We start from the raw sequence: 49,670 nt of genomic DNA, 5'->3' as shown, positions 1-49,670 counted from the left end.
GTGCCCTCCTGGGCGTACAGATACGGCACGGCGTCCAGGCGGAAGCCGTCGATGCCGAGGTCCAGCCAGAAACGCAGGGCGGCCAGGATCTCCTCCTGGACGGCCGGGTTCTCGTAGTTGAGATCCGGCTGGTGGGAGAAGAACCGGTGGAAGTAGTACTGGCCGCGCACCGGGTCGAAGGTCCAGTTCGACACCTCGGTGTCGACGAAGATGATGCGCGCGTCCGGATAGCCCTTGTCGTCGTCGGCCCACACGTAGTAGTCGCCGTAGGGGCCGTCGGGGTTTTTGCGGGACTCCTGGAACCACGGGTGCTGGTCGCTGGTGTGGTTCATGACGAAATCGATGATGACGCGCATGCCCCGCTGGTGGGCGGCGTCGACGAACTCCACGAAGTCGGCGAGGTCGCCGAACTCGGGCAGCACCGAGGTGTAGTCGGAGACGTCGTAACCGCCGTCGCGCAGCGGGGACTTGAAGAAGGGCGGCAGCCACAGGCAGTCCACGCCCAGCCATTGCAGATAGTCGAGTCTGGCGGTCAGGCCCCTCAGGTCGCCGATGCCGTCGCCGTTGCTGTCCTGGAAGGCACGGACCAGCACCTCGTAGAAGACGGCACGTTTGAACCACTCCGGATCCCGGTCCCCGGCGGGAGCGTCCTCGAAGATGTCCGGAACCGGCTCGTTGACTGTCATGACGCGGGGGGCCCTCCGTTCTGCGGCGCGGTGGACGATCGCTGGACATGGAGCACGTGCGCGGGCCGCCGGCCCGGTTCCAGCCGCACATAGTTCGCCCTGCCCCAGTGGTAGGTCTCACCCGTCAGCTCGTCGCGGACGGACACGGACGCGTGCCAGTCCAGGCCGAGGTGCGGCATGTCCAACGAGACCGTGGCCTCCTGGGTGTGGTGGGGGTCGAGGTTCGCCACGACGACGACGGTGTCCTCGCCGGTGCTCTTGCTGTAGGCGATCACGGCGTCGTTGTCGGCGTGGTGGAAGTGCAGGTTCCGCAGGTGGTGCAGGGCGGGGTGCCGGCGGCGGATGGCGTTGAGCTTGGTGATCAGCGGGGCGATGGTGCGGCCCTCGCGGGCGGCGGCGTCCCAGTCGCGGGGTTTGAGCTGGTACTTCTCCGAGTCGAGGTATTCCTCGCTGCCCTCGTGCAGCGGGGTGTTCTCGCACAGCTCGTAGCCGCTGTAGACGCCCCAGGAGGGGGAGAGGGTGGCGGCCAGGACGGCGCGGACCTCGAAGGCGGGCCGGCCGCCGTGCTGCAGGTAGGCGTGCAGGATGTCGGGGGTGTTGACGAACAGGTTGGGCCGCATGTAGGCGGCGGCCTCGCCGGTCAGCTCGGTGAGGTAGTCGGTCAGTTCGTGCTTGGTGTTCCGCCAGGTGAAATAGGTGTACGACTGCTGGAAGCCGATCTGGGCGAGGGTGTGCATCATGGCGGGCCGGGTGAACGCCTCCGCCAGGAAGATCACGTCCGGGTCGGTGGCGTTGATCTCGCCGAGGACGCGTTCCCAGAACACGACGGGTTTGGTGTGCGGGTTGTCGACGCGGAAGATCCGCACGCCGTGGGCCATCCAGTGCCGCAGGATGCGGACGGTCTCGGCGACCAGGCCGTCCATGTCGGCGTCGAAGGCGAGGGGGTAGATGTCCTGGTACTTCTTCGGCGGGTTCTCGGCGTACGCGATGGAGCCGTCGGGGCGGTGGTGGAACCACTCGGGGTGTTTGTGGACCCAGGGGTGGTCGGGGGAGCACTGCAGGGCGAGGTCGAGGGCGATCTCCAGGCCGAGGGCGCGGGCCTGGGCGACGAAGGCGTCGAAGTCGTCCAGGGTGCCCAGCTGGGGGTGGATCGCGTCGTGGCCGCCCTCGGCGGAGCCGATGGCCCAGGGCACGCCGACGTCGTCGGGGCCGGCGGTGAGGGTGTTGTTCTTCCCCTTGCGGTGGGTGGTGCCGATGGGGTGGATGGGGGGCAGGTAGACGACGTCGAAGCCCATGTCGGCGATGGGCTCAAGGCGGCGGGCGGCGGTGCGGAAGGTGCCGTGGGGCTGGTCGGGGGTGCCCTCGGAGCGGGGGAAGAACTCGTACCAGGCGCCGTACAGGGCGCGCTCGCGTTCCACCAGGAGCGGCAGCGGCTCGGAGGCGGTGACCAGCTCCCTGAGCGGGTACCGGGCCAGGACCGCGTCCACCTCCGGCGTCAGCGCCGCCGCCAGCCGGGTCATCACGGGCAGCGCATCGTCCAGCATCACCCGGACGGCCGACCGCAGTACCTCACGTCCCGCTCGGTCGGGCACCCCGTCCGCCGCCCGGGTGTACAGCTCGCCGCCTTCCTCCAGCATCAGACCGGCGTCGATCCCGGCCGGGATCTTGATCCGGGCGGCGTGCCGCCAGGTGGTGACCGGGTCGCTCCACGCCTCCACGTGATAGGTCCACCGGCCGGGTCGGTCGGGCGTCACGGTGGCGCCCCAGCGGTCGGTGCCGGGGGCCAGCTCCCGCATCGGCGTCCACGGGCCGGGCCGGCCCTCCGGGTCGGTGAGCACCACGTTCGCGGCGACCGCGGCGTGCCCCTCCCCGAACACGGTGGCGGTGACCTGGAACGACTCCCCGGTCACCGCCTTCGCCGGATGTCTGCCGCCCGCCACGGCCGGGCGCACGTCCCGCACCGGAATGCGGCCGACGACCGGGACCGTACTCGGGGTCGCACCCACGGATGTCACCTCCACTGCGGTCGGGCCGGGCACACGCCCGGCCGGGTTCCGTGGCCGGGCCGGGGACCCGGGACCTGCCCGGGACACCCCGGCCCGGCCGGAGTAGCTCGTGTCCTGCTCGTTCTGTCCTGCCGTGCCCGGACCCGCCCGCGCGGGTGCCCTGCGCGAGTGTCCCGGGGATCACGCCCCGGCGGGAGACCGCCGGTCCCCGGACGCGCGCCGCTCCCGCGGAGGGGCGCCGCCGGACTGCGGCCGCTCGCTCTGCTCCCGCAGACAGGTGACGAGGCCGGTGTGCAGATACCGCTCGGCGGCATCCGCGGCCTCCCGTGCGCAGCGCTTGCCCATCAGCACGCACAGCGTGTAGCCCGCGTCCTCGAAGGTGGCCCGCACCCTGCCGTCGTCGGGATGCGCGAGCATGGCGCGTTCCCACGACCGGTAACGCCGCAGGTGCCGTGCGACTTCGGCTTTGGCGGGTAGCAGCATGGCGCCGTTCACCTTTCGAGAGCGCTCGATGGGCACGTTTCCCCGACGGTCGGGACGGCGGCCGCGGGCACGACGGGGCGCGGTCGCCGTTCACGGCGCTCGAGACTTTCACTCATGGTGCCTGGTCGAGCACCCAGCGTCCTGTTGGATCTTCCGTGACATCACCCGACTGTCCGCACCTCTCCCGCCGCCGCTCAGGTTGCACGAATGGCGTAGCGCCCGCACTGTGGATCTGACTCAGAGGCAACATGTGCTCACGCTCCGTGCTCGGAGGCGGGGCTCGGTGAGAGCCTCGAGGAGCGCGGGTGACGCCGGTGAGGAGCCACGACGATGAAGACCGCAGTGCCCTGCTACTACCACCTCGACGTGGAAGTCAGCCCGGAACGGGTCGGACAGGTCAGGCGCATCCTGGCCGCACACCTCAGGTTCTGGGATCTGGAGGACCTCGTCGAGCCCGTGTGCGGTGGCGCCGAGCTGCTGCTGAGGGCCATCGACGAGCACGCCCGGGACAAGCACACCTCGGTCGAGATGTGGTGGACCGGGCAGCATCTCATCACCGCCGTCGCGGAGAACAACCAGGACCTGCGTCCCCACCAGGACCTGCGCGGCTGCCTGGCCCGCATCGCGGCGACCAGCGACGGCTGGGGGTGCTGCGCCTCCGCGACCGGCAGCAAGATCATCTGGTTCTCGCAGCGGGCCCGCGCCGGTGTGCGTGTCCCGCTGGTCGCCAAGGCTCCGGAGCCGGCGCTGAGCGAGGGCCTGCAGACACCCCGGGAGCTGCCGGTCACCGTGCTGGCCTCACCCGCCGGCGCACCGCGCGAACTGCTGGAGCAGTCCCGGTGACCGGGCGCTCGAGTCGCCGAGGGGTACCCGCCGTCTGGAGCGGGTACCCCTACCCGCTCGGTGCCCACCCCGACGCGGGCGGCACCAACTTCGCGCTGTTCAGCGAGGTCGCCGAGCGTGTCGACCTCGTGCTGGTCGACGACGACGGCTCCCACCGCACCGTCCCCCTGACCGAGGTCGACGGCTTCGTCTGGCACGGCTATCTGCCCGGCATCGGTCCCGGGCAGCGCTACGGCTACCGGGTGCACGGCCCCTGGGACCCGGCCGCCGGCCACCGCTGCAACCCGAACAAACTGCTCCTGGACCCCTACGCGCGGGCGGTGGACGGGCAGTGCGACAACCACCGCTCGCTGTACGAACGCACCCCGGGCGGCCCCGACCCGGCCGACAGCGCCGGGCACACCATGCTCGGCGTGGTCACCGACCCCTCGTTCGACTGGGGCGACGACAGCCCGCCGCACCGCGCGTACTCCGACACCGTGATCTACGAGGCACATGTGCGCGGCCTGACCCGCACCCACCCCGACGTGCCGCCCGAGCTGCGCGGCACGTATGCGGGGCTGGCACACCCGGCGGTGATCGAGCACCTGACCTCGCTGGGGGTCACCGCGGTGGAGCTGATGCCGGTGCACCAGTTCGTGCACGACGGCGTGCTGCAGAGCCGGGGCCTGTCCAACTACTGGGGCTACAACACCATCGGCTTCTTCGCCCCGCACAACGGCTACGCCGCCCACGGCACCCGCGGCCAACAGGTCACCGAGTTCAAGGCGATGGTCAAGGCGCTGCACGCGGCCGGGCTCGAAGTGATCCTCGACGTGGTCTACAACCACACCGCCGAGGGCAACGAGAAGGGCCCCACCCTGTCCTTCCGGGGCATCGACAACGCCTCGTACTACCGGCTGGTGGACGGCGACTGGGCGCACTACTACGACACCACCGGCACCGGCAACAGCCTGCTGATGCGCCACCCCTACGTGCTGCAGCTGATCATGGACTCGCTGCGGTACTGGGTGACCGAGATGCACGTCGACGGCTTCCGCTTCGACCTGGCCGCCACCCTGGCCCGGCAGTTCCACGAGGTGGACCGGCTCTCGGCGTTCTTCGACCTGATCCAGCAGGACCCGGTGATCAGCCGGGTCAAGCTCATCGCCGAGCCCTGGGACGTCGGCGAGGGCGGCTACCAGGTCGGCAACTTCCCGCCGCTGTGGTCGGAGTGGAACGGCAAGTACCGGGACGCCGTGCGGGACTTCTGGCGCGGCGAGAAGCACACGCTCGGCGAGTTCGCCTCCCGGCTCACCGGCTCCGCCGACCTGTACGCGCACCACCGGCGCCGGCCGCGCGCCAGCGTCAACTTCGTCACCGCGCACGACGGCTTCACCCTGCGGGACCTGGTGTCGTACAACGACAAGCACAACGAGGCCAACGGCGAGGGCAACCGGGACGGCGAGAGCGTCAACCGGTCCTGGAACTGCGGCGTCGAGGGGGACACCGACGACCCGGCCGTGCTCGCCCTGCGCACCCGCCAGCAGCGCAACTTCCTCGCCACCCTGCTGCTCTCCCAGGGCATCCCGATGCTCTGCCACGGCGACGAGCTGGGCCGCACCCAGCGGGGCAACAACAACGCCTACTGCCAGGACAACGAGATCTCCTGGGTCGACTGGAACCTCACCGAGGAGCAGCGGGAGCTGACCGAGTTCACCCGGTACGTCATCGGCCTGCGCGCCGCCCATCCCGTGCTGCGGCGCCGCCGCTTCTTCCAGGGCGAGACGGCCACCCGCGACGACCAGCCGCTGCCCGACCTGGTGTGGCTGCGGCCGGACGGAGGGGAGATGACCGAGGCGGACTGGCAGCGCTCGGACGCGCACTCGGTCGCGGTCTTCCTCAACGGCGACGCGATCGCCGAACCCGACCGGCAGGGCCGCCGCGTGGTGGACGACTCGTTCCTGCTGCTGCTCAACGGCTACTGGGAACCGGTCGACTTCCGCCTGCCCGGCCCGGTGTACGGCGAGCGGTGGACCACTCTCATCGACACGGCCGAGGACCAGGGGCTCCCGGACGAGGCCGAGCACAAGCACTCCGGCACCCTGCGCCTGGAGTCCCGCAGCCTGGTCCTGCTCACCCGCCCGCCCCGCACGCGCCGCTGAGCAGGGCCTCGGGTGCGCGCCGCCCGCGGGGCCGGGCCCGGGGCGGCCGGGCACGCGGGGCGGCTCAGGCCTCGCGCCGGGACGTCACCGTGAACTGGGCGCCGTCGGCGTCCCGGAGCACGGCCTCCTCGGCGTCCTCGCGCAGCACGCTGCCGCCGTGGCACTCCGCCGCCCGGGCGCAGGCGGCCACGTCGGCGACCCGGAAGTGGATCTGCCAGTGCGGCCGGATCGTCGGATCGGGCGCCGACTCCAGCGCCCCGGACTCGATGCGGGCCATGAGCTGCCCGTGGCTGCGCAGCACCACCTCGTCGCCCTCGTAGCGGACCTCGACGCAGCCGGGCCGTTCCGCGGCCCAGTCCAGCACCTCGCCGTAGAAGATCGCGGCGTCGAAGGCGTCGCGCGTGTGCAGCCGGATGAAGGCCGGTGCGGCCTTGCGCCAGGTCTCCCAGTCGGTGAACAGCTCGCCCTCCCACACACCGAAGGTGGCGCCGTCCCGGTCGGCCAGCAGCGCGGCCCGCCCGGGCGGCAGGGAGATCGGGCCCACCGCCGCGGTGCCGCCGCGTTCCTGCACCCGGGCGACGGCCTGGTCGGCGCTGGGCACCGCGAAGTACGGCGTCCAGGCGACCGCCATGTGCCACATCGAGGCCACCGCCGCGATCCCGGCGATGGGAGCACCGTCCACCAGGGCGATCCGGAAGCGGTCGCCGAGCCGGGCCCTGCGCCACTGCCAGCCCAGCACCGCCTGGTAGAAGTCCTGTGTACCCTGCAGATCGCGACTGGTCAGGCTGACCCAGCAGGGGGCGCCGCACACGGCATGGGTGGAGACCACGCCGGTGCCGCGGCTGGAGGGTTTGTCGTGGTTCATCACACGTCCTGGTCTCGTCCACCGGTGGCCACCGGTCCTGTACCAGTGTCCGACCACACCCCTGCGGCCGCCTGCCGAGTACCCTCCGGATGCCGCCGTCACGTCACCGTCGTGCTCAGCGTGTCTCGGCGAGCAGTTCCTCGCGCAGCTGGGCGAAGCAGCCGCTGAGCAGGCGGGAGACGTGCATCTGCGAGATGCCGAGCTGCTGGGCGATCCGGCTCTGCGTCATACCTTGGAAGAAGCGCAGGTACAGGATGGTGCGTTCGCGCTCCGGCAGAGCCTCCAGGCAGGGCCGGACCGCCACCCGGTCGACCACCAGGTCGTAGCCGGGGTCGGACTCGCCCAGCCCGTCACCGAGCGCATAGCCGTCGGTGCCGGGGACCTCCGCCTCCAGCGACAGCGCGGCGAAGCAGTCCAACGCCTCCATGCCGGTGCGCACGTCGCTCTCGCTCAGGTGGGTGTACGCGGCGATCTCGGCGATGGTCGGCACCCGGCCCGGCGTCGTCTGCGCCAGCTCCTTCGCCGCCCGCCGCACCCGGTTGCGCAGATCCTGCACCCGGCGCGGCACGTGCAGGGTCCACATGTGGTCGCGGAAGTGCCGTTTGATCTCCCCGGTGACAGTGGGTACCGCGTAGGCCTCGAACGCGTAGCCGCGCCGGGGATCATAGTGGTCGACGGCCTTGACCAGGCCGAGCGCCGCCACCTGGTACAGGTCCTCCAGGGCTTCGCCGCGTCCCCGGAAACGGACGGCGATCCGTTCGGCCATCGGCAGCCACACCCGGACCAGCTCGTCGCGCAGCGCCTTGCGCTCGGGCCCGTCGGGCAGGCGTGCCAAGCGCTCGAACGCCGCCGCGGTATCCGGGGCGTCGTCGTGCGGATGGGTCCTCGTTCTGCCGGTGGTACGCATGCAATGCGCCTCCCTCAGCAGGTGCTGGATGGACGGACACCATGGGAGGCGCGCGGCTCGGACCTTCCGGAGAGGCATCGGGGCCCGGCGCGCCGGCTCCCACGGACGTGCCTCCTGTCCGAAGCACTGAAGAGCGCATTCCCGAACCGGGAGATTCCGAAACAAACGGCGCATTTCGGTGACACGGTGCGACCGGGTGGCTCCGCTGTGCCGCCCGGGCGGAACAGGTGTGCACACCGGTGCGCGGCGCCGTCGTGCCTGCGTCGGCCGCCCGCGCGGGCCCGAGGGTGCGTTGCCGTCGCACGTCTTGACCGTCTCTTTGACCGTCGGTCATGGTCATTACCTCTGCTACAGAGGTAATCTGCCGCGCATGGAGGCCCCGTCGTACGCCGAGGAACTGGCCGACACGCTCAGCGCCCTGCAGCGCTCGCTCCGCCGCCGACTGCGCGCCGGGTCGAGCGGCACCCGTCCGAGCGGCGCCGAGATCGAGCTGCTGCGCCTGGTCGAGTCCCGGCCCGGCATCGGCATCTCGGAGGCGGCCAAGGAACTGCACCTGGCCGGGAACAGCGTGTCCACGCTGGTCAACCAGCTGGTGAGGGACGGGCAGCTGATCCGCCGGACGGACCTTGCCGACCGGCGGGCCGCACGTCTGAGCCTGACCGAGGCGGCCGGAGCGCGGCTGACGAACTGGCGCGAACGCCGCGCCGCGCTGGTGCGCCGCCAGGTCGAACGGCTGGAGGCGGCGGACCAGGAGGCGCTGCGCGCGGCGATCCCCGCCCTGCGCCGGCTGGCCGAGAACCTACGCGAGGAGACCGACCGCCCATGACCTGCGACCCCACGGACCGGCCGGCCGGCCCCGACGCCGTCACCTGCACCGGACTCGTCCACGCCTTCGGCGACACCCGCGCCGTCGACGGCCTGGACCTGTCCGTGCGGCAGGGGGAGGTGTTCGGGCTGCTCGGACCGAACGGCGCCGGCAAGACCACCGCGATCCGCTGCATCACCACGCTCCTGCCGGTCCCCGCCGGCCAGGTCCGCGTCTTCGGCCACGACCCGGCCGTGGACCGCATGGCCGTGCGCCGCCTGCTCGGCTACGTGCCCCAGCAGCTGTCCGCCGACGCCGGCCTCACCGGCCGGGAGAACGTCACCCTGTTCGCCCGCGTCTTCGACGTCCCGCGCCGCGAGAGGGCCGACCGCGTCGCCCAGGCGCTGGCCGCCGTGAACCTCACCGACGCCGCCGACCGCCTGGCCAAGACCTACTCCGGCGGCATGGTCCGCCGCCTGGAACTGGCCCAGGCCCTGGTCAGCGCACCCCGCCTGCTGATCCTCGACGAGCCGACGATCGGCCTGGATCCCATCGCCCGCACCGGCGTGTGGGAGCACATCAACGCCGTACGCGCCGCCACCGGCATGACCGTCCTGGTCACCACCCACTACATGGACGAGGCCGACCAGTACTGCGACCGGGTCGCCCTGATGCACCGCGGCCGGATCCGCGCCCTGGGCACCCCGGCCGAGCTGCGCCGAGGCCTGGCCGAGCGGCGCCGCGCCCGGGGCGAGACGGCCGCCGGCGATCCGACGCTGGAGGACGTGTTCCGTGACGTGGCCGGCAGCGGCCTCGACGACACCTCAGGAGATTTCCGCGATGTCCGAAGCACCCGCCGCACCGCCCAGCGCCTCGGCTGACCGCGTCGCCGGCGACGGCATCGGTCTGCTCGTGCGGGCACCCGCGCCTCGCCCCGGCTGGCGGCTGCTGCCCGCCCGCATCGGCGCCATGTGCGCGGTGGAGCTGCAGAAACTGCGCCACGACCGCACCGAGCTGTACACCCGCGCCGTCCAGCCCGCGCTGTGGCTGCTGATCTTCGGGCAGACCTTCACCCGGATCCGGGCGATCCCCACGGGCGGCATCCCGTACCTGGACTTCATGGCGCCCGGCATCATCGCCCAGTCCGCGATGTTCATCGCCATCTTCTACGGCATCCAGATCATCTGGGAACGCGACGCGGGCGTGCTCAACAAGCTGCTGGTGACCCCGACCCCGCGCTCGGCCCTGGTCACCGGCAAGGCGTTCGCGGCGGGCGTGAAGTCGCTGGTCCAGGCGGTCGTCGTGATCGTCATCGCCGCGCTGCTCGGGGTCGCGATGACCTGGAACCCGCTGCGGCTGCTGGGGGTCGCCGCGGCCGTGATCCTCGGCTCGGCGTTCTTCTCCTGCCTGTCGATGACCATCGCCGGGATCGTGCTCAGCCGCGACCGGCTGATGGGCATCGGCCAGGCGATCACCATGCCGCTGTTCTTCGGCTCCAACGCCCTGTACCCGGTGGCCGTCATGCCCGGCTGGCTGCAGGCCGTCAGCAAGGCCAACCCGCTCAGCTACCAGGTCGACGCGCTGCGCGGTCTGCTCCTTGGCACCTCCGCCCACCTGGCCCTCGACTTCGCCGTCCTCGTCCTGGCCGCCGCGCTCGGCATCACCGCGGCCTCCTCGCTGCTGGGCCGGCTCGCCCGGTGAGTGCGCCGAACGGAGTGATGTGCGGCACCCCGGCCACGGCACCGGCCGGGACCGCACACCGGTCCGCGGAAAGGGTTTGTCCAGCGCACGGCTTGATCACCGATCACCTGACGGTCACATCACGGGAACACGCCGCATTCGGTTCATTTGACAGTCCGCTCGGCGCCCGGATAGGAAGCAGCTTCCAGTAGTCGAGAGGTGGACTGTGTACGAGCCGAACGTGGTCGGTGACTGGCATGAGTACGACGAGCATGCCGGTCTGCGGGTCCGCGTCCACCGGCTGGAGCCGGCCGAGCCGCCGCGCGGACGCGACGACGCCGCCGAAGGGCTGACGTACTTCCGTCTTCGGATCACCGCCGAGAACCGCGGCTCCCGCCCCTGCGGCATCCACCTGGAGGACGGCCAGATCGACGTGCGGACCGGCCCGGACGGCGAGGCGGCCTTCGTCGACTGGCGCAGCTCGCAGTTCATCGAGGGCTACGACCTCTACCCGCTGCGCCGTGCCACCGCGGTGCTGTACGCGGCGGCCCCGGAGACCTCCCTCGCCCTCGTCGACGTCCAGATCCAGCTGCGCGTCGACGACGAGTGGACCGACCGCCGGCTGTGGACCGGCGGCATCGGCGTGCTCGAGGAGACCGTCGGGGCGAACGCCGCGGGCTGCGGCGGCCAGGGCGAGCTGGCGCACCAGGTCGCCGACTTCCTGCGCGACCAGTCCGGGCCGGGCACCGCCGGCTGACCCCGGCCGGCCCGCCCGCCGCCGGGAGCGGCCGGACCGGGCGCGTCTCAGTGGGCGATGCCGTCGATGATCTCGCGGGCGCCCTGCCGCAGCAGGGCCACCGCGACCGAGGTGCCCAGCGTGGCCGCATCCAGCCGGCCCGCCCACTCGTGGGCGTTCAGCCGCGTCTTGCCGTCCGGGGTGAACACACAGGCCCGCAGCGACAGTTCACCGCTGCGGTCCACCTGCGCGTAGCCGGCGATCGGGCTGTTGCAGTGCCCCTGCAGCACATGCAGGAACATCCGCTCGGCGGTGGCCGCGCGATGGGTGTCCGGGTCGCCCAGCCCGGCGACGGCCTCGATGAGGTCCGTGTCGTCCTCACGGCACTGCAGGGCGAGGATGCCCGCGCCGATCGGCGGCATCATCGTCTCCGGGGAGAGCACCTCGCTGATCACGTCCGTCCGCCCGATGCGCTCCAGCCCCGACACGGCCAGCAGCAGCGCGTCCGCCTCCCCGGCGGCGAGCTTGTCCAGCCGGCGGTTGGCGTTGCCCCGGAACGGCACACATGTCAGGTGCGGGTGGGTCGCCGCGAGCTGGGCGGTCCGGCGCACCGCGGAGGTGCCGATCCGGGTCCCGGGCGGCAGCTCGTCCAGGCCGAGCCCGCCGGGATGCACCAGCGCGTCACGGATGTCGTCCCGCTTCAGGAACGCGGCGAACGTCGTCCCCGCCGGCAGCGGCCGGTCGGCCGGCACGTCCTTCAGGCAGTGCACCGCGAGGTCGGCCTCACCGGCCAGCAGCGCCGCGTCGACCTCCTTGGTGAAGGCGCCCTTGCCTTCCACCTTCGACAGCTCGCCGAGCCACTTGTCGCCGGTGGTCTTCACCGGGACCACCTCGGTGCGCACCCCGGGGTGCAGCGCGGCCAGCTCGGCCCGGACCCGCTCCACCTGGGCCAGCGCCATCGGCGAGTCACGGGAGACGATACGGATCAGTTCGGGGACGGACATGCGGGACACGATAGACCCGCGCGGAGGACGCCCACGCAGCGGGCGCGCCGCCCAGAGCCGCGCGGACGTCCGTGCGCCGGCGGCGGCGTCCGTGCGCCGGCGAACCCGGGTGGACCTGCCCGCCGCACCTCACCCCGCCGCGTCGTCCGGCAGGTCCGCCGCCGACTCCTCCGGGGTCAGGTCCGGGCGCAGCCGCAGCCAGGACGGCTGGCGCAGCAGGCCCGCCCGGGTCCGCACGCTGTAGCGCACCTCGCCGACCAGGCGGGGGAGCACCCAGTGCGCCCCGCGTGCCGTCGGCACCGGATCGAACGGGCACACGTCCGTCGCCAGCTCCGCGAGCAGCGCCGCCAGCTGTGCGCGCTCCGCCTCGCTCCAGCCGGTGCCCACGCTGCCCACGCAGCGCAGCCGGCCGCCGCCGCGCTGCCCGACCAGCACGGCGCCCGGCAGCCCCGTCAGCCGTCCCCTGCCCGGCAGCCAGCCGCCCACGATCACGTCCTCGCTGCGCATGTTGCGGATCTTGATCCAGGCCCGTGAGCGCACCCCCGGCTCGTACACCGAGTCCAGCCGCTTGCACACCAGACCCTCCAGACCGTGCTCGCGGGTGGCGGCCAGGGCCCGCTCGCCGTGGCCGACGAGGGCGCGGGGCGTGGACCAGTGCGGCCCGTGCAGCCCGAGCGCCTGAAGACGCTCGCGGCGCCGGTGGTAGGGCCACGCCAGCAGCGACCGCCCGGCCAGGTGCATCACGTCGAACAGCACCAGGTGCACGGGGGTCTGCGCGGCCCGCCTGAGTGCACGGCCGGGGGCGTGGGCCAGCCCCATGCGCTGCTGCAGCAGCTGGAAGCTCGCCCGGCCCGACGCGTCCAGCGCCAGGATCTCGCCGTCCAGCACCGCGGGCGTGGTGCCCAGGGCCGAGCCCAGCGGCCGCAGCTCGGGATAGGCGGCCGTGATGTCCTCCCCGGACCGGGAGCGCAGCACCACGGTGCCGTCCCCGGCGAGATAGACCACCGCGCGCTGCCCGTCCTGCTTGGTCTCGTACGCCCAGCGGGAGTCCTGCGCGGGCGGCGGGAGCGAGCCGGGCGTGGCGAGCATGGGCGGGATCAGCGGGAGGGTCACGGCTGGAATGTGAACGGCGTGGTGCGACCGCACGCCGACGCGGCCGGATTTTCCCTCCAAAGGCCCGCCGCCCGCCGGACCGGTGCCCCCGGCGCAGCCACATACTTACCGTTCAGTAGCATGCGTGCGCATCATCCGCAGAAGGAGGAACCGTGTCCCGGTCCGCACGCTCGTCCCGGGTGCTCGCCGGCCTGCTGGCCACCGCGGGCGTCGCCCACTTCGCCGCTCCCCGGCCGTTCGACTCCATCGTCCCGCGCGCCCTGCCGGGCCGCCCCCGCACCTGGACCTACGCCAGCGGCGCCGCCGAGCTGGCGCTGGCCGCCGGCCTCGCCGTCCCCCGGACCCGGAAGGCCGCCGCGCTGGCCGCGGCCGCGTTCTTCGTGGGGGTCTTCCCGGCCAATGTGAAGATGGCCGTGGACTGGCGCCACCGTCCCGCCGCACAGCGGGCCGTGGCCTACGGCCGGCTGCCCCTCCAGGTGCCCCTGGTGCTCTGGGCCCGCGCCGTCGCCGCCGGAGCGGACAAGGCCGGGCAGCCGAAGGCCTGACGCCGCCCCGGCTCGCGGCGCGCCGCGCACCGCGCGAAACGTCACCGGGCGGCACGGCCACGCTCTGTCGCCCGGCGGCGCATCGCTGTCACGATCGGGTGGAGCGTCACCGACGAGCAGCACCCGAGCAGTGGAGCGGAGCGCAGATGACGACGAGCACGGGCACAGCGGGCGGACGGCGAGCCGGCAGGATCGAGGTACGGCCGGTCGCCGGGCACATCGGAGCCGAGATCAGCGGCGTCGACCTGGCGGGGGACCTCGACGACGCGGTGGTGTCGGAGATCTGGGAGGCGGTGCTGCGCTGGAAGGTGGTGTTCTTCCGCGGGCAGCACCTGGACCACGCCGCGCACGTGGCGTTCGCCCGCCGCTTCGGCGAACCGGTGGTGCTGCGGCGGCGCGGCAGCGTCTCGCCGCCCGGCGTCCCCGAGGTGGAGACCACCGCGGACCGTCTGGAGCTGGGCGGACGGTACGGGATGGACCACGACGAATGGCTGCACCGGCGCCGGCACACGCTGCTGCGCGGCTGGCACTGCGACCACGGGGCCCGCGTCGACCCGCCGGCCGCGACGATCCTGCGGGCCGAGACCGTGCCGCCCTACGGCGGCGACACCACCTGGTCCAACCTGGCCGCCGCCTACGCCGGCCTGTCCGCCCCGGTGCGCGCCTTCGTCGACGGGCTGCGCGCCGAACACCGGCTCGGCGTCGGCTACCAGCCGCGGCCCGGCGACGACGCCTACGTCCGGCACCTGCTGGACCATCAGATCGCCACCGTGCACCCGCTGGTGCGTCTCCACCCCGAGACGGGGGAGCGGGTGCTGTTCGTCAACGGCTACTACGTCGAGCAGATCGAAGGGCTCTCCCGCGCGGAGAGCGCCGCGATCCTGCAGATGCTGCTGGAACAGGCGGTGCGGCCCGAGTACACGGTCCGCTTCCGCTGGGAGCCGGGCAGCGTCGCCTTCTGGGACAACCGGGCCACCATCCATCTCGCGCCCGGCGACACCGCCCACCTCGGCTTCCCGCGCATCATGCACCGCGTGATGATCCAGGGCGAGGTGCCCGTCGGCGTGGACGGCACCCCCTCCCGGCCTGTGACCGGCAGCCGGCCGGGCCAGTGGTGACGGCCCGGCCTGCCCGGGGCAGCGCCCGTGCCGTCAGAGGGTGCGCTCCAGCAGGCCGAGCAGGGCCTCCCAGTGGCGCTCGGCCGCCTGCTCGTCGTAGGAGGCCGTGTCGGCCTGCGTGTAGCCGTGCGCGGCGCCCGTGTACAGCTCGCTGCGGAAGCGTACGCCCGCCGCGCTCAGCGCGTCCTCCAGGCGCTTGATCTGCTCCGGCGTCATGGACGGGTCGTCGTCGGCGTGCCCGAAGTACAGCTCGGCACGGACGTGTCCGGCGACCCGGTGCGGGCTGTCCTCGTCGTCGGTGGCCAGTCCGCCGCCGTGGAAGCCGGCCGCGGCGGCGACCCGGTCGGGGTGGAAGCCGGCAGTCAGCAGGGCCAGCCGAGCGCCCATGCAGTAGCCGGTCAGCCCCACCGGGCCGTCGGCGGCCAGCGGGCTGCCGGCCAGCCAGTCCAGACAGGCGCCCGAGTCCCGGCGCACCACGTCCCAGGTGAGCTCCCGCATCATCGGCATGATCCGCTGGAACACCTCGGGGCGCTCGGACAGATCGATGAACTCGGGCAGCTCCACCACGGGGGCGCGGCCGTGCCGGTAGAACACGTTGGGCACCAGCACCGTGTAGCCGGCCCCGGCGAGCCGGTCGGCCATGGCCTTCAGATGCGGGCGCACACCGAAGGCGTCCTGGTAGAGCACGACGGCCGGGTGCGGGCGGCCGTCCGCGGGGTGGGCGAGGTAGGCGTCGGCGGTGCCGTCCGGCGTCGGGATGTCGATGTCCTGTCCCTCTACGGCGGTCATGGGCATGCTGCCTCTCTGCGCAGGCCGCCGACGAGAGCCCCTCGCCGGCGGAGGGGATGCCCCGGCTCGCGGGGCAGCCGGGGAAGTGGATCACCACCATGCTCGCACGCGGCGTCCGCGCCCCCGCACCGGCCCCGCGGGCCGCCGGCGGCACCGGGCACCGGCGGCGCTCACCCGCGCGGGGCCCGCCGCATGCGGAGCGGGACCCGGCTCACTCGAAACGGGAGGCGTCGCCCGCACCCCGCCGCACGATCTCCGGCCGGCCCGAGGAGAAGTCGACGACGGTGGTCGGCTCGGTGCCGCAGTCACCGGAGTCGACCACCGCGTCCACCACATGGTCGAGCCGGTCCTTGATCTCCCAGCCCCGCGTCATCGGCTCCTCCTCGCCGGGCAGCAGCAGGGTGCTCGACACCAGCGGTTCACCCAGCTCGGCGAGGAGCGCCTGGGTGGCCACATGGTCCGGGATGCGCACCCCGACCGTCTTCTTCTTCGGGTGCTGCAGCATGCGCGGCACCTCCCGGGTGGCCGGGAGGATGAAGGTGTAACTGCCGGGGGTGGACGCCTTCAGTGCCCGGAACACGTCGTTGTCGAGCCGCACGAACTGCCCGAGCTGCGCGAAGTCCTGGCACACCAGCGTGAAGTGGTGCCGGTCGTCCAGGTGGCGGATCGTCCGGATGCGGTCCATGCCCTCGCGGTTGCCCAGCCGGCAGCCCAGGGCGTAGCAGGAGTCGGTCGGATACGCGATCAGGGCACCCTCGCGGACGCTGTCCGCGATCTGACGGACGGCACGCGGCTGGGGGTTGTCCGGATGGACGTCGAAGTACTGCGCCATCCGCCGAGCTTATGCAGAGTGATCGCCGCCGCGCCGCGCGCGCCGCCGGACGCGCCCGCGCACGTCGGCTCCGTGCGCTCCCGGACGCACACGGCCGCCCGCCGGCCACCGTGACCACCCGTGGATCCTGCGCCCCCTGGTGCGCCTCCCGCTGTCGCCGCGTGACCCTCGCGGCACAGCCCCGGAACGGTCCCGCCGTCGCCGTGCGGACCCCGCGGCGGAGCCCCTGTGATGCACGCGGCGTCACCGCGCCGTACCCCTGCGCGGCCGCCACTGATAACGTTCCCGGCCGACGGACGCCGGGTTCGGCATGTGCAGACCACACGGAACGAGACGGAAGAGGAGAGCGCCCGCATGGCCGGCCGAGAGCACGGGGCCACCGCGGTCCAGGAGCGGGACCGGCGGCGGACGACCTGGGCCGAGGAACTGCTCGGCCAGCTGCGTCCCGCCGGACAGGACGTACGCCGGGTGGTGTCCTGGCTGGCCGACGCGGTGAAGGGCACGGCCTGCCTCCTGGACGGCACCGGCGCCCGCCTCGCCGGCCGGCCCCTGCCGCTGAACGAACATCTGCTCGCGGACGTCGGATCCGGACGGCTCGCCTCCGCGGCACTGCAGGACGGAGGCCGTCATCTGCGCGCGGTGCGGGTCGGCGGCCCGCACTCGCCTCCCCTCGCCGTGCTGGTCGTCGCTCGTACGGCCCCCTTCGACGCGGAGACCGCGGAGATGGTCACGCACACCGCGACCGTGGTGGGACTGCTGCTGTGCGCCCGCCAGACCCAGGAGACCGGGCGCCGGCTGCGGGAGGCGACGTCCGCGCTGCGCCTGGCGATCCTGCAGCTGCTGATGGTGGAGGACACCGTCTCGGCCCGCCGGGTGGCCGCCGGACTGTGGCCCGGGCTGCTCGACACCGACACCGTGCACCTGTACGTCCTGCAGACCCGGCCCGAGGACCGGGAGCGGCTCGCCGAGGAATGCCTGGAGCTGGTCGGCGAGCACGCCCTCGTGGTCCGCTGCCCGGCGGAGGACGGGCATGTCATCGTGCTCGCACCCGCCGAGGCGACCTGCCGGGCGCTGCGCTCGTACGTCGCCGCCCGGCCCGGCACCTGGCTCGGCGGCAGCACCCGGCAGAGCCTCGCCCGGACCGCGACGGCGTACGGGCAGGCCGTCAGCGCCCTCGCGCTCGCCCGGTGCCACCCGGACGGCACGGCCCTGTACGCCGAGCGCACGCACCCCGAGCGGCTGATGGACCGTGGTGCGCTCCTCGCCTGGTCGGCCCGGCTGCTGCGGCCGCTGGACGTCCTGCCCCGCCACGTCCGCGCCGAACTGATCGGCACCACCCGGCTGGGCCTGGAGTTCACGGCCGTCAGGGCCGCCCGGATCCTGGGGGTGAGCCGGAACACCGTGCGGGCCCGCATGGACCGGACGGCCGGCCTGCTCGGCGCGGACCTGTCCCGGCTCAGTGTCCGGGCCGTGGTGCACCTCGCGCTGAACACCCAGGCGGGCCGGGACGCGTCGGCTGCCGCCGAGGCGGCCGCACCGCCTGGAGGAACGGTTCGCCTCCGTGATCTCCTCACCGCGCCCGCCCTGCGCACCTGGGCGCAGGAACTCCTCGGGCGGCTGTCGGCGGATCCGCGGAACCTGCGCGGCACTCTGCGCGCCTGGATCGCCGCCGACGGCAACGCCGAACGCGCCGCGCAGCGGCTCGGCGTCCACGCCCAGACCGTCCGCGGCCACCTGCGGGGCGTGGAGCCGGTGCTGCAACGCCGGGTCCTCGCCACCGGAAGCGACCTGTACGAGGTCGTGCTGGCCCATCTGGCGGCGGGCGATCTGGACACCCCGGCCGTCGACGCGGACGAATGAGGGCGACCGAGGACAACGCGGACTCGATTGTGCACACGTGAGTCCTTCGTGCGCCCGAGTGGGCATCGGCACGCTTTCCGGGCGCCGTGGTGATCACATAGGTTCGACGCGCCGCAGGGGCGGGACCGGAACGGGGGACCGGTCCCGCCTTCGTATCTGCGAGCCGGGTCACGTGCTCCCGCCCCGTGCGGCCGGGGCTCCGCCCCCGGTGTGAGCAACACCACCGGAGGGCCGACTGCCGTACCGTGCACGCCTGTTGACGCGTGCGGCGGCCGCCGGCGGCCGCCGCGGCCACCGACTGTCCCCGTCCGTCTGTGAGGATGGGCAGCCGCTGTGCCCGGCCGCGCCTCACCGTCGAGCCGCCCGGACCGCCGACGGCACAGCACGGAACGCTGTCCGGTCTCTCACGCAAAGCGTCTTCCCGTGGCCTCATCCACTTCCCTCACCTCTGCCCCCGCGCCCGCACCGCGCCGCGTGGCCCCGGCCGTCCGCCGCCTGCTCGGCCGTGGGCCGGGCCGCCGAGCGGCGGCGGAGGAGAACCGCGCCCCCTGGCGGGCGCTGCGCCACCGCGACATGCGCCTGTGGTCGGCGGCCAACCTGGTCTCCAACGCCGGCACCTGGATGCAGCTGACCGCGCAGAACCTGCTGATGCTGCAGCTGACCGGCTCCGCCGCGGTCACCGGCCTGTCCCTGTCCGTGCAGGCCGCGCCCGGACTGCTGCTGGGGCTGATCGGCGGGGCCGCGGTCGACGCCTGGCCGCGCCGGCTCACCGCCGCGGCGAGCCAGGCCCTGCTCGCCCTGGTCGGCCTGCTCACCGCCGCCCTCGTCGTCACCGGCCATCTCACCGTCCCGGCGCTCATGGCGCTCGCGGCCGTCACCGGTCTGATCGCCACCGTCGACGGGCCGGCCTGCTCCCTGCTCGGCAACGACCTGGTGCCGGTCGAGGACGTGCCCTCCTCGATCGCGCTCGGCTCGGTGGTCAGCAACGTCGGACGGGTGGGCGGCACCGCCCTGGCGGGCGTGGTGATCGGCTGGTGGGGCCCCGGCGCGGCCTACGCCGCGAACGGCCTGTCCTTCCTCGCCGTCGCCGCGGTGATCCCCTTCCTGCGCCCGCATCCCGCCGCCGATCAACACGGCCGGCCCGCCGCCCGCAGCTTCGGGTCCGCCGCGGCACCCGCCCGGCGCGGCACCGGCGCCCGCGACGGCCTGGCGTTCTTCCTGCGCCGGCCACGCCTGGTGGCCCTCGCCGTCATCACCGCGCTCAGCGGCGTCTTCGGCCGGAACTACGGACTGACGCTCGCCGTGCTGGTCACCGGCCCGCTCGCCGGCGGCGCCGGCGCCTTCGGCACCGTCTCCACCGTGCTGGCCGTCGGCGGGGTGGCCGGCGCGGTGCTGGCCGGCCGGCTGCGCCGCCCCTCGGTGCGCCTGGTCGGCGCCCTGGCCGCCGCCGGTGCCGTGCTGCAGATCGCCGCCGGGCTGTCCCCGCGGCTGTGGGTGCTGCTGCTGATCGTCGCCCCGATGGCCGTGGTGGAGTCGGTGAGCGACACCGCCGGCACCACGGTGCTGCAGACCGACCCGCCGGCCCACATGCGCGGACGGGTGCTCGGCGTGTGGCGCACCGCCTCCACGGGCTGGAGCCTGATCGGCCCGCCGCTGCTGGGCCTGCTGATGCAGCTCGCCGGAGCCCGGGGCGCCCTGGTCGCGGGCGGTGTCCTCATCGCCGGCGCGGTCGGCGGCGGTGCCGTGCTGCGGGAGCGCCGCACACGCCGTGCCCAGGAGGCCCGGACCTCCGGCGTCCCGGCCGGCGCCGGACCGGAGCCGGCCGGTCCGGCCGGCGTGCCCGCACCGGGCCTGCCCGCGCGCAACCTGCCCGCACAGCGGTCCGCCGCTCCCCGGCCGGCCCCCGTCCACGAGAACGCGGACACGGCCTGCGCCCCGGCGGCCTGAACCCTGGCCCGGCGGCCCGGACCCCGGCAGCGGTCAGCGGGCCGCGGGCGGGCCGTCGGGCGGGCAGGGAGTGAGGACGAGCATGGTGACGTCGTCGCGCACCGTGCCGCAGTGCGCGAGAACATCGGCGAGGACACGGCCGGCGACGCCGGCGGGGTCCTCGCCGGCCAGCCGGGGCAGCCGCTGCAGCAGGGGGTAGAACGCGCCGTGGGCGTCGCGGGCCTCGAAGACGCCGTCCGACGCCAGGAACAGCACGTCGCCCGGCCGCAGCACCACCCGGCGCCCGGCCCGCCGCGGCACCCCGCCGGACAGGCCCAGCCCCAGAGGCGTCCAGGGCTCCACCTCGATCTCGGCGGCCCGTCCGTCCCGCAGCAGGACCGGCGGAGGATGCCCGCAGGTGATCACCTGAACCGACCGCGCGTCGGAGGAGAACTCCAGCAGCGCGGCGGTGGCGAACAGCTCCGCCTGCCGCACCTCGGTCGTCTCCACCACCAGACGGCGGTCCAGGGCGGCCGCGACCGCCGTCAGCTCGCTCCGGTCCAGGACCGCCTCACGGAAGCTGCCCAGCAGCGCGGCGACCGTCGCGACCGCCGCCAGCCCGTGCCCTTGCACATCGCCGAGCACCGCGCGGACGCCGTACGGTCCCGCACGCACGTCGAAGAAGTCCCCGCCGACCAGGGTCCCGCGCTGGGCCGCCCGGTACAGGCCGACACAGCGCACCGGGCCGACCCGCGGCGGCAGCGACGGCATCACGGCCCGCTGTGCCGCCTCGGCGACCGTGCGCTCCAGGTCCAGCTGGGCGTCCCGGCGGCTGCGCACGAACGCGAGGAACACGCTGAGGACGGCGACGAAGCACACGGTCTCCAGGTCGGTGTCGCCGGGATGCCCCAGCCGGAACACCGGCGCGGTCAGCAGGACCAGCGCGACGGCACCCATCAGCGTGGTCGCCACCGGCCCGTACGACAGCACCGCCAGCGGCGGGATGGCGCCCAGCACGAAGCCGATGTCCACGGGCCCAGGGCTCAGCAGCGCCACCGCGCCCACCACGGCGGCCAGGCCCACCGGAAGCGCCCGGATCCAGCGGGGCGGCGGGGCACCGCTCAGCCAGCCGCGCCGGCCGGGGTCCCGGCGCGCCGGCAGGTGGGACAGCATGCGCACGCTCTCACGCTGCTACGTCCGCCCGCCCCGCGCACGCCGGAACCCGGCGCACAACCGGGTCGGCCCGCCCCGCCGGGCTGTGCGCCCCGGGCGTCAGAACGCCGTGATCGTCACCTTGATGCCCGTCGGGGCCGAGTCCTCGATGTACGAGGCGAAGCCCGCCACGTCGTCGAAGGCGAAGCCGTAGGCCTTGCCGTCCACGGTCGCCTGGTGCATGGCCCGGGCGTAGTGATTGGTGACGTCGCCGAGGTAGAAGGCGGAGGCGTCGGTCACCGGCTGCTCGTTGCCGGACAGCAGCGTCGAACGGTTGAAACCGGCGCCGAGCACCGCCGCCACCGGGCCGCTCGTCCCGTCGTTGGGCGCGGCCAGCGCACCGTCGCAGAACAGCACGTCCCGGGTGGAGGGCTTGGCGAAGGAGACGTCGGCCGGCCCGGTGAAGACCAGCCGGTCGCCCTGCACCCGGCCGGTGAAGCGGCCGGCGTTGGTGGTGACCAGCAGGTCCTGGCCGGTGTACTGGTTCCAGACCGCGTCGATGTACGAGGCGTAGTAGTCCTTGGGGAACAGCCCGGCGTCCAGCCCGTGGCCGGGGGCGATGACCCGGGTGTCGTCGATGACGAGCCGGGAGAACGCGTCGTTCGCCCGGACGGCGGCGAACGCCTCGGCCCGCCCGCCGTCGCGCACGGTGCCCGTGGTCTGCTGCTTGGCGCCGGTCAGGTCGATGCTCAGCGGCACGCTGAACATGTCGACCATGGTCGTGTTGCAGTACATGCCGGAGGCGTTGTACGTGAACTCCACGCAGTCGTGCAGGACCGGGTAGTTCGGGTCCGAGGAGACCCAGCCCGCCGGGTACTGCAGGGCGGGGTTGCCGTTACCGTCGGCGACGGCCTTCAGCTTGAGCTTCTCGCCCAGGGACACATAGATCCGGCCGGACATGTAGGGCAGGTTCAGGCTCTGCCCGCTGCCCGCCAGGGGGATCGCGTAGTCCGTGAAGCCGTCCGCGCCGTTGTCCGACAGGCTGATCGGGGCGAGCGTCCCGTCCGGGGTGACCCGCACCTGACGGCCGTCCTGGTTGCCCACGATGTACACGTAGACCGAGTCGTCGCCGAAGGAACCGCTGTTGTTGACGACCGTGAGCGGGAGTCCGCCCGCGGCGGCCGCGGAACGCTTCGCGGGGGTGCCGGCCAGGGCCTGCGGGCCGATCGCGGCGACGACGGGCGCCGCCACGGCCGCCCCGCCGAGAGCGGCCAGGAACTTCCGGCGGCCGAAGGTGCGTTGATGACGAGGTGCCATGTGGGGGGTGTCTCCTTGCGCTCGGCAAAGGGGGATGCACGCCGGCGGCGGGCGCATTCTGAGAGCGCTCTCACGCCGCCGGTGGGCCTGCATGTTACGCAGCGCGGCAGCCCTGGCCAAACAGTCCGGCGCTGCTCGGCACCCGCTTCGTCCGCCCTTGTCGGGGAATCCGGCCGGCCGCATGCGAATGCTTGACGAAGTGTTAAGGGCTCTTTAAGGCGCACCGTGGGCCCGGCCGGGGGAGAGCCGGCGGACGGGAGCGTGCGCTCGCCGCGCACGCGCAAGCAGCTCGCGTCCGCGCCCGGACCAGCTGCGCGGCGTGAAAAATACGTGTCGATCGGGCACTTGGGACGCAAAGGCGGGCCGTTCCCCTCGCACGCTGCCGTTTCGGCAGACCGCCGCTTCCCCAGGCTGTACGCTCTGTGGCACCCGCCCCGATGGTGTGGAGGATCCGGCGAGTTGGGGGAGCGATGTCTACGGTGAACCGGCTGTCCACAAAGATCGACGAGAACGTGCCGACCGCCGCGCGCATGTACGACCACTACCTCGGCGGCAAGGACAACTACGCGGCCGACCGCGCGGCCTGCGCAGAACTGGACAGGGTCGTTCCGAGCACCCGCCGGCTCGCCCTGAACAACCGTCGCTTCCTCAAGCGCGCGGTGAGAACGATCGCCGAGGAGTACGGTATCCGGCAGTTCCTCGACCACGGGTCCGGCCTGCCCACCCAGGACAACGTCCACCAGGTGGCCCAGCGCGTCGATCCGGCGACGCACGTGGTCTACGTCGACAACGACCCCATGGTGCTGGTGCACGGCCGGGCCCTGCTGCAGCAGGACGAGAGCACCGCGGTCATCCAGGCCGACATGCGCAGCACCGAAGAGATCTTCGACCACCCCGAGACCCGGCGACTGATCGACTTCTCCCGGCCGGTGGCGGTGCTGTTCAACTCGGTGTTCCACTGCATCCCCGACAGCGACACCGACGGCCCGCTTGCGGTGGTGCGGCGGGTCCGCGAGCGGCTGGTGCCCGGCAGCATCATGCTCATGTGCCAGCTGGTCAGCGACGACCCCGAGGTCCGCTCCTTCGTGACCGACTTCATGGACCAGGTCACCCAGGGCCACTGGGGCCGGGTGCGGGAGCAGAAGGACGTGGACGAGTGGTTCGAGGGGCTGGACATCCTCGAACCGGGCCTGGTGGAGGTCTCCACCTGGCGCCCCGACAACGAGGTGGCGCCCCGGCAGCTGACGCACGAGTGGATCGAGTACGGCGGCATAGGCGTGGTCCGCTGACAGACCGGGGCACGCACCGCTGCGCCCCGGGCACGGCAGGCCCGGCGGCTCACCGGCGGTGATCACGGGTCAGACGGACACCGGCACGGCAACGGGAGATCGGCCGCACCAGGTTCACGGTGCGCGCTCAGGACGGCGCGTACCGTTCCTCGATCGTCCTGCGCACCAGCTCGATGGACTCCCGCGGAGTCAGCGCCTCGTCGGCCAGCCGGTCCAGGACGATCCGGTACTCCTCCGTCTCGTCCCGGTCCTCGAGGAAGGTGGCGCTGCGGATGTGCTCGAGGTAGACCACGTCCGGCAGGTCGAGACCGCCGAAACGCAAGTAGGTGAGGGGGGTGTTGGGAGCGCACGCGTCGGTCACGTCCAACGGAACGATCTGTACCGTCACATGGGGAGACCGGGCCATGCGCACGAGATGTTCGAGCTGCTCCCGCATGACGTCACGGTTGCCCAGCACACGCAGCAGCACCGACTCGTCGAGCACCGCCCACAGCTGGGGCGCGTCGGGACGGGTGAGCAACTGGGCGCGCCGGGTGCGCAGTTCCACACGCCGCTGCACCTCGCCGGCCGGGGCGCTCGGCAGACCCCGCTCCACCACGGCCCGGACGTACGCCGGGGTCTGCAGCAGACCCGGAACGTACTGGATCTCGAAGGTGCGGATCGCCGCGGCGGCCTCCTGCAGCCCGACCAGCCGGTCGAACCACTCGGGCATCAGCCGCTTGTCATAGCGCTGCCACCAGCCCGGTTCGCCCGCTCTGCGCAGCAGCTTGAGCATGACCGCGTACTCGTACTCGCCCGTGCCGTACAGCCGCAGCAGGCGGCGGACGTCAGCCTCGGCGGGTGGCCGGCGCCCCTTGCCGGACTCTATGCGTGACAGCTTCGCGGGGCTGAAGCCGAGCGCGCGTGCCGCCTGGTCCTGCGACATGCCGGCGTCCTCGCGGAAACCCGCCAGCTGGACACCGATCAGCATCTTCAGCAGCGTCGGGGCCGGCTCCGGCCGGTCCAGATACGGTTCGAGACGGGAGGTGCGATGCGGCTCGGCGGACATCAAGACTCCCCAGTGGACCGGCAGACTTGGGACCCACATTAGCGCACCCCTGTGCTGTCGGGGGCGGCACCGGCGAAGGGTCCCAAGCCGCCAAGTCCCCTGTGTCTCACAGCAGATGGTCGAACTCGCCCTCCTTGGCACCCGCCAGGAACGCGGCCATCTCCGCCGGGGTGTAGACCAGGGCGGGGCCGTCGGGGTCCCGCGAATTGCGCACCGCGATGCCGCCGCCGTCCAGCGCGGCGATCTCCACGCAGTTGCCGGTGGCGTTGCTGTGCCTGCTCTTGACCCAGCTGACGTCCAGCGAGCTCGCCCGTACTCCGTTCGGTACCGCTGACACCGCACCCTCCTGGCTGTCGCGTCGGTCCGTGCACCGTGCCCGGCCTGCCGCCGGACCCGGCTCGTCTTCACTCTTCCCCGTTCCGCGCACTTTCATGAGAAATTTCGCCTGCAATTGCACGCGGTTGCGGTCGGCATGGATAATAGCCAGGGCGTCGATCCACCTGAAGACGCCCTGCACAGAACGATCTTGACGAGCCATCAGCCGTTGTGCCGCGTTCCGCCCGCGGGCAGCGGGCCGCGGCGGCGCGGAACCCGGACCCCGGGACCCGCTGCGGCGGCATCCCCCCGTACGACCGCCTCGGAAAGGCCCGACGCCATGCGCACCGCACCGACGGAGCAGCCGAGCACGCACCGCACCGGCTGCTCCCTGCCCCACGGCGGCCCGACCGCCGAGGGGTCACTGCCGGCTCTGGGTCAGGTGCCCTGGAGCGACCTCAGGGACTCCACCGGTTCCGCCGCCGACATCCCCCGGCTGCTGCGGGTCGTGGCGGGCGGCGACGCCGAGGCGGCCCGGGAGGCGCTGCAGGAGCTGCGCAGCCGGATCTGCCAGTACGGCTTCGTGGTGGAGCAGGCCACCGCGGCCGTGGTTCCCTTCCTCTGGGAGCTGGCCCAGCTGCCTCGGGTGACCTGCCGGCCGCAGATCGTCCGGCTGCTGCGGAGCATCGCCGAGGCCCGGCAGTGGGAGTCCGTCGCCGCCGTCTACCCCAAGCTCCTCAACCAGCGCGAGAACCCCGTGGTGTGGGAGCAGCGTGCCCGGCAGGCCGTGCGCGCCCGGCAGGACATGCTGCGGATGCTGCTGACCGAGGAGGACGACGAGCTCGTCCGGGCCGCCATGGACCTCGCCGGCGCCCTGGCCGGCTGAGCGCAGCCCCGTCTGACCGCCCCGCACACCTGACGGCGTACCTCCCCGTGTGCCGCTGCGGCGGACTGTCACCGGACGAGGAGACGCGACAGGGTACGTGATCGGCCACGTACGGCCCTTCCCGTTCCGGAGCAGGCCGAAAAGGTCACCGTCGAACCGCCTAGTTCACCGCAAGACGTCCGCCCTGTGCGGCTCATGACAGGCTGTTCTCCTGTGTTCCGGCTCCGGATCGCTCATCCGAACTTGGCTGAACGCCCGAAAAACCCCTATATTGCGGATACTCTGCCGGGACACGCGGTGTCCTGTCGCCGCGGACGGGGGCTGCCTGCGCAGAGGCGGCCGAGTGTCCAGCGGAGGCCACCGTGGGCTTCACCCGAGGAAATCAGCACGGCGCGCGGCCCGGCCGCGCGCCGGTTCGTCCCTCCGGCGCCGCATCGAGCACCGGCGGGGGCCGGTCGTGAGCCGGCGCGACCGCCGGGCCTGCCGCCCGGTCCGCCCCGCATCCTCCTGCCCGTCCCGTGACGGAGTGCTGTCTCCGCACCGTATAGAAGGCGCCCGCGCGGTGCGCCGCCCCTGCCGTCCTGCCACGGCCCTGCCGCGCCCGCTTCCCGCCTCGGTGCGGACACGGGCGGCAGCCGGCGGCCCGAGCGCGGGGGAGCGCCGGACGGCGGCGTCCAGCAGACGCCTCACCTGCGGTCTTTGACGGCCGCCCACCCCCGGCGTCGGACCACGGCCGACCCGTTGGCCGAGCGTCTGGAAATCGACTGTTTCAGGACAACTATCTGCCGCGAGGCGGTCGGTATGCATGGCACGGCGTGCCTGGGGCATACGCAGGGAAAATTCGAGAGAGGGGCGCTCCGTGCTGGTTCCGGACCCGAAGGTCGTCAGGACGTTGCTGACTCGCTACGCATCACTGAAGATCGCTCAGGCGGAGAGGGAGCGGGCCGAGACGGCCCGTGAGCTGGAGGACGTCAGTTACACCTTGTGCGTCATGATGGGCACCACCAGCATCCACGACGCCATCGCCCGGGCCGACGCGCTGCTGCTGAGAACAAGCGGTACGTCGGCCGGTACCGCGCAGACCGACGGGGAGGGCGATCTGTCGCTGGCCGTCTGACCGTCTGACCCCTCGGGCGGTGCAGCGGGGACCTCTGTGGCCGTCTCGTGGCACTCCGTGCCGTTACTCGTCGGCGGGGAAGGTCATGATCCGGCCACAGAGGTCCCCCTTCTTCATGCTGTGCCCGCCAGCCACGCGGCGATGGTGCGCGCGATCGGCTGACCGGTGTCCACCTCCACGAAACCGAACTGACCCGACTGATTGCACTCCAGGAACCACCAGGTTCCCTCGACGTCCTCGACGAAGTCGAAGGCGCCGTAGGCGAGCCGGGCCCGGTGCAGGTAGGCGTGCACGCGCCGGGCCGTGTCCTCGGGCACCTCGGCCGGACGCCACGGCCCGCCCGGTGCCGCGAAGCGCACGTCCACCTCGTCGGGGTCCGCGTCGGGCGGGATCTCCTTGCGCGCTGCCAGCAGCGTCGTGCCGACGGCGGTCAGGCGGATGTCGGCCCGCTTGGCGATGCGCCGTTGCAGCAGCGTGGGGCCGTAGGCGACGGCGGCGAAATCGGTGCCCGGCGCGACCCGGCTGGTGGGCACCGCCTGCGGCGGTTCCTGCGGGTGCGTGCCGGAGACCGGCTTGACCACCAGATCCGGGAAGCGCTCGGCGAATTCCCGCGCGGCGCCCGGCACGGTGGTGATGACGGTGGCGGGCACCGGCAGGCCGCAGCGCTGCGCGAGCCTGAGCTGCCACGGTTTGTGCCGGGCCCGCCGGGCCGCGTCGGGATCGTTCATCCAGCGCGCCCCGCAGTCGCGGAGCACCCCGTACAGGGCCTGCGCCGCCTCCTGGGTGAGCCAGGGCGACGGCTCGGCCGCCCGGGCCGCCGGCACACCGGGCCGGCGCACCCAGACCGACCGGATCCCGTCCAGGCTCACCCGCCGCCTGCCGGAGGACAGATGACCGCGGACGGTGCCGCGTCCATATTCCACGGACAGTTCCGCACCCGCCGTCAGATCGGCCGGATCGAGCCGGACCACCGGGACGCCGGAGGCGTTCAGGTGGGCCACCACCATGTCCGCCGTCACGTCCTCCTCGGCCGTGAGGATCAGTACCGTCATCGTCGGCGGCCGGATTCAGTCGTCGAAATGCGTCTTGGAGCCCGCCGTGGACGTGGTGGTGCCCAGCTCCCTCAGCAGCGCGTGGTCGAAGGCGGCGATACGGCCGTCGAGGAGCACGTTCAGCTGCAGTCCTGCGTCGTAGACGTACGGCGTGGCTGTCTCCCGTTCCGCTGCCGGACGGGCGTAGTTGAGCGCGAACGGTTGCATCGTCTCTCCCCTGTCGGTGCAGCCGCGATCAAGCGGTGGGTCGTCCTTGTGGTGTCGCTTGGCCCGCTGACTTCGTTTCGGGTTCCGGAGACTTATACGATTCGAACGAGTGAATGGTTTCCTTGCAGAGAGTGAGAATTGCCGCGAACGGCCCCCGGGGTCCGGTCCGTCACCCCAGTGCCGTGCGTGAGTGGTCTACCCGCTGAGCGTCCCCTTGTAATGGTCCGGGTAAGTCGCGTGTCTCACTCGGGGGGGCGGGCGCGCCCGCACCCCCGTCAGGGAGCCGAGATGACCATCCACTTCGCACCGACCCCGCCGGAGCCGTCCGCCGCCGTCACCGAGGAGACCGGCCGCACCGGCCCGGCCGGCACCGCCACCGGCGACGATGCTTTGGCCGCTGACGGCCCGAACGCGCACCACCCGGCCGGCCGGGCGCCCGTCTGGCCCGTCCGGATCGCCGCGGCGGCCCTCGTGGTCTGCGGCGCCGCCCACTTCCCGCTGCACCGGCAGGGCGTACCGCTGCCGGTGTGCGGCCTTTCCCTCGCGGTGTCGGTGCTGTGCGCGGCACTGGCCCTGCTGCTGGCCGTGCGCCCCGGCGTGGGCGTGCTCGTCGCCTCCTGCGTGGGTCCCGGACTGCTGGCGGCGCTCGGCTGGGCCGAGGACCGGTTCGCCTCCGCCGGGCTGTCCCGCGCGCTGTCCGTCATGGTGGTTCCGCCCCCCGGCGCAGGGCTCACCGCGGCGTGCGCGTCCATGGCCTCGCTGGCCGCCCTGTCGCTGCTGCTGATGGTGCAGGCCGCCGAGCGGCACCCCGCGCCGCGGTCCGCAGACTGACCCCGGCCGCACCGGGCGCCGTCAGCCCTGCAGCGCGCCGAGCACCCGGTCCGGCGTCAGCGGCAGCCGCCGTAACCGCACGCCGGTGGCGTGGTGGACGGCATTGCCGATGGCGGCCGCGGTGCCCACGATGCCGATCTCACCGATCCCCTTGCTCCCCGTCGGGCCGAGACAGGGATCGTCCTCCTCGATCCGGCGCGCCTCGACCGCCGGGACGTCCGCGTGCACGGGCACGTGGTACGAGGCCAGATTCCGCTTCACGAAATCGCCGTACTCCGGATCGAGCGTGCTGCCCTCGGTCAGTGCCATGCCCAGCCCCGTGATCATCCCGCCGGTGAACTGCGAACGGGCGGTACGGGGATTGAGGATGCGGCCCGCGGCGAAGACCCCGAGCAGCCGGCGCACCCGTACCTCGCCGGTGACGGTGTCCACCGCCACCTCGGCGACGTGCGCCCCGAAGGCGTGCCGGGCGCGCGAACTCACCGCGTCCGCCTCCCCGGCGCTGTCCGCGCGGGCGCTGAGCCCCGCCCCGGGCGGGGGACCGGCGTGCTCGGCGAGCCGCGCCGCGAGCCAGGGGCACGCCTGATGCACCGCCCGCCCCCAGGACGCCGTCCCGGACGAGCCGCCCGCCAGCGACGCGGGCGGCGATGCACTGCTCGGAATAGCCGAGGACCGCGTGGTCGCGGTGCACGCCCGCCAGCGCGCCGCAGCCGCTGCCCGGCTGCCGTTTGTTGCACGGCTTGTCCACGTCCTGGACATACGGGCAGCGGGTGCGCTGCAGCAGGTTCCCGGCCGTGGTGGCCGCGTTGCGCAACTGGCCGGAGGCGCCCGCGAGCAGCGCCTGCGACAGCGCCGGGTGACGGCCGCGCACCAGCGGATGGGCCGCCAGGTCGCTGTTGCGCACCATGGCCCCCACCCGCAGCGCACCGCCGGGCAGCTCCTCGACGCGGTCCAGCGGCAGCCGGCCCACGTCGATCAGGGCGGAGGGCTGCTCCACCCCGAGCTTCATAAGGTCCACCAGGTTGGTGCCGCCCGCCGGATGGCGCGCCCCGGGGCGCGCGGCGAAGACCTCGGCCGCCTCCTCGACGGTGCCCGCGCGGACGTACGCGAACGCTTTCACCGCGCCACGTCCTCCACTGCCTCGACGATGCGCGGATAGGCGCCGCACCGGCACAGATTGCCGCTGAGCCGCTCGCGGATCTCGTCCGCGTCGAGGGCCACCGGCCGCCCGGAAGGCGCCGCCGGATCGGTCACCGGCGAGGGATGGCCGGCCGCGGCCTCGGCCAGGGCGCCCACGGCGGAGCACAGCTGCCCCGGAGTGCAGTAGCCGCACTGGAACGCGTCCCGGTCGAGGAACGCCTGCTGCAGCGGGTGCAGCTCCTCACCGTCACCGGCAAGTCCTTCGACGGTCGTCACCTCGCAGCCGTCCAGGGCGACGGCGAGCAGCAGGCAGCTGTTGACCCGGCGTCCGTCGACGAGGACCGTGCAGGCCCCGCACTGGCCGTGGTCGCAGCCCTTCTTCGCCCCGGTGAGATCCAGGTCCTCGCGCAGCACGTCCAGCAGGACGCGTCGGTTGTCCACGACCAGGGTGCGCGGCTCGCCGTTGACGCGGAGCGTGGTCGCGGAGCGGAACGCCGCCGACGGTGCCGTGCCCGCCGCCCGCGCCGTGCCGTCGTGCATGGTGTCGCTGACCATGACGTGGATGTCCTTCCGGACGGCCGTGCCGGTCCCCGCCGCGTATCCACCCTGCGGCGGCCGACACCTGCCGCGGCGCGGGAACGCGGAGGGCCGTCCTGCCGGTCCTCGCCCTCCGGCCTTCCGGTCGGCGCCGCGGCCGTCTGAGTGCCGCGCCCCGGCCGGCTCCCCGCGAGGACGCCGGCCCGGTCTGCGGACCGCCCTCGGGTCAGCTCTGCGTCCGGGGCGGATCGCCGTCCTGCGGGTCTGCGGCGCCCTGCGGGGGAGCGGCGTCCTGAGAGGGCGCGGCGTCCGCGGGCGGGGCGTCCGCGGGCGGGGCGGCCTGCGGGGCCGCGGAGCCCTCCGAGCCGTCCGCGGGAGTCCTCTCCTGAGGAACCGGCGGCGCTGCGGGCGCCGGTGCGCTGTCCGACGGCGCCGGCTCGGCCGTGCCACCCGGACGGAGCGAGAGAGCGGTCTCCTTCAGCCGTCCCAGCCCGCGCGCCAACTGCTGGAACGGCGATCCCGCGGCGGGCCGCCCCGGCCTCCTGACCGTGAGCGTGCCGGACTCCTCGGCCTCGCGGTAGGCGGCCAGCGCCTCGTTGGCCCGCTCGGCGGCCTCCCGGTACAGGTCCCGGGAGCGCGTCATCGCCTCCAGCGCCTCGGCGTACATGGCGACCAGCTCACGGGCGCGGGCCAGCTCCTCCTCGACGGTCCGCAGGTGCCACTGCTCGCGCAGCGCGGTCAGGGCCTGCTCGCCGTCCGGCGGCAGCGGCCGGGGAAGCGCGGCGAAGCGGGTGACGGCGTCCAGCAGCTCCGCCGGCTCGCTGCCGTCCAGGAACACGCTGCGCACCAAGAAGGCCTCCCGGTCGTACCCGGCCGGCGGCGGACTGCCGGGCAGGACCACGGCACCTCCGCGGGGCACCCGGATGTCGAAGTCGTCCAGCACCCAGTTCACCGCCCGGAACCGGTGCGGGGCGGCGCGGTGCTCCACGACCCGGTGCCGCAGGCTCTCCGGCAGCGACCGCAGCACGCAGGCCAGGCCGCGCTCGTCCGGCGTCATGGCCTCGTGCACGACCACGTGCACGCACCACGGGTCCCGTACCGCGTGCCGCAGGATCCGCCGCAGGTCCTTGTCGTCCTCGGGCAGCGGGTTGACATCGCCCAGCCGCAGCCCGGTGCCGGCCTCGTTGGCCCAGTCGGCGGCCTGCTCCCGCGGCCAGAACATCGTCGCCGGGGACGGCCACCGCGGATCCCAGGGTGCCTCCGCCTCCGCCGTCAGCAGCCACTGCTGGTGCCCGCCGCGCACCGGCGTCAGGGCCAGCCGGGCCCGCACGGTCACCTCGCCGGGCGCCGGCCAGCGGGCCTCGAAGACATGCTCGCGCGACCGGTCGACGTCCTCCGGTTCGAGGTGGCTGTGCAGGGTGCCGTCGGCCGTGAGGTGCTCCAGGTGGCGCCGCACGGCGTCCGCCGCGGCGGGACCGGTGTGACGGCCGCGGGCCGACCAGACCGTGGGCGGGGCCGCGGGACGGGAGGTGGCAGAGTTCGACATGGGCCAATCTGCGAGCAGGGACGGCGTGCGGCTTCCAGTATCGCCGCAGCGGATCATGTCCTGTCCACAGGGCGGGCCGTAGGGGGAGGACGCCCCGGGCCGGGCGCGCCCGGCCGCCGGTGCGGCCCGCTGCCACCGTTCGGCTGTACCTGTCTCCCGGTGAGGCTGAGATCGCTGCTCCGTTCGGCCCTGCGATGCTGTTCCCCGGTGCCGGACCGGATCACTGTGTAGGCACGTGCTACTTCAAGCGACAGGAGTGCTTCATGAGGATCCGCATGACGGCCGCCGCCGTTCTTGCCGGTGCCGCTCTGATGACGTGCGCGGGGACGGCCGCGGCCGACGCCACCGGCAGCGCCTCGACGAGCAACAGCCCCGGGCTGCTCTCCGGCAACGCCATCACGATCCCCCTCGACCTCGACCTGAACGTGTGCGGCAACTCGATCAACGTGATCGGTCTGCTCAACCCGGCCGTCGGGAACGCGTGCGCGAACAAGTAGCGCCGGCGCCCGGCTCCCGGACGAGCCGCGCCCTGCGAGCGGGGCGCGGCTCGTCCGCGTCCGGGGCCGCTGCGGACGCGGGGCCCTGACCGACGGTGCCGGCGAGCCGGTACGGCACCGTCGCGGCGGACCCCACGAGGGGTACTCGTGCGACCCGTGTGCCTCTTCCCCTCGGCGTACATGTGCATGACACTGGTGCGGCTCGAGCCCGACACGGATCCGGTCCGTACCCGAACCCGACGGGCCGCTCGCGTCGCCTGCGTGCGCGCAGGCACGTGACGGCCCCTGCGTGAAAGGCCGCCGATGACATCGTCCCGCTTCGCCGACCGCCGTACCGTCCTCCGGGGAGCGCTGGCCGCCGGCGCCGGCGCCGTGCTCGTCCCGACGCTCCTCACGGGAGCCGCGCAGGCCTACCCCTGGTCGCGCACGCTCAGCCAAGGGGCGACCGGCGCGGACGTGACCGAACTGCAGATCAGAGTCGCGGGCTGGGCCGCCGACAGCCCGAGCCACAGCATCGTCGCCGTCGACGGAGACTTCGGCCCGGCCACCGGCGCCGCGGTGCGCCGGTTCCAGGCGGCCTACGGGCTCGACGCCGACGGCATCGCCGGTCCCGCGACCCAGGCGCAGCTCAACGCCCTGGAACAGGCGGACGGCTCCACCGTGCACTTCGACTTCAGCGAGTTCACCGACCGGGTCAGCGGCACCTTCTCCGGCGGCAAGCTCAGCGCCGCCGCGACCAAGGAGAACGTCCGGCGCGCGATGTACAAGCTGGAGGCCCTGCGCAAGAAGCTCGGCAACGTGCCCATCACCATCAACTCCGGCTTCCGCAGCATCGCGCACAACGCCGAGGTCGGCGGCGCGTCCGACAGCATGCACCTCTACGGCACCGCGGCCGACCTCAGCGTGCCCGGCGTGTCCAACCGGACCGTCTATCAGAAGGCCGAGACCTGCGGCTTCTCCGGCCTGGAGACGTACACCGCGGACCACCAGCACGTGGACAGCCGGGCCGATCTCGGCCGGGCCTGGTGGTGGCAGGACGGCACGATCTGACGCGTTGTGCACGCACCTGCCTCGGGTGCGGCAGCCCTGCGGGGCCCCGTCACCGGTCTGCGAGGACCGGTCGGGGCCCGGCAGCGGCGCGCCGTGCCGCGACCGCAGCATCCGCTCCGGCCTCCGCCGGGCCCCCTCGGCCGTCACCCCGAGGTCACGGCGCACCTGCCCCGGTCGGCGGCCCGCGGGCCCTGTGCCGAGGGGCGGACGTCGAAGTCGAAGATCTGGGTGGGGACGTAGAGGGTGCAGCAGGCGTTGGGGATGTCGACGATGCCGCTGATGCGTCCCTCCACCGGGGCGGAACCGAGCAGCAGGTACACCTGCTCGCCGGAGTAGCCGAACTTCGTGAAGTACGCGATGGCGTTGAGGCAGGCCCGGCGGTAGGCCAGCGTCGCGTCCAGGTAGTGGTTGGTGTCGGTGTCGTGGTCGACACAGACACCGACGAAGCTCATGAACTCCGTGTACCGGGGCTCGACATTGCCCGGCATGAACACCGGGTTGGTGGAGATGCCGTACGTCTCCATGCCGCCCTTGATCAGGTCCACATGGAGGTCGATGAAGCCGCCCATCTCGATGGCGCCGCAGAAGGTGATCTCCCCGTCGCCCTGGCTGAAGTGGAGGTCGCCGGCCGACAGTTTGGCCTGCGGGACGTAGACGGGGAAGAACACCCTGCCCCCGCGTGTGAAGTTCTTGATGTCCTGGTTGCCGCCGTTCTCCCGCCCGGGCACGGTGCGGGCGCCTTCCGCGCGGATGCGCCGTGCCGTCTCTCCGGTGGCCGTGCCGGCGAGTGCGTGATCGGCCGTCGGCGGCAGACCCAGGGGAGGGACACGTCCGGGGTCGGTGTCGATCAGCGCCTGTTCGCGGCGGTTCCACCGGGCGAGCAGCTCCTCGGACGGAGCGGTGCCGATGAGTCCGGGGTGGGCGATACCGGTGTAGCGGACGCCGGGCAGGTGACGGGAGGTCGCCTGCTGGCCGTGCATGTCCCAGACCGCCTTGTACGCGTCCGGGAAGGAGTCGGTGAGGAAACCGCCGGCGTTGTTCCTGGCGAAGATGCCCGTGTACCCCCAGCCCTGCCCCGGGGCGGGGCCGGCCTGCTGGGGGACGGGGCCGATGTCGAGGATGTCCACGACGAGGAGGTCCCCGGGCTCCGCGCCCTCGACGCCGATGGGCCCGCTGAGCATATGAGCATGGGTGAGGTCGACGTCCCGCACGTCGTCGGCGGAGTCGTTGTTGCCGATCTGCGCGTCGGTCCAGTCCCGCGTCTCCAGACGGAACTCGTCGCCCGGCCGGACCGTGGCGACCACGGGCACGTCGGGATGCCACCTGTTGTGCCCGGGAACGTCCTGGTCGTGCATGGACTTCGACTGGTCGACGCTGAAGATGACTTCTGGCATGACAGCTGCCTTTCGTGACGGCGCGCGCTCCGGCTGCCGGACGGGGGCGGTGCCACGGCCCGAGGCGCGTCAGCCCCCGTGGGCGGCCGCGGTGTTCGCGGCGTGCGGAGGACGGGACGCCCCCGGGGCCGCCTGGGCCCGACGGGGGGATTCAAGGCCGCGGCAGGCGTGCCAGGGCAGGATGCGCGGGCCGGGACGGGTGTGAGGTCGCCTTCCCCCGGCGCACCACCTCCGGTGCCTCACGGCTGCGCTCTTCGCGCTCACGCAACACGGCGACCGAGGCCGGCACACGGGTCACACCCGGCGGCGAGTAGACGCGCCGGGCCTCGCCGCCGCAGGCCGGGCAGGCATGGGTGCCGGGGGCGCTTCCCATCGCGAGCTGCTTCTCGAACCGGCCGCAGCGGGCGCAGGAGTACTCGTACGTCGTCATCAGCCACCTCCGGTCCGCCGGTGCGCCCGGGCCGGGCAGTGCACCCGGTACAGGAAGCGTTCCCGGACCGCCGGCCGTTCCAGATGTGCCGGAGCCGTCGTCCCCACGGGTCCGCCGGATGCCGTGGCACCCGGACATTCCTCCTTCGACGGAACGCCTCAACGGCCGCATCCGCAACCCGAGCCCCACACGTCACGATCGCGCGGAGCCTGGCGGCGGCAGGGTGTGCACCGGGCCGCCGACGCGCTGCCGGAGGTCCCGGCCGGCCCGGGACACACCCGGCCGGCCGGGAGTCCGGCCGCTTCCGGCCGCAGCCGGCCGGAAGCGTCAGCGGTCACGCTCCGCTGGCCCGGAGCATGTCCTCCCGCTCGACGATCTTCACGCGCTCCCGGCCCTGCGGCTCGCCCAGCGCCCTCTCCGCCGCGTCCAGCCGGTACCAGCCCTCCCACGTGGTGAAGCGGACGTCGCGCTCGGCGAGGAACGCGTCGACGGCCTCGGGAGCGGGCGAGGAGGGCGTGTGCAGCCGCCCGTTGGCGTAGTCGTCCAGCAGGCTGGCCACCGTCTCGTTGGCGTCGCCCTTGGTGTGGCCGATCAGGCCCACCGGGCCGCGCCGGATCCACCCGGTGACGTACGCCGACTGCACGTGCTCGCCCGACTCGGCGATGATCCGGCCGGCCTCGTCCGGCACCGTGCCCGACGCCGCGTCCCACGGCAGCTTCGGCAGCGGGTCGGAGAGGTAGCCGACGGCGCGGTAGACCGCGGTGACGTCCCAGTCCGTGAAGGTGCCGGTGCCCTTGACGTTGCCGGTGCCGTCGAGCGCGGTGCGCTCGGTGCGCAGGCCCACGACCCGGCCGTCCTCGCCGAGGATCTCGGCCGGCGCCTCGAAGAAGTGCAGGAACAGCTTGTGCGGACGGTCGCCGACGTCCCGGATCGCCCAGTTCTCCAGCGTCTTGGCGACCATGTCGGCCTGCTTGTTGGCGCGCCGGGTGGCGACGGAGCCCTCGTCGTAGTCGATGTCCTCGGGGTCGACGACGACCTCGATGTTCGGGGAGTGGTCCAGTTCCCGCAGCTCCATCGGGCTGAACTTCGCCTGCGCCGGGCCGCGCCGGCCGAAGACGTGGATCTCCCGTGCGCGGTTGGCCTTCAGCCCGTCGTAGACGTTCGGCGGGATCTCCGTGGGCAGCAGCTCGTCCGCGGTCTTGGCCAGGATCCGCGCCACGTCCAGGGCGACGTTGCCGACGCCGAGCACGGCGACCTTCTCCGCGGTCAGCGGCCAGGTGCGCGGCACATCGGGGTGGCCGTCGTACCAGGAGACGAAGTCGGCCGCGCCGTAGGAGCCGTCGAGGTCGATGCCGGGTATGGGCAGCGCCCGGTCGGCCATGGCGCCGGTGGCGAAGATCACCGCGTCGTAGAACGCGCGCAGGTCGTCCAGGGTGATGTCGCAGGGGTAGTCGACGTTGCCGAAGAGCCGGATCTGCGGCTTGTCGAGCACCTGGTGGAGCGCGGTGACGATGCCCTTGATCCGCGGGTGGTCCGGAGCGACGCCGTAGCGGATGAGGCCGAACGGGGCCGGCATCCGCTCGAAGAGGTCGATGGAGACGCCGGGCTCGGTGGCCACGCCGGACTTGAGCAGGGCGTCGGCGGCGTAGATGCCGGCCGGGCCGGCTCCGACGATGGCTACCCGCAGGGGGCGGGGCATGATCAGGTTCCCTTCGAGCGGTGACAGATCGACTCGTCGGCAACCCTAAACTGAGGCAAACCTAAGTAGGTACGCGGGTCCCCTCTATGACGTCATAAGCCGGATCTATGGGATGCCGTCGGCGCGGCCCGGGCGGGCAGGGCAGGACGGGACGCGGATCGTCGGGCATGGTGGACCTGTGTTCGTGTTGGCCGCGATGTTCGCCGTGCTGGGAGCCGCCAGCAACGCTCTGGGCACGGCCCTGCAGCGCAAGGCGGCCTCCGCCGTTCCGCGCGGCGGCGGTCTGGGGCTGCTGGCCGCCCTGGCCCGGCACCCCGTCTGGCTGGCCGGCATCTGCGGGGTGATCCTCTCCGCCATGTTCCAGGCGCTGGCCCTGGTCAACGGGCCGCTGACGCTGGTGCAGCCGCTGTTCATGATGGAACTGCCGTTCGCCCTGCTGATCGCCGCGCCGCTGATGCACCGCCGGCTGCCGGGCGCCGGCTGGTGGGCGGTGGCGGCCGTGGTCGTCGGCCTCACCCTGGTCCTGGTCTCCTTCGCGCCGTCCGCGGGGGAGGAGCAGGCCTCCATGGCGCGGTGGACGCCCGCGCTCGTGGTGTGCCTGGGGGTGATGGCCGGGGCCGTCGTGCTGGCCCGGCCGGAGCGTTCCCCGCTGCTGCGGGCCGCCGTGCTGGCCGCGGCGGCCGCCACCGGCAACGCGCTCACCGCCGCGATGCTGAAGTCGGCGAGCCACACCCTGGAGGCCGACGGGTTCGACGCCTTCCTCGCCGGCTGGCAGACCTACGGGTTCGCGGTCGTCGGCGTCGGCTCGCTGCTGCTGCTGGAGAACGCCCTGCAGGCCGGGCCGCTGGTGGCCTCGCAGCCGGCGCTGACCATCGGCGACGCGACGGTGAGCCTGCTGCTGGGCATCCTGCTGTTCCGCGAGGAGGTCCGCCTCGGCGTGTGGCTGCTGCCGGAGCTGGTGGGGGCCGGGCTCATCGTGTGGGGCGTGCTCCGGCTGATCCGGGTGGTGCCCCACGCCGCGCAGACCCTGACCGGTTCGGCGACGGCCGAGCAGCCGTCCGGCCGGCGGGCCCCGGAGGACCCGTCCGGCTCCCGGGCCGCATAGCACCCGGTCGCCCGCGGCTCACCGGGATCCGGCCGGCGCCGGCCCCGCGCACGACCGGACCGTTCGGCCTAAGCCCCGGCCGAGGCTTCGGTGAACGGTGGAAATATGTGCGTACCGACGTAGATATGGCAAGTCGGGCACCTGGCTGTCCTGTCGCACGGACAGCCACCGAGCCGAAGGAGTTCATGGGCATGACGGACGTATCCAGCAAGGGCCCCGCACCGGGCGACGACCGGAAGGTGCTCACCAACCGGCAGGGCCATCCCGTCTACGACAACCAGAACCAGCGCACCATCGGCGCCCGCGGCCCGGCGACGCTGGAGAACTACCAGTTCCTGGAGAAGATCAGCCACTTCGACCGGGAACGCATCCCCGAGCGGGTCGTGCACGCCCGGGGCGTGACGGCGTACGGCTTCTTCGAGGCGTACGGCACCTGGGGCAACGAGCCGATCTCCCGCTACACCCGGGCCAAGCTGTTCCAGGAACGCGGCAAGCGCACCGACGTCGCGGTCCGCTTCTCCACCGTGATCGGCGGCCGTGACTCCTCCGAGGCCGCCCGCGACCCGCGCGGATTCGCCGTGAAGTTCTACACCGAGGACGGCAACTGGGACCTGGTCGGCAACAACCTCGCCGTCTTCTTCATCCGGGACGCCATCAAGTTCCCGGACGTCATCCACGCCCTCAAACCCGACCCGGTGACCTTCGAGCAGCAGCCCCGGCGGATCTTCGATTTCATGTCGCAGACGCCGGAGTGCATGCACATGCTCGTCAACCTCTTCAGCCCGCGCGGCATCCCCTCCGACTACCGCCACATGCAGGGCTTCGGCGTGAACACCTACAAGTGGGTCAACGCCGAGGGCCGCACCGTGCTGGTGAAGTACCACTGGATTCCCAAGCAGGGCGTACGCAGCATGACCGAGGAGGACGCGGCCAACGTGCAGGCACGCACCCTCGGCCACGCCACCAAGGACCTGTACGAGGCGGTGGCACGCGGCGACTACCCCGAGTGGGAACTGCGCGTGCAGATGATGGAGGACCACGACCACCCGGAGCTGGACTTCGACCCCCTGGACGACACCAAGACCTGGCCCGAGCAGGACTTCCCGCCCAAGCCGGTGGGGCGGATGGTGCTGAACCGGATGCCGGAGAACTTCTTCGCGGAGAACGAGCAGATCTCCTTCGGCACCGGCGTCCTCGTGGACGGCCTGGACTTCTCCGACGACAAGATGCTCGTCGGCCGCACCTTCTCCTACAGCGACACCCAGCGCTACCGGGTCGGCCCCAACTACCTCCAGCTGCCGGTCAACCAGCCGAAGAACGCCCGGGTGCACACCAACCAGCGCGACGGGCAGATGACCTACTACGTCGACGGCGCCGGGGAGAACCCGTCCGTCAACTACGAGCCGTCGATCACCGGCGGGCTGCGCGAGGCGCAGTACCCGGCCCACGACGAGCAGGGCCCGGAGATCCGCGGCCGGCTCACCCGCAAGCGCATCCCGCGTACCAATGACTACCGGCAGGCCGGCCAGCGGTATCTGCTCATGGAGCAATGGGAACGCGACGACCTGGTGAAGAACCTGGTCAACCAGCTCTCCCAGTGCGAACGGCCGGTGCAGGAGCGCATGGTGTGGCACTTCTTGCTGGTGGAGAACGACCTCGGCCAGCGGGTCGGCGAGGGGCTCGGCATCGCGCCGGAGGACGTCGCCCATCTGCAGCCGCTGGCGAGCCAGGACCTCACCGACGAGGACCGCAAGCGGCTCGCCAACCTCGGCAAGAACCCGCCGCGGGACGTCGAGGGGCTCACGATGACGCACTGCGTGCCCAACGAGCGGTACGTCGTCACCCGCTGACCCGCACCCCCACACCCCCTGAACGCGCCGGATGCCGGCCGGGCACGCACCCGGCCGGCATCCGGCGCGTGGTCCGCGTGGTGTGCGGTCAGCGCGTGGTGAGCAGCTCCGCACGCAGCCGGGCCAGCAGACGGCCCAGCAGCCGGGAGACATGCATCTGCGAGATGCCCAGGCGGTCGCCGATCTGCGCCTGGGTCAGTTCCTCCACGAACCGCATGTGGATGATCTGCCGGTCCCGCTCGTCGAGTTCCGCCACCAGCGGGGCCAGGCTGTGCAGGTCCTCCACCAGCTCCAGATCCGTGTCCTCGGTGCCGATGAAGTCGGCCAGGACGCCCTCGCCGTCCTCGCTGCCGCCGACCGCCGCGTCCAGGGAGGCGGAGGTGTAGCCGTTGCAGGCCACCATCGCGTCGACGACCTCCTGCTCGGGCAGGTTCATCAGCTCCGCCAGCTCCTTGGTGGTGGGCTTGCGGCCCAGCCGGCTGCCGAGTTCCTCGGTCGCCTTGGCCAGCTCGACCCGGGCCTCCTGGAGCCGGCGCGGCACATGCACCGCCCAGGAGGTGTCACGGAAGAAGCGCTTGATCTCGCCCACGATGTACGGCACCGCGAAGGACGTGAACTCCACCTCGCGGGACAGCTCGAACCGGTCGATCGCCTTGATCAGCCCGATCATGCCGACCTGGACGATGTCCTCCATCTCCTGCGGGCCCCTGCTGCGGAAACGGCCGGCCGCGTACCGCACCAGGGACATGTTCATCTCGATCAGCGTGTTGCGCGCGTACTGGTACCCGGGGGTGCCCTCCTCCAAGGAGGCCAGCCGGTCGAAGAACAGCCGTGAGAGCGCGCGAGCGTCGCTGGGTGCGACCTGCGAGGGTTCGGCCACCGCCGGCAGCTCCGTCCCGGCTCCCGTCGCCTTTGCCACCGTGGTCACCGCCATCCTGCGGCCCTCCCTGTCAGCCGATGCGTCCGTCGGTCCCTGCGTGTCCGCTCCATGATCAGGAACGGGCTCCGCAACGTGTACCCCCTTCCCCAGGCCTCACACCCCATTATTTCCCCCGGACGACATCCGCGCGCGGCGTGGCGCAGGCGGCCCGGCGGGGCCGGGACCCGGCCGGGACCGCCCCTGGACGGGGACATCCCGCGCAGCACCGAACGCCGGCCGGAGGCCGGACGCGGGTGTTCCGGCGCGCTGCCGGGGAACGCGCTCTCTACGGTCCACGGCGTGCCGGCCCTTGCCGGGCCGGTGTGCCCGACGGCGACCCGAGGAGCGCAGGTGAACAGCCAGACACGGCCGGACCAGGGCGGCGCCGGGCAGACGGGCGGGCGGGACCCGCGGCGCTGGCGGGCGCTGTGGGTCACCCTGACGACCGGGTTCATGAGCCTGCTCGACGTGACGATCGTGGCCGTGGCCCTGCCCTCGCTGCAGCGCGACCTGGACACCTCACCGGCCGCCGTGCAATGGGTGGTCTCCGGCTACGCCCTGACCTTCGCCCTCGCCCTGGTGCCCGCGGGCCGGCTCGGCGACGCGGTGGGCCGGCGGCGCATCTTCCTGGCCGCCCTCGCCGGGTTCGTGCTGTGCAGCGCCGCCGCGGGCGCCGCACCCACGATCACCTGGCTGGTGGTGGCCCGGCTGGCCCAGGGCATGTGCGCCGGCTGCCTCGCCCCGCAGAACTCCGCGCTGATCCAGCAGATGTTCCGCGGCGCCGAACGCGGCCGGGCCTTCGGGCTCTTCGGAGCCGTCGTCGGTATCTCCAGTGCCGTCGGACCGATCGCCGGCGGACTGATCCTCGCGCTGGCGCAGGGCACGCAGGGCTGGCGCTGGATCTTCTATGTCAACGTCCCGGTCGGCGCCCTCGCCCTGGTGCTCGGCCTGCGGCTGCTGCCGCGGATCGCGCCCGGCCGCCGGGAGCGGCTCGATCTGTCCGGTGTGGCCCTGCTCGGCGCCGGGGTGCTGGCCGTGATGCTGCCGCTGGTCTTCGCCGAGAGCGGGGGACTGACCCGGCTGTGGTGGCTGTTCCCCGCCGGCGCCGTGCTGCTTGCGTGCTTCGCCCGCTGGGAGGGCCGGGTCGCGCGGCGGGACGGCCGGCCGCTGCTGGATCCGCGGCTGCTGACCGGTACCCGCGGCTACGCCCTGGGCACCGCCCTGGGCACGCTGTACTTCGTCGGATTCAGCGGCGTCTGGCTGGTCTTCGCCCTGTTCTTCCAGAACGGCCTCGGCTACACGCCGCTGCTGTCCGGGCTCGCCGTCACCCCGTTCGCGGTCGGCTCGGCCGCCGCCGCGGTGATCTCCGGGCGGCTGGTGGAACGCTTCGGACGGCTGCTGACCGTCTGCGGGCTGCTCGGGGTGATCGCCGGCCTCGGTGCGGCGGCGCTGATCCTGCGGTCGGCACCGGACGGCCTGGAGGCGTGGCTGGCGGCGCCCGCCCTGTTCGCCGGCGGGCTGGGCAGCGGCTGCGTGATCTCCCCGAACATCACGATGACGCTGCGGGACGTGCAGGTCCGGATGGCCGGAGCGGCGGGCGGGGCCCTGCAGACCGGGCAGCGGCTGGGCGCGGCCGTGGGCACGGCCGCCCTGCCGGGGCTGTTCTACCTGGTCCTCGCACACACCGGACGCGACTACCGGGCGGCGGTGGCGCTCGCCGTGGGCTCCTCCCTCGTCGCTATGCTCGCCGCCCTGGCGGTGGCCCTCCTGGACTGGCGCCGCGACGGCCGCCGCCGGTCCCTCCAGCCGGTGCCGCCGCCCGCCGCCGAGACGGCACGCCACGCCTGCCGCAAGGGCGGCGGCGGGAACCGAACCGGACCACCCGCGGCCTGAACACACCCGCGGCGGGGGCGCGCCTGTTCGCGCGACCCCGCCGCCCCGCCGCAGATGTGCCGTGCCCTCGGCGCCCGGTGACGGGCGGACCGTGCGGGCCGGGCCGGTTCACGGCTTCAGCGTGTCCTTGGTCTTCTCCTTCGCCTGGCGTGCGTCGCCCTTGGCCTTCCGGGCGCGGCCCTCGGCGGTCATGCGCTCGTTGCCGACCGCGCGTCCGACCGTCTCCTCGGCCTTGCCCTTCATCTGTTCCTTCTTGGCCCTGGCCTTCTGGTCACCAGCCACTGTCGCTCACTCCCGACCGTCATGGCCTGCGTGTCACGCCCCGGGTGTCCGGTGCGGTCATCCGCAAACCAGCTGCCGCCCGCCGGCGGCAGACGGCCCGACGAGGCCCGGTAGATCACCGGTTACCCGGTGTCCCTTTCGACGGCCCGCACCACGGGGCCTCGCACGAGGGCTGAGCCGGCGAGGCACGTGCGTTCCCCACCTGGCCCCGCAGGACTCCGGCGGCCGGGGTCCGGGCAGCGGCCTGCGTCCTCACCGGCCTGTGCACCTCCCGCCGGCCGGTGAAGGCCGCGGGCGTCATCCGGTGAAGGTCCTGCCCGCCTGGCGTCTGCGCAGGTCGTCGAGCGTGCGCAGGCGTTCCCGGGAGCGGTCCAGCAGTCCGTCCAGCCGGTGGGGATCCAGACGCCGGTCGCGGTCGGCCAGGGTGCGCAGCATCTCCCAGGTGCTGATCGCGCTCAGGGTGCCGAGCTGCAGCAGCTCCAGCTCCAGCAGGGTGCTCAGCGGAGAACGCCGCAGCAGGGAGCCGTTGGCCTTCAGCCGTCCGGCGCGCTCACCGAGCCGTCCGGCGTACACCTTGTAGCGCCGTACCGGCACGTTCAGCCGGCGCATGATCGCCAGCAGTGTCCTGCGGTCCTCGGCGATCTGCGCGGCGACGGCGGCGACCGCCTCGGCGAGGTCGGGGTCGCGGCAGGAGGAGGCGAGGTACCGGGAACGCCCGGCCGTCACCGTCGCGGCCGCCAGATGGTCGTTGAGGTAGATCCCGAGCAGGGCTTGACCGCCGCTCTGCCCGGCGGACCCCGGCCGGAAGATCCCGGATGGCCGCTGGTCGTTCATGGGTGCGTCCGGTGCCATGGGTGCGTCCGGGGCGGTCAGCAGGGCAGCTTGGCGCGGATGCCGGCGGCCGCGGCGGCGGGCCGCGCCGAGGTGCGGACGGTGCGGCGGAGACGGGCGGCCTCGCGCTGCAGGTCCCGGGCGCGGTGACGGCCGCGCCACATCAGCGACGGGGCGCCGCCGGTGTCGTCCGCCGCGATCAGCAATCCACCCATCATGGAGAGGTTCTTCAGACAGTGGATGCGCTGCTGCATCCGCTCGCCGGGGTCCTCGGCCTCCCAGAAACGGTGGCCGGCCACCGTGGTCGGCGCGAGGGTCGCGGCGAGGGCCAGCGCGGACAGCCGGGGCAGCCGGCCCGTGGCCAGCATCAGGCCCGCGACGACCTGCACGCCGCCGTTGAGCCGGACGACCTGTTCGGTGCGCTCCGGCAGCATCGGGAACCGCTTCCTGAGGGGCCCCACCACGCGCTCGGCGGCCGGAGCGAGGTCCGCGGGGCTGCGGACGGCGCCCAGGCCGCCGGCGACGAACATGGAGGCGAGCATCGGACGGCCGGCCAGACGCAGCAGACTCATGGTCTCTCCCAGGTGTGAGATGTGCGGCGCTGCCCGGGTTCCCGTTCCCGGGCGGGTGCAATCGGGGCCGCACCCGGCCGCCCCGGACACGCGGCCCGCGGACGGGCCGGCGGCGCGCGGTGCTGGGACGGCCGACCGGATCCGGACGCGACCTTCGGCCCCGGCGGAACGGGACGCCTCGCCGTCCGAGTCTTCACGCGGCACAGGCACCGCCGGCACCGTACCCGGCCGCAGCCTGCGGGCAGCGGCCCGCCTTTCCGCGGGCGCCATGGTGTCCGTGCCGGAGCGGCGGCGCACACACCGGCTCGGTGCGCCTCGCACACACCCACCTCACCGCATCGGGTGACCGCACCGGTCCCACGCAGGGGGCCGTCCCTGGGTGGGACCGGTCCGGGGGGTGTGCGCGGCCGGGCGGCTCACCTCCGGCCCTGGCCCCCGGGCGGCCGGCTCCGGTCCGCCGGAGCGGATGGAGCGGAATGCGCATCCTGTGACGGACACGCCCCCGCTCCGGGGCGCCGGCCGCTCACCTCTTTCCAGGGGCCAGCTCGGCCAGCAGCAGGGTCCGGTCGTCGGCAGCGTCCTGTCCGGCGGCGTCTTCCAGCAGGTGCCGGCACAGGGACGGCAGGGCGTCCGGGTGCTCCGGGTCGGACAGCTGTGCGGCGCCGTCGTCGAGGGCACGGGCCAGACGGGTGATGCCCTGGTCGATGTCCCGGGTCCGGGACTCGACCAGCCCGTCGCTGTAGAGCAGCAGCAGACTCGGCTCGGGCACGTGCAGCACGGTCGGCTCGTAGCGGCCCGCGCCCAGTCCCAGCGGCAGGCCGGCGGTGGTCAGGACGACACGCCGGGCCGGGCCGCCCGGCCCGCGGATCAGCGGCGGCGGATGCCCGGCCCCGACGAAGGTGCAGGTGCACAGGTCCGCGTCCCACTCCGCGTACATGCACGTGGCGAAGGAGGCACCGGGAGTGTCGCCGGCGACCGTGTCCAGGTGGTGCATGAGGTCGGCCGGGTCGAGGTCGAGCGCCGCCAGGGTGCGCACGGCCGTACGCAACTGGATCATGGCGACGGCGGACCCCGGGCCGTGCCCCATCGCGTCGCCGACGACCATGCCGACCCGGCGCCCGCGCCGCGGCAGCACGTCGAACCAGTCCCCGCCGATGACGTCCTGTCCGGCGGGCCGGTAGCCGTGCGCGATCCGGCAGCCCTCGTGGCACTGGCCGGCGTCGGGCAGCAGCGAGCGGCGGATGGCCAGCGCGGTGCGCCGTTCCCGTTCGTAACGCCGCGCGTTGTCCAGTGCCACACAGGCGCGGGCGCCGAGCACCTCCACCGCCACGGCGTCCCCGCGGGTGAACGGCTTGCGGCCGGAACCCCGGGTGCAGGCGATGAACCCCACCGCCGTGCCGCGCAGCCGCAACGGGACGATCAGGAAGGAGGCGCTGCGCACCAGGGCGTCCACGGACGCGTCGCCCCGCCCGGTCCGCCGCAGCCGCTGCGCGGTGTGCCCGTCCACACCGTCGAGCAGCTGGCTCTGCCCCGTGGCCACGGCCCGCGCATACGGCGTCTCGCGGGGGAAGACCAGCACCTCGCCGGCCGGCAGCAGCGACTGCCAGTTCTCCGGGGTCTGTGCGCCTATGCGCAGGGCGAGACGGCGCGCCTCGATCTGGGGCGGGTCGGGCAACTGGCCGCCGTGCTCCTGGAGAAGCCAGCGCTGCAGCAGATACACGGAGGCCGCGTCGCAGAAGTCCGGCGCCAGGGCGTGCACCACATGGCGGCCCGTCAGCTGCAGGTCGAGCTCGGAGCCGATGGCGTCCGCCGCGGGGGAGAAGCGCCCGCGGAAACTGCCCGGCGACGCCGGAAGGGCGTCGTCGTGATCAGGGGACTCGCTGTGTTCTGTGTACCGCAGGATGATTGCCTTCCGGGTGGGCCGGTCGTGGCGTGACGGGCCAGGAGGTCCTCGTCGGAGTGTTGCGGGTGGCGGTGTGCGGGGAGGGCCTCGGCGGGGCGGCACGGACATGGAGTATGCCGCAGGCAACTATATGATTCCCAGTCAGCAGTGCGGAGTTGCAAGGGAGTTGACCATGACGGACGACGGCGGGCTGCCGCGGGGCGTGGATCCGGGCAAGGCCAGTGTGGCGCGGATGTACGACGCCATGCTGGGCGGAGAGCACAACTTTGCCATAGACCGCGAGGCGGTGGCCGCGTTCACCGCGATCGACCCTCAGGTGCGCACCCTCGCCCGCGCCAACCGCGCCTTCCTGCAGCGCGCGGTGCGTTTTCTGGTGGACGCCGGCGTACGTCAGTTCATCGACCTGGGCTCCGGCATCCCCACGCAGGGGAACGTCCACGAGGTCGCCCAGTCCGCCGCTCCCGGCTCACGGGTGGTCTACGTCGACAACGATCCCGTGGCGGTCGCCCACAGCGAGGCGCTGCTCGACGGCAACCCGGACGCCACGATCGTCGCCGCCGACATCCGCCGCCCCGCCGACATCCTCTCCGCGCCCCAGGTACGCGACCTGATCGACTTCGAGCAGCCCGTCGCCGTCCTGATGATCACCATCCTGCACTTCATCACCGCCGAGGAGGACCCGGCCGGCATCGTGGCCGCCTTCCGGGACGCGGTGGCCCCGGGCAGCTGGCTGGCGCTGACCCACGCCACCGACGACGACCGCCCCGACACGGCCGCCGCCGTGGGACAGCTGTACCGCGACCGGGCCACCTCTCCCGTCACCGCCCGCTCCCACGCCGAGATCACGGCCCTCTTCGACGGCTTCGAGCTGGTCGAACCCGGCCTGGTGCACCTGCCGCTGTGGCGCCCGGACCCGCAGGAGCGGATACCCGGCGACCCCCGCCGGTACTGGGTGTACGCCGGAGTGGGCCGCAAGACCGCATGACCCGTGGCCGGCCGCCTCGGGCGGCCGCGCGGTGCCGCGCCCGGCCGCGGACACCGGCCGGGCGTGGCACCCTGAACTCATGTGCGGCCGCTATGTGTCCACCCGCGCCCCCGAGGACCTGGTCCGCCACTTCCGGGTGACGGCCTGGCGCCCGGAGGAGGCCCTGGAGCCCAGCTGGAACATCGCGCCCACCGACCAGGTGTGGGCCGTCCTGGAACGCGTGCCCCGCGAGGACACCGGCGCCGCGACACCCCGCCGTGAGCTGCGGCCGCTGCGCTGGGGACTGGTGCCCTCCTGGGCGAAGGACCCCCGCACCGGCGCCCGGCTGATCAACGCGCGCGTGGAGACCGTCCACGTCAAGCCCGCCTTCCGCCGCGCCTTCGCCCGGCACCGCTGCCTGCTTCCCGCGGACGGCTTCTACGAATGGCAGCGCGTCGAGGACGGGCACACCGGCCGGGCACGCAAGCAGCCCTGGTTCATCCACCCCGCGGACGGCGGCATCATGGCCCTCGCCGGCCTGTACGCCCACTGGCGCGATCCGCACGTGCCGCGGGACGACGATCCCGCGGCCTGGCTGACGACCTGCACCATCATCACCACCGACGCCACCGACGCGGCCGGCCGCGTCCACCCCCGCATGCCGCTCGCCCTGGACGCCGGGCACTACGACGCCTGGCTCGACCCGCGACGCCAGGACACCGGCGAGCTGCGGGCGCTGCTGCGCACCCCGGCGGGCGGCCACCTGGACGCCCGGCCCGTCTCCACGGCCGTCAACGACGTCCGCGCGGACGGTCCCGAGCTGGTGGCCGAGGCCGCGTCGTGACGGATCAGCCGGCTGCGTTGTCGACGCGCATCCGCACCTGCTCCTCCAGCCGGTGCAGGCTCTCGTCGAGAGCGGCCAGGGCGGCCCGCTCTCCCGGGTCGTGGCTGTCCTCGAAGAAGGAGAGGTGCACGGTCACCTCGCTCGCGCCCCCACCGATACCGGCGATCTGCAGCCAGCCCGCGTAGCTGCCCTGCTCACGGGTGCCCCACTCGATCCGCATCTGGTCGCGTTCGGCGCGCAGCAGCGCGGCCGTGTCCTGGTCGGTGCGGTCCTCGTGCACGGTCACGGCGGGCGGATCCGCGGCGCGCACATGCAACTCGTGCGGCAGCCACGCGTCGAGCTGGGACACATTGGCCGCCTGATCGAAAACCTGCTCGGGCTGTGCGGGCATCGTGCGGGAACGTTCGTACTCGGTCATCACGGCACCCATTTCGTGCTCTGCGGTCGTACCAGCAACCGCGTGCCCCGTCCGACGCGGCTGAAAAGCCGCTCCGCGCCCGCGGCGGTGCGGAAACCGGGTGGCCGTCCGCGCGCACGGACGACGGTGTGCGGTCCGAGGACCGGACCGCACACCGTGCTGGTTGTCAGGATGATGTCAGGGCACCGGACGGGCCGGATCAGTAGCCGCCGTGGCCGCCGTGGCCGCCGTGGCCGTCAC

At 73.2% G+C, this 49,670-nt stretch carries 48 protein-coding genes and 1 pseudogene; 21 read left to right on the top strand and 28 right to left on the bottom strand.

From position 1 onward, the window contains the following. From IE286_RS18230 to IE286_RS18220, 3 genes are all read right to left on the bottom strand, one after another. A partial coding sequence (locus IE286_RS18230; RefSeq protein ID WP_267970033.1) for an alpha-amylase family glycosyl hydrolase occupies positions 1-686 on the bottom strand: 686 nt, incomplete at its 3' end. Then, complete coding sequence (locus tag IE286_RS18225) at positions 683-2,692, bottom strand: alpha-1,4-glucan--maltose-1-phosphate maltosyltransferase (RefSeq protein ID WP_229863081.1); 2,010 nt, start codon at positions 2,690-2,692, stop codon at positions 683-685. The genes IE286_RS18225 and IE286_RS18230, both read right to left, overlap by 4 nt. A gap of 180 nt (positions 2,693-2,872) precedes the next feature. Next, on the bottom strand, positions 2,873-3,175 hold the full coding sequence (locus IE286_RS18220) for a DUF5133 domain-containing protein (RefSeq protein WP_189797816.1): 303 nt from the start codon (positions 3,173-3,175) through the stop codon (positions 2,873-2,875). A 330-nt stretch (positions 3,176-3,505) separates the two neighbouring features. On the opposite strand from IE286_RS18220, the gene IE286_RS18215 reads away from it, so the two are divergent. Both IE286_RS18215 and glgX read left to right on the top strand, forming a co-directional pair. After that, entirely contained in the window at positions 3,506-4,018 is a 513-nt protein-coding gene (locus IE286_RS18215; RefSeq protein ID WP_189797815.1) for a pep a2, read from the top strand. Continuing rightward, positions 4,015-6,162: a glycogen debranching protein GlgX gene (gene glgX / locus IE286_RS18210; RefSeq protein WP_189797814.1), complete on the top strand. Its 2,148-nt coding sequence runs from the start codon at positions 4,015-4,017 to the stop codon at positions 6,160-6,162. Before IE286_RS18215 ends, glgX begins: the two co-directional genes overlap by 4 nt. A 64-nt stretch (positions 6,163-6,226) precedes the next feature. Here glgX and IE286_RS18205 read toward each other — a convergent pair whose 3' ends face one another. Continuing rightward, positions 6,227-7,027: a VOC family protein gene (locus IE286_RS18205; protein WP_189797813.1), complete on the bottom strand. Its 801-nt coding sequence runs from the start codon at positions 7,025-7,027 to the stop codon at positions 6,227-6,229. A gap of 115 nt (positions 7,028-7,142) precedes the next feature. Further along, positions 7,143-7,934: a SigB/SigF/SigG family RNA polymerase sigma factor gene (locus IE286_RS18200; protein ID WP_189797812.1), complete on the bottom strand. Its 792-nt coding sequence runs from the start codon at positions 7,932-7,934 to the stop codon at positions 7,143-7,145. A gap of 370 nt (positions 7,935-8,304) precedes the next feature. On the opposite strand from IE286_RS18200, the gene IE286_RS18195 reads away from it, so the two are divergent. The 4 genes from IE286_RS18195 to IE286_RS18180 all read left to right on the top strand — a co-directional run bounded on the left by IE286_RS18195 (position 8,305) and on the right by IE286_RS18180 (position 11,176). Continuing rightward, entirely contained in the window at positions 8,305-8,760 is a 456-nt protein-coding gene (locus tag IE286_RS18195) for a MarR family winged helix-turn-helix transcriptional regulator (protein WP_189797811.1), read from the top strand. Further along, on the top strand, positions 8,757-9,620 hold the full coding sequence (locus IE286_RS18190; RefSeq protein ID WP_189797810.1) for an ABC transporter ATP-binding protein: 864 nt from the start codon (positions 8,757-8,759) through the stop codon (positions 9,618-9,620). The genes IE286_RS18195 and IE286_RS18190 overlap by 4 nt, the downstream gene beginning before the upstream one ends. Next, on the top strand, positions 9,580-10,440 hold the full coding sequence (locus IE286_RS18185; RefSeq protein WP_189797809.1) for an ABC transporter permease: 861 nt from the start codon (positions 9,580-9,582) through the stop codon (positions 10,438-10,440). Before IE286_RS18190 ends, IE286_RS18185 begins: the two co-directional genes overlap by 41 nt. A gap of 205 nt (positions 10,441-10,645) precedes the next feature. Continuing rightward, complete coding sequence (locus IE286_RS18180) at positions 10,646-11,176, top strand: hypothetical protein (RefSeq protein WP_189797808.1); 531 nt, start codon at positions 10,646-10,648, stop codon at positions 11,174-11,176. A gap of 47 nt (positions 11,177-11,223) precedes the next feature. Here the strand turns inward: IE286_RS18180 and hemC are convergent, their stop codons facing one another. Both hemC and ligD read right to left on the bottom strand, forming a co-directional pair. Continuing rightward, positions 11,224-12,159, bottom strand: a complete 936-nt coding sequence (gene hemC / locus IE286_RS18175; protein WP_189797807.1) for a hydroxymethylbilane synthase — start codon at positions 12,157-12,159, stop codon at positions 11,224-11,226. 129 nt (positions 12,160-12,288) lie between these two features. Continuing rightward, positions 12,289-13,272, bottom strand: a complete 984-nt coding sequence (gene ligD, locus IE286_RS18170) for a non-homologous end-joining DNA ligase (protein ID WP_229863077.1) — start codon at positions 13,270-13,272, stop codon at positions 12,289-12,291. Between the two features lie 152 nt (positions 13,273-13,424). Here ligD and IE286_RS18165 point away from each other — a divergent pair, with 152 nt between their 5' ends. Further along, the gene (locus IE286_RS18165; protein WP_189797806.1) at positions 13,425-13,817 is read left to right on the top strand and encodes a DoxX family protein; all 393 of its coding nucleotides are present in this window, start codon (positions 13,425-13,427) and stop codon (positions 13,815-13,817) included. Positions 13,818-13,963: 146 nt separating this feature from the next. After that, entirely contained in the window at positions 13,964-14,935 is a 972-nt protein-coding gene (locus IE286_RS18160) for a TauD/TfdA dioxygenase family protein (RefSeq protein WP_189797805.1), read from the top strand. 33 nt (positions 14,936-14,968) lie between these two features. On the opposite strand, the gene IE286_RS18155 is transcribed toward IE286_RS18160, so the two are convergent. Further along, the gene (locus IE286_RS18155; protein WP_189797804.1) at positions 14,969-15,724 is read right to left on the bottom strand and encodes a dienelactone hydrolase family protein; all 756 of its coding nucleotides are present in this window, start codon (positions 15,722-15,724) and stop codon (positions 14,969-14,971) included. Positions 15,725-15,935: 211 nt separating this feature from the next. Further along, complete coding sequence (locus IE286_RS18150) at positions 15,936-16,556, bottom strand: L-threonylcarbamoyladenylate synthase (protein WP_189797803.1); 621 nt, start codon at positions 16,554-16,556, stop codon at positions 15,936-15,938. A gap of 354 nt (positions 16,557-16,910) precedes the next feature. Between IE286_RS18150 and IE286_RS18145 the strand changes: the two genes are divergently transcribed. Then, positions 16,911-18,416 carry a helix-turn-helix domain-containing protein gene (locus IE286_RS18145; protein ID WP_189797802.1) on the top strand — a complete coding sequence of 502 codons (1,506 nt, stop codon included), beginning with the start codon at positions 16,911-16,913 and terminating at the stop codon, positions 18,414-18,416. A 573-nt stretch (positions 18,417-18,989) separates the two neighbouring features. Then, entirely contained in the window at positions 18,990-20,363 is a 1,374-nt protein-coding gene (locus IE286_RS18140; protein ID WP_189797826.1) for an MFS transporter, read from the top strand. A 33-nt stretch (positions 20,364-20,396) separates the two neighbouring features. Here IE286_RS18140 and IE286_RS18135 read toward each other — a convergent pair whose 3' ends face one another. Together IE286_RS18135 and IE286_RS18130 are read right to left on the bottom strand one after the other, a co-directional pair. Continuing rightward, positions 20,397-21,515: a PP2C family protein-serine/threonine phosphatase gene (locus IE286_RS18135; protein ID WP_189797825.1), complete on the bottom strand. Its 1,119-nt coding sequence runs from the start codon at positions 21,513-21,515 to the stop codon at positions 20,397-20,399. A 99-nt stretch (positions 21,516-21,614) separates the two neighbouring features. Next, entirely contained in the window at positions 21,615-22,811 is a 1,197-nt protein-coding gene (locus IE286_RS18130; RefSeq protein ID WP_189797801.1) for a glycoside hydrolase family 64 protein, read from the bottom strand. A 470-nt stretch (positions 22,812-23,281) separates the two neighbouring features. On the opposite strand from IE286_RS18130, the gene IE286_RS18125 reads away from it, so the two are divergent. Then, on the top strand, positions 23,282-24,100 hold the full coding sequence (locus IE286_RS18125; protein ID WP_189797800.1) for an SAM-dependent methyltransferase: 819 nt from the start codon (positions 23,282-23,284) through the stop codon (positions 24,098-24,100). Positions 24,101-24,227: 127 nt separating this feature from the next. On the opposite strand, the gene IE286_RS18120 is transcribed toward IE286_RS18125, so the two are convergent. Both IE286_RS18120 and IE286_RS18115 read right to left on the bottom strand, forming a co-directional pair. Continuing rightward, entirely contained in the window at positions 24,228-25,148 is a 921-nt protein-coding gene (locus tag IE286_RS18120; RefSeq protein WP_189797799.1) for a helix-turn-helix domain-containing protein, read from the bottom strand. A gap of 106 nt (positions 25,149-25,254) precedes the next feature. Further along, positions 25,255-25,485 carry a DUF397 domain-containing protein gene (locus IE286_RS18115; protein WP_189797798.1) on the bottom strand — a complete coding sequence of 77 codons (231 nt, stop codon included), beginning with the start codon at positions 25,483-25,485 and terminating at the stop codon, positions 25,255-25,257. Positions 25,486-25,803: 318 nt separating this feature from the next. On the opposite strand from IE286_RS18115, the gene IE286_RS18110 reads away from it, so the two are divergent. Further along, positions 25,804-26,349: a hypothetical protein gene (locus IE286_RS18110; RefSeq protein ID WP_189797797.1), complete on the top strand. Its 546-nt coding sequence runs from the start codon at positions 25,804-25,806 to the stop codon at positions 26,347-26,349. Between the two features lie 859 nt (positions 26,350-27,208). Beyond that, a complete protein-coding gene (locus IE286_RS18105) occupies positions 27,209-27,466 on the top strand; it encodes a DUF5133 domain-containing protein (RefSeq protein ID WP_189797796.1) in 258 nt (85 codons plus the stop codon). Positions 27,467-27,579: 113 nt separating this feature from the next. Here the strand turns inward: IE286_RS18105 and tgmB are convergent, their stop codons facing one another. Together tgmB and tgmA are read right to left on the bottom strand one after the other, a co-directional pair. Next, complete coding sequence (tgmB, locus tag IE286_RS18100; protein WP_189797795.1) at positions 27,580-28,518, bottom strand: ATP-grasp ribosomal peptide maturase; 939 nt, start codon at positions 28,516-28,518, stop codon at positions 27,580-27,582. Positions 28,519-28,533: 15 nt separating this feature from the next. Continuing rightward, positions 28,534-28,725 carry a putative ATP-grasp-modified RiPP gene (gene tgmA / locus IE286_RS18095; RefSeq protein WP_125496423.1) on the bottom strand — a complete coding sequence of 64 codons (192 nt, stop codon included), beginning with the start codon at positions 28,723-28,725 and terminating at the stop codon, positions 28,534-28,536. A gap of 288 nt (positions 28,726-29,013) precedes the next feature. Here tgmA and IE286_RS18090 point away from each other — a divergent pair, with 288 nt between their 5' ends. Continuing rightward, positions 29,014-29,556, top strand: coding sequence for a hypothetical protein (locus tag IE286_RS18090; protein WP_189797794.1), 543 nt, complete (start codon positions 29,014-29,016; stop codon positions 29,554-29,556). A gap of 21 nt (positions 29,557-29,577) precedes the next feature. Here the strand turns inward: IE286_RS18090 and IE286_RS18085 are convergent, their stop codons facing one another. From IE286_RS18085 to IE286_RS18070, 4 genes and pseudogenes are all read right to left on the bottom strand, one after another. Beyond that, positions 29,578-30,147 carry a xanthine dehydrogenase family protein molybdopterin-binding subunit gene (locus IE286_RS18085; protein WP_372462572.1) on the bottom strand — a complete coding sequence of 190 codons (570 nt, stop codon included), beginning with the start codon at positions 30,145-30,147 and terminating at the stop codon, positions 29,578-29,580. A gap of 52 nt (positions 30,148-30,199) precedes the next feature. Beyond that, a pseudogene (locus tag IE286_RS18080) lies at positions 30,200-30,676 on the bottom strand (FAD binding domain-containing protein); the annotation flags it as partial. Next, positions 30,673-31,236 carry a (2Fe-2S)-binding protein gene (locus IE286_RS18075; RefSeq protein WP_189797824.1) on the bottom strand — a complete coding sequence of 188 codons (564 nt, stop codon included), beginning with the start codon at positions 31,234-31,236 and terminating at the stop codon, positions 30,673-30,675. The gene IE286_RS18075 and the pseudogene IE286_RS18080, both read right to left, overlap by 4 nt. 223 nt (positions 31,237-31,459) lie before the next feature. After that, on the bottom strand, positions 31,460-32,779 hold the full coding sequence (locus IE286_RS18070) for a hypothetical protein (protein ID WP_189797793.1): 1,320 nt from the start codon (positions 32,777-32,779) through the stop codon (positions 31,460-31,462). A 263-nt stretch (positions 32,780-33,042) separates the two neighbouring features. Here IE286_RS18070 and IE286_RS18065 point away from each other — a divergent pair, with 263 nt between their 5' ends. Next, a complete protein-coding gene (locus IE286_RS18065; RefSeq protein WP_189797792.1) occupies positions 33,043-33,276 on the top strand; it encodes a chaplin in 234 nt (77 codons plus the stop codon). A 303-nt stretch (positions 33,277-33,579) separates the two neighbouring features. Then, positions 33,580-34,326: a D-Ala-D-Ala carboxypeptidase family metallohydrolase gene (locus IE286_RS18060; protein ID WP_189797791.1), complete on the top strand. Its 747-nt coding sequence runs from the start codon at positions 33,580-33,582 to the stop codon at positions 34,324-34,326. Positions 34,327-34,469: 143 nt separating this feature from the next. On the opposite strand, the gene fmdA is transcribed toward IE286_RS18060, so the two are convergent. The 3 genes from fmdA to IE286_RS18045 form a co-directional block, all read right to left on the bottom strand. Beyond that, positions 34,470-35,720: a formamidase gene (gene fmdA, locus IE286_RS18055; RefSeq protein ID WP_189797790.1), complete on the bottom strand. Its 1,251-nt coding sequence runs from the start codon at positions 35,718-35,720 to the stop codon at positions 34,470-34,472. 151 nt (positions 35,721-35,871) lie between these two features. Next, positions 35,872-36,150, bottom strand: a complete 279-nt coding sequence (locus tag IE286_RS18050; protein ID WP_189797789.1) for an FmdB family zinc ribbon protein — start codon at positions 36,148-36,150, stop codon at positions 35,872-35,874. A gap of 334 nt (positions 36,151-36,484) precedes the next feature. Then, complete coding sequence (locus IE286_RS18045) at positions 36,485-37,849, bottom strand: FAD-dependent oxidoreductase (RefSeq protein WP_189797788.1); 1,365 nt, start codon at positions 37,847-37,849, stop codon at positions 36,485-36,487. A gap of 178 nt (positions 37,850-38,027) precedes the next feature. Between IE286_RS18045 and IE286_RS18040 the strand changes: the two genes are divergently transcribed. Further along, entirely contained in the window at positions 38,028-38,954 is a 927-nt protein-coding gene (locus tag IE286_RS18040; protein ID WP_189797787.1) for a DMT family transporter, read from the top strand. Positions 38,955-39,145: 191 nt separating this feature from the next. Beyond that, entirely contained in the window at positions 39,146-40,804 is a 1,659-nt protein-coding gene (locus IE286_RS18035) for a catalase (protein ID WP_189797786.1), read from the top strand. 88 nt (positions 40,805-40,892) lie between these two features. Here the strand turns inward: IE286_RS18035 and IE286_RS18030 are convergent, their stop codons facing one another. Then, a complete protein-coding gene (locus tag IE286_RS18030; protein WP_189797785.1) occupies positions 40,893-41,738 on the bottom strand; it encodes an RNA polymerase sigma factor SigF in 846 nt (281 codons plus the stop codon). A 336-nt stretch (positions 41,739-42,074) separates the two neighbouring features. Here IE286_RS18030 and IE286_RS18025 point away from each other — a divergent pair, with 336 nt between their 5' ends. After that, positions 42,075-43,616 (top strand): MFS transporter, encoded by a 1,542-nt coding sequence (locus IE286_RS18025; protein WP_229863065.1) that lies wholly within the window; start codon positions 42,075-42,077, stop codon positions 43,614-43,616. Between the two features lie 108 nt (positions 43,617-43,724). On the opposite strand, the gene IE286_RS18020 is transcribed toward IE286_RS18025, so the two are convergent. The 4 genes from IE286_RS18020 to IE286_RS18005 form a co-directional block, all read right to left on the bottom strand. Continuing rightward, positions 43,725-43,898 carry a CsbD family protein gene (locus IE286_RS18020; protein WP_125496413.1) on the bottom strand — a complete coding sequence of 58 codons (174 nt, stop codon included), beginning with the start codon at positions 43,896-43,898 and terminating at the stop codon, positions 43,725-43,727. A gap of 297 nt (positions 43,899-44,195) precedes the next feature. Further along, positions 44,196-44,732 carry a hypothetical protein gene (locus tag IE286_RS18015; RefSeq protein WP_189797784.1) on the bottom strand — a complete coding sequence of 179 codons (537 nt, stop codon included), beginning with the start codon at positions 44,730-44,732 and terminating at the stop codon, positions 44,196-44,198. A gap of 35 nt (positions 44,733-44,767) precedes the next feature. Further along, complete coding sequence (locus IE286_RS18010) at positions 44,768-45,301, bottom strand: DoxX family membrane protein (protein WP_189797783.1); 534 nt, start codon at positions 45,299-45,301, stop codon at positions 44,768-44,770. A gap of 523 nt (positions 45,302-45,824) precedes the next feature. After that, complete coding sequence (locus IE286_RS18005; protein WP_372462571.1) at positions 45,825-47,060, bottom strand: PP2C family protein-serine/threonine phosphatase; 1,236 nt, start codon at positions 47,058-47,060, stop codon at positions 45,825-45,827. A 316-nt stretch (positions 47,061-47,376) separates the two neighbouring features. Here IE286_RS18005 and IE286_RS18000 point away from each other — a divergent pair, with 316 nt between their 5' ends. Both IE286_RS18000 and IE286_RS17995 read left to right on the top strand, forming a co-directional pair. Further along, complete coding sequence (locus IE286_RS18000; RefSeq protein WP_189797781.1) at positions 47,377-48,189, top strand: SAM-dependent methyltransferase; 813 nt, start codon at positions 47,377-47,379, stop codon at positions 48,187-48,189. A gap of 79 nt (positions 48,190-48,268) precedes the next feature. Beyond that, a complete protein-coding gene (locus tag IE286_RS17995; RefSeq protein ID WP_189797780.1) occupies positions 48,269-49,012 on the top strand; it encodes an SOS response-associated peptidase in 744 nt (247 codons plus the stop codon). 4 nt (positions 49,013-49,016) lie between these two features. Here the strand turns inward: IE286_RS17995 and IE286_RS17990 are convergent, their stop codons facing one another. Continuing rightward, positions 49,017-49,430: an SRPBCC family protein gene (locus IE286_RS17990; protein ID WP_189797779.1), complete on the bottom strand. Its 414-nt coding sequence runs from the start codon at positions 49,428-49,430 to the stop codon at positions 49,017-49,019. Positions 49,431-49,670 lie beyond the last annotated feature (240 nt).

This window comes from Streptomyces thermodiastaticus, from assembly GCF_014656135.1.
Classification (GTDB): domain Bacteria; phylum Actinomycetota; class Actinomycetes; order Streptomycetales; family Streptomycetaceae; genus Streptomyces; species Streptomyces thermodiastaticus.
This window is presented reverse-complemented; position numbering and strand designations above follow the sequence as displayed.

Coding starts and splice junctions, on each gene's coding strand:
- IE286_RS18195 (WP_189797811.1), top strand. CDS start 8,305: ATGGAGGCCCCGTCGTACGCCGAGGAACTGGCCGACACGCTCAGCGCC.
- IE286_RS18155 (WP_189797804.1), bottom strand. CDS start 15,724: ATGACCGCCGTAGAGGGACAGGACATCGACATCCCGACGCCGGACGGC.
- IE286_RS18220 (WP_189797816.1), bottom strand. CDS start 3,175: ATGCTGCTACCCGCCAAAGCCGAAGTCGCACGGCACCTGCGGCGTTAC.
- IE286_RS18060 (WP_189797791.1), top strand. CDS start 33,580: ATGACATCGTCCCGCTTCGCCGACCGCCGTACCGTCCTCCGGGGAGCG.
- IE286_RS18130 (WP_189797801.1), bottom strand. CDS start 22,811: ATGGCACCTCGTCATCAACGCACCTTCGGCCGCCGGAAGTTCCTGGCC.
- IE286_RS18050 (WP_189797789.1), bottom strand. CDS start 36,150: ATGACGACGTACGAGTACTCCTGCGCCCGCTGCGGCCGGTTCGAGAAG.
- IE286_RS18045 (WP_189797788.1), bottom strand. CDS start 37,849: ATGCCCCGCCCCCTGCGGGTAGCCATCGTCGGAGCCGGCCCGGCCGGC.
- IE286_RS18160 (WP_189797805.1), top strand. CDS start 13,964: ATGACGACGAGCACGGGCACAGCGGGCGGACGGCGAGCCGGCAGGATC.
- fmdA (WP_189797790.1), bottom strand. CDS start 35,720: ATGCCAGAAGTCATCTTCAGCGTCGACCAGTCGAAGTCCATGCACGAC.
- IE286_RS18120 (WP_189797799.1), bottom strand. CDS start 25,148: ATGTCCGCCGAGCCGCATCGCACCTCCCGTCTCGAACCGTATCTGGAC.
- IE286_RS18035 (WP_189797786.1), top strand. CDS start 39,146: ATGACGGACGTATCCAGCAAGGGCCCCGCACCGGGCGACGACCGGAAG.
- IE286_RS18190 (WP_189797810.1), top strand. CDS start 8,757: ATGACCTGCGACCCCACGGACCGGCCGGCCGGCCCCGACGCCGTCACC.
- IE286_RS18090 (WP_189797794.1), top strand. CDS start 29,014: ATGACCATCCACTTCGCACCGACCCCGCCGGAGCCGTCCGCCGCCGTC.
- IE286_RS18125 (WP_189797800.1), top strand. CDS start 23,282: ATGTCTACGGTGAACCGGCTGTCCACAAAGATCGACGAGAACGTGCCG.
- IE286_RS17990 (WP_189797779.1), bottom strand. CDS start 49,430: ATGACCGAGTACGAACGTTCCCGCACGATGCCCGCACAGCCCGAGCAG.
- IE286_RS18185 (WP_189797809.1), top strand. CDS start 9,580: ATGTCCGAAGCACCCGCCGCACCGCCCAGCGCCTCGGCTGACCGCGTC.
- IE286_RS18215 (WP_189797815.1), top strand. CDS start 3,506: ATGAAGACCGCAGTGCCCTGCTACTACCACCTCGACGTGGAAGTCAGC.
- IE286_RS18000 (WP_189797781.1), top strand. CDS start 47,377: ATGACGGACGACGGCGGGCTGCCGCGGGGCGTGGATCCGGGCAAGGCC.
- IE286_RS18135 (WP_189797825.1), bottom strand. CDS start 21,515: ATGCTGTCCCACCTGCCGGCGCGCCGGGACCCCGGCCGGCGCGGCTGG.
- IE286_RS18205 (WP_189797813.1), bottom strand. CDS start 7,027: ATGAACCACGACAAACCCTCCAGCCGCGGCACCGGCGTGGTCTCCACC.
- tgmB (WP_189797795.1), bottom strand. CDS start 28,518: ATGACGGTACTGATCCTCACGGCCGAGGAGGACGTGACGGCGGACATG.
- IE286_RS18150 (WP_189797803.1), bottom strand. CDS start 16,556: ATGGCGCAGTACTTCGACGTCCATCCGGACAACCCCCAGCCGCGTGCC.
- IE286_RS18070 (WP_189797793.1), bottom strand. CDS start 32,779: ATGTCGAACTCTGCCACCTCCCGTCCCGCGGCCCCGCCCACGGTCTGG.
- IE286_RS18065 (WP_189797792.1), top strand. CDS start 33,043: ATGAGGATCCGCATGACGGCCGCCGCCGTTCTTGCCGGTGCCGCTCTG.
- IE286_RS18145 (WP_189797802.1), top strand. CDS start 16,911: ATGGCCGGCCGAGAGCACGGGGCCACCGCGGTCCAGGAGCGGGACCGG.
- IE286_RS18140 (WP_189797826.1), top strand. CDS start 18,990: ATGCGCCTGTGGTCGGCGGCCAACCTGGTCTCCAACGCCGGCACCTGG.
- IE286_RS18200 (WP_189797812.1), bottom strand. CDS start 7,934: ATGCGTACCACCGGCAGAACGAGGACCCATCCGCACGACGACGCCCCG.
- IE286_RS18075 (WP_189797824.1), bottom strand. CDS start 31,236: ATGCACGACGGCACGGCGCGGGCGGCGGGCACGGCACCGTCGGCGGCG.
- IE286_RS18015 (WP_189797784.1), bottom strand. CDS start 44,732: ATGAACGACCAGCGGCCATCCGGGATCTTCCGGCCGGGGTCCGCCGGG.
- IE286_RS18030 (WP_189797785.1), bottom strand. CDS start 41,738: ATGGCGGTGACCACGGTGGCAAAGGCGACGGGAGCCGGGACGGAGCTG.
- hemC (WP_189797807.1), bottom strand. CDS start 12,159: ATGTCCGTCCCCGAACTGATCCGTATCGTCTCCCGTGACTCGCCGATG.
- tgmA (WP_125496423.1), bottom strand. CDS start 28,725: ATGCAACCGTTCGCGCTCAACTACGCCCGTCCGGCAGCGGAACGGGAG.
- IE286_RS18110 (WP_189797797.1), top strand. CDS start 25,804: ATGCGCACCGCACCGACGGAGCAGCCGAGCACGCACCGCACCGGCTGC.
- IE286_RS17995 (WP_189797780.1), top strand. CDS start 48,269: ATGTGCGGCCGCTATGTGTCCACCCGCGCCCCCGAGGACCTGGTCCGC.
- IE286_RS18010 (WP_189797783.1), bottom strand. CDS start 45,301: ATGAGTCTGCTGCGTCTGGCCGGCCGTCCGATGCTCGCCTCCATGTTC.